The organism is Inhella sp. (genome assembly GCF_041912635.1).
Lineage (GTDB): Bacteria > Pseudomonadota > Gammaproteobacteria > Burkholderiales > Burkholderiaceae_C > Inhella.
Genome location: NZ_JAYRMO010000004.1, coordinates 1 through 56,479, shown reverse-complemented (window position 1 = coordinate 56,479; position 56,479 = coordinate 1). Strand labels below are relative to the sequence as shown.

Below are 56,479 nucleotides of genomic sequence, written 5' to 3'. Positions count from 1 at the left end.
CCCCTGGGCCAGCGCCACCAGGCCGAGCACCAGCACCAGAGCCGGCAGCCAAGCGGCGCCGAAGCGCTTGCGCCCACCAGGGCCGCCAGCCAGGACGGCCTGGCCGGATGCGTCGGCTTGCACGGCCGAGGCCTCGCGTGCGGCGCGTGCCGCGGCCAGCGCCTGGGCACGCGCGCCTTCCAGGCGAGCCTGGATCTCCGGCGGCAGCTGTTCGGCCTCGGCCTTCAGGGATTGCGCCAAAGCGCGGCCGGCCTGATCCACGGCGTCGTCGGTCATCGTCTGGTTCGGCTTCATCGTTGCAATCCCCGGGCAGTCAAGGCCTTGGCCAGCGCATGCACGGCCCGCGAACAATGCGTTTTCACGCTGCCCTCGGAGCACCCCATGGCGCTGGCGGTTTCGGCTACATCAAATTCCTCCCAGTAACGCAGCATGAATGCCTCGCGTTGACGCGCCGGGAGTTTTTGTACTTCTTCGGTGATCAGCGCGAATATTTGCGCCTTCTCCACCTCATCTGCAGCGCTGAGGGCGCCCAGGGCGCCGTCGCCGCCGTCGATGGCTTCGAGCAGATTGAAGCTGTCGTCGGCGTCGTCGCCCTCGAAATCCGACAGATTGACCAGCACCGCATTGCGCACCTTCTGGCGGCGGAACCAGTCCATCGTGGCGTTGGAGAGGATGCGCTGGAACAGCAGCGGCAGCTCCTCGGCGGGGCGGTGCGCGTAGTGCTGGGCCAGGCGGATCATGGCGTCCTGCACGATGTCGAGCGCAGCGTCGTTGTCACGCACCATGTAGGCCGTGCGCTTGAACGCCCGCCGCTCGACCGAGCGCAGAAAGTCGTTGAGTTCGGAATCCGTAGCCAAGGCGATCAGCCGTGCGCAAAAAAGGTCGCGGATTATCGACGCGCTTTTGCCTTCGTGTTTGGAGAAGTCAGTCTGGGTTTCAAGCCCGATCTGACTGCGCATAATGAAAGCACTTTCGGCCCCCAGAGGCCGGATGCCAAGAGAGCCCGAGCCCGTCTCATAAGGACGCGAGGAGGGGGACCGATGAGTTTTCTTGCCAGAAGACGCAGGAGGTTGCGATGACCGCAATGGAAGCGATGGCGCGCACGGGTGCGCCGGCCGCCGGCCAAAACCCGAATGAAGACCTGAACGGCGCCGAGATCATGGTGCGCTGCCTTCAGGAAGAGGGCGTGAAGTATTTGTGGGGCTATCCCGGCGGTGCCGTGCTCTACATCTATGACGCTCTGTACAAGCAACAAACGATTCAGCATGTGCTGGTGCGCCACGAGCAGGCGGCTATCCATGCGGCTGACGGCTATGCCCGTGCCACCGGTGAGGTCGGCGTCGCCCTGGTGACCTCCGGCCCTGGCGTGACGAACGCGATCACCGGCATCGCCACCGCCTACATGGACTCGATCCCGATGGTGATCGTGACCGGCCAGGTGCCGACCGCCGCCATCGGCCTGGATGCCTTCCAGGAATGCGACACCGTGGGCATCACGCGCCCGGTGGTCAAGCACAACTTCCTCGTCAAGGACGTCAAGGATCTGGCGCTGACGATGAAGAAGGCCTTCCACATCGCCCGCACCGGTCGACCCGGTCCGGTGGTGGTGGACATCCCGAAGGACGTGTCCCTGCACAAGACCGCCTTCGAGTACCCGCAGACGCTGCACATGCGCAGCTACCAGCCGGTCAAGAAGGGCCACCCCGGCCAGATCCGCAAGGCGGTGCAGCTGCTGCTGGCGGCCGAGCGCCCCTACATCTACACCGGCGGCGGCGTGATCCTCGGCGAGGCCACGGCCGAGCTGCGCCAGCTGGTGGACCTGCTGGGCTTCCCCACCACCAACACCCTGATGGGTCTGGGCGCGATGCCGGGCACGGACCCGCGCTTCCTGGGCATGCTGGGCATGCACGGCACCTACGAAGCCAACATGACCATGCAGCACTGCGACGTGCTGCTGGCCGTGGGCGCCCGCTTCGATGACCGCGTGATCGGCAACCCCAAGCACTTCGCGCAGGTGCAGCGCAAGATCATTCACATTGACATCGACCCCTCGTCGATCTCCAAGCGCGTCAAGGTGGACATCCCCATCGTGGGCGACGTCAAGGAAGTGCTGCAGGAGCTGATCAGCCAGATCAAGGAAGCGCGCGAGCGCCCCGATGCCGACAAGCTCAATGCCTGGTGGCGGCAGATCAAGGACTGGCGCGGCAAGGAGTGCCTGTCCTACAAGGCCAGCGACACCTTGATCAAACCGCAGTCCGTGGTGGAAAAGCTCTGGGAGCTGACCCGCGAGCGTGACACCTACATCACCTCGGATGTGGGCCAGCACCAGATGTGGGCCGCGCAGTTCTACAAGTTCGACGAGCCGCGCCGTTGGATCAACAGCGGCGGCCTGGGCACCATGGGCGTGGGCCTTCCCTATGCGATGGGCATCAAGCTGGCCAAGCCGGATTCAGACGTGTTCTGCATCACCGGCGAGGGCTCGATCCAGATGTGCATCCAGGAGCTGAGCACCTGCCAGCAGTACCGCACGCCGGTCAAGATCATCAGCCTGAACAACCGCTACCTGGGCATGGTGCGCCAGTGGCAGCAGCTGGACTACGGCGGCCGCTACAGCCATTCCTACATGGACGCGCTGCCTGACTTCGTGAAGCTGGCCGAGGCTTACGGCCACGTCGGCATCCAGGTCAATCACCCGAGCGAAGTGGAAGACGCGCTGAAGGAGGCGATCCGCTTGAAGGACCGCACCGTCTTCCTGGACGTGCGCACCGACCCGAGCGAAAACGTCTGGCCGATGGTGCAGGCGGGCAAGGGCATCACCGAGATGCTGCTGGGCTCGGAGGACCTCTGATATGAAGCACATCATTGCCGTCCTGATCGAGAACGAAGCCGGCGCGCTGTCGCGCGTGGTCGCCCTGTTCTCCGCCCGTGGCTACAACATCGAGTCGCTGTCCGTCGCGCCGACCGAGGACCCGTCCCTCTCGCGCATGACCATCACCACCACCGGTTCGGACGAGGTGCTGGAGCAGATCACCAAGCACCTGAACCGCCTGATCGAGGTCGTGAAGGTGGTCGATCTCACCGAAGCCCAGTTCATCGAGCGCGAGCTGATGCTGGTGAAGCTGCGCGCCGTGGGCAAGGAGCGCGAAGAGCTCAAGCGCACCGCCGACATCTTCCGTGGCCGCATCGTCGATGTGACCGAGAAGACCTACACCATCGAGCTGACCGGCGACGGCACCAAGCTCGATGCCTTCCTTGAGGCGGTGGACCGCACCGCCATTCTTGAAACCGTGCGCACCGGCGCCAGCGGCATCGGCCGCGGCGACCGCGTGTTGCGTGTCTGAACCTTGCCTGCCCCCGAACTGGAGAACTGAAATGAATGTGTATTACGACAAGGACGCCGACCTCTCCCTCATCAAGGGCAAGCAAGTCGCCATCATTGGCTATGGCTCGCAAGGCCATGCCCACGCGCTGAACCTGCACGAGAGTGGCGTCAACGTGACCGTGGGCGTGCGCCGCGGCGGCCCGAGCTGGGGCAAGGCTGAGGGCGCTGGCCTGAAGGTGGCCGAGGTGGGCGAAGCCGTGAAGGCTGCCGACGTGGTGATGGTGCTGCTGCCCGATGAGCAGATCGCTTCCGTGTACCGCAAGGACATCGAGCCCAACATCAAGAAGGGCGCCTCGCTGGCCTTCGCGCACGGCTTCAACGTGCACTACGGCCAGGTGCAGCCGCGCGCGGATCTGGATGTCTGGATGGTGGCCCCCAAGGCCCCGGGCCACACGGTGCGTGACACCTACAAGCGTGGCGGTGGCGTGCCGCACCTGATCGCCGTGCACGCCGATGCCACCGGCCGTGCCCGCGACCTGGCCCTGAGCTACGCCGCGGCCAACGGCGGCGGCAAGGCCGGCATCATCGAAACCAGCTTCCGTGAAGAGACCGAGACCGATCTGTTCGGCGAGCAGGCCGTGCTGTGTGGCGGCGCTGTGGAGCTGATCAAGGCCGGTTTCGAGACCCTGACCGAGGCCGGCTATGCGCCCGAGATGGCCTATTTCGAGTGCCTGCACGAGCTCAAGCTGATCGTGGACCTGATCTATGAAGGCGGCATCGCCAACATGAACTACTCGATCTCGAACAACGCCGAGTACGGTGAGTACGTGACGGGCCCCGAGGTCATCACCGCCCAGAGCAAGGCTGCCATGAAGGAAGCGCTGCGTCGCATCCAGACCGGCGAGTACGCCAAGAGCTTCATCCTGGAAAACCAGGCCGGCGCGCCGACCCTGATCAGCCGCCGCCGCCTGATGGCCGAGCACCCGATCGAAATCGTGGGCGAAAAGCTGCGCGACATGATGCCTTGGATCAAGGCCAACAAGATGGTGGACAAGAGCAAGAACTGAGCTGGAAGGCCGCTGCCACAGGGCCGCAAGAAAAGAGCGCCAACACAGCGCATCCCCGAACCCCTGGGTCCTAAGGCCCAGGGGCTTTTTTTCGTCCGCTCATCAGGTGCGCCAGATGCGCGGCTCGCTGGGCGGCTGCCCCCAGGCCTGTTCGCGCCACAGGCCGCGCAGGGCGCGCATCAACTGGGTGGCAGGCTCCAGCTCGGCGGCCAGCACGCGCAGCAGCAGCAGGCGGCCGTGCAGCAAGGTGACGGCTGCCCGGATGGGCTGTGCCTCCAGCAGGGCGCGGCTGCGCTCCAGCAGCGCCTCGGCCTGGGGGCCGCTCCAGGCCTGCGCCTGGGCCAGCACCAGCGTGCCCAGCACGGGCAGACCCGCCAGGCCGCAGGGGCCGTCCAGCAGCGCGCGGTCCTGGGCACGGATCCAGCCACGGTCACGCCACAGGCCTTCGATGTGCAACTCTTGCAGCAACTCGCCCTCATCGAAGGGCTGTCCGGCGGCGCCTAGGCCCAGCACCAGCAGTTCGCTCGCCAGCAGCTCGCCCTGGAGGTGGATGTGCACCTGGTTGCGCGCCCGGCAGCCGCGGTAGGCCAGGGTCTCCTGCGGCAGCCATTCCAGCCGGCCGCCGGCTGCCACGCGGGCGCTGAGCTGCTGGGTCGCCTCCAGCGTGGCCGAGCGATAGAAACGTGTTGCGGCGGGTGTCGTCACCAGCAGGTGGGCCCCGGCTTCGACGTCGAGCTCGATGTCAAGCCGGTCGCCCCCCACCAGACCGCCGGGCGGGTGTACCAGCACGGCATGGGCGGTAGCCGGCCCCTCGGGGTAGAGCGTCTTGAGCAGGCGCAGCGGCCCGTGGTGTTCGCTGTACACCACGGTGCCTGCATCCTCGCGGCGGGCCTGCAGGGCCAGCCGGGCGGGCCAGCGGATGCCGGGATCACGCTGCAAGCAGCAGGCCCTTTTGCTCGATGAAGCGGATCACCTCGGCCAGGCCGGCCTGGGTCTTGAGGTTGGTCGTCACCCAGGGTTTGGTGGGGCGCATGCGGGCGGTGTCGGCCTTCATCACGTCCAGGTCGGCCCCAACGTGCGGTGCCAGATCGGTCTTGTTGATGACGAACAGGTCGCTCTTGGTGATGCCGGGGCCTCCCTTGCGCGGAATCTTTTCGCCGGCGGCCACGTCAATCACATAGATCGTCAGGTCGCTCAGCTCCGGGCTGAAGGTGGCGGCGAGGTTGTCACCGCCGCTCTCGATGAAGACGATGTCCGCGTTGGGGAACTTCTCCAGCATGCGGTCCACGGCCTCGAGGTTGATCGAGCAGTCTTCGCGGATGGCGGTGTGCGGGCAGCCGCCGGTCTCGACGCCGACGATGCGCTCGGGCTCCAGCGCGCCGGCCACGGTGAGCAGGCGCTGATCCTCCTTGGTGTAGATGTCGTTGGTGACGACGACGAGGTCGTACTGCGTGCGCATGGCCTTGCAGAGCATCTCGACCAGGGTGGTCTTACCAGAGCCTACTGGCCCGCCCACGCCGACGCGCAAGGGGGGCAGCTTCTTGGTGCGGCCGGGGAGGGCGTGCAGGGGTGTGTTCATGAGCGAAACAGGCGGGAGTACTGGGTTTCGTGGCGGGCGCTGAGCAGGCCCAGGCCGGGGCTGAAGGCGATAGGCTCGGGTGCGGCCAGGGCATCGGCCACGGCGGTGGGGATAGCGGCCACCAGGCGCGCCAGCAGGCGCTGGCCGGCGCTTTGGCCGAGGGGCACGCCGCGCACGGCTGCCATCACCAAGTTCTCGGCCCAGGCAAAGGCGGCCGCATGCAGCAGGCCGGGCAGGGCTGCGCCGCGCTGCTGGCCTACCACCGCAAACACCACCGGCCAGCTGGGCGGCTGCAAGGTTTGGAGCAGCGTGCAGTCAATGCCCTGGCCCTGGGCCCAGGCCAGCAGGCTGCGGCCCATTTGCTGGCACTGCGCCAGCAGTTCGGCGGATTCGCGCGTTTGCAGCACCCAGTCGTTGCAGCGCTGCAGGCCCTCGGCATCGCCCGCTGCGCTGGCCAGCCAGGCCTGGGCCATCAGCGGCAGTTCGGCGCGGGTCTGCACCAGCTCCAGCTGGTTCAGCAGCCAGCGGGCGGTGCTGGCTTCATCGAATACCTCGCCGGCCTCGACGGCGGCCTCCAGGCCTTCGGAGTAGCTGAAGGCGCCCACCGGCAGGGTGGGGCTGGCCAGCCAGAGCAGTTGCAGCAGTTCAGTGCTCATGGGGGTGGGCATGGGAGTGGGTATGCGCGTGCGCGCCATATGCACCGCCCTCCGGCTCGAACGGGGCCAGGGCCTCGTTCACGAGCAGGTGCTGGGCGCGCAGCATCTGCGCCAGCACGGGGTCGGGCTCCAACTGCAGCAGCTCGGGCTGAAGCTCCAGCGGCACATGGCGGTTGCCCAGGTGGTAGGCGGCGCGCAGCAGGTCAAAGGGCGAGCCGTGCTGGGTGCAGTGGCGCACCTGCAGCACGGGCTGGGGTGCGGCCTGCACGCGCAGCAGGGCACCGTCTTCGGCCACCAGCACATCGCCGCCGCGCAGCACGGTGCCGCGCGGCAGCAGCACGGCCAGTTCTTCGCCAGCATCGTCCTGAGCGGCGAAGCGGCTCTTCTGCCGCAGGTCCCAGTCCAGGGTCAGCGTGGGCAGGCGCTTGCGCAGGGCAGCGGCCAAGCCCTGGCCGGCGGGCAGGTGTTTGATGAAGTGCCGCATTCAGAACAGGAAGTAGCGCTGCGCCATCGGCAGCTCGTGGGCGGGTTCGCAGGTCAGGAGCACGCCATCGGCCCGCACCTCGTAGCTCTGGGCGTCGATCTCCATCGTCGGCGTGTAGCTGTTGTGCACCATGTCCGCCTTCTTCACGCTGCGGCAGCCGCGCACGGGGCTGAGCGTCTTGCGCAGGTTCAAGGCTTGCGCGGTGCCCAGGCCGGCCTGCGACACGAAGGTCAGCGCACCCTGGCTGAGCGCGCCGCCGAAGCTGCCAAACATCGGCCGCATATGCACCGGCTGCGGCGTCGGGATGCTGGCGTTGGCGTCGCCCATCGCCGCCATGGCGATGAAGCCGCCCTTGAGCACCAGGCTGGGCTTGACGCCAAAGAAGGCCGGCTTCCACAGCACCAGATCGGCCCACTTCCCCACCTCGATCGAGCCCACCTCATGCGCCACGCCATGCGTGAGCGCGCCGTTGATGCCGAGCTTGGCGATGTAGCGCTTGACGCGGGCGTTGTCGTGTCGTTCGCTGTCGCCAGGCAGTGGCCCGCGCTGCAGTTTCATCTTGTGCGCGGTCTGCCAGCAGCGGATCAGCACCTCGCCCACGCGGCCCATGGCCTGGCTGTCCGAGCTGAACATGCTGATGGCGCCGAGGTCGTGCAGGATGTCCTCGGCAGCGATGGTTTCGCGGCGGATGCGGCTTTCGGCAAAGGCCAGGTCCTCGGCGATGCCGGCATCCAGGTGGTGGCAGACCATCAGCATGTCCAGGTGCTCGTCCAGGGTGTTCACGGTGAACGGGCGCGTGGGGTTGGTGGAAGAGGGCAGCACGTTGGCTTCGCCCACCACCTTCATGATGTCCGGCGCGTGCCCGCCGCCGGCCCCTTCGGTGTGGAAGCTGTGGATGGTGCGGCCCTTGAAGGCGGCCACACTGTCTTCCACGCAGCCGCTTTCGTTCAGGGTGTCGGTGTGGATGGCGACCTGGGTGTCGGTCTCCTCGGCCACGCCCAGGCAGCAATCAATGGCCGCCGGCGTGCTGCCCCAGTCCTCGTGCAGCTTCAGGCCGATGGCACCGGCCTCGATCTGCTGGCGCAGCGCCTCGGGCCGGCTGGCATTGCCCTTGCCGAAGAAGCCCAGGTTCATCGGGAAGGCCTCGGCCGCCTTCAGCATGGTGGCCAGGTGCTGGGGGCCGGGGGTGCAGGTGGTGGCCAGCGTGCCGGTGGCCGGGCCGGTGCCCCCGCCGATCATCGTTGTCACGCCTGAGGCCAAGGCCTCCTCGATCTGCTGCGGGCAGATGAAGTGGATGTGCGTGTCCACCGCGCCGGGCGTGACGATCATGCCTTCGCCCGCAATGATCTCGGTGCCGGGGCCGATGACGATGTCCACGCCGGGCTGCACGTCCGGGTTACCCGCCTTGCCGATGGCGGCGATGCGGCAGCCGCGCAGGCCGATGTCGGCCTTGACGATGCCCCAGTGGTCCACGATCACCACATTGGTGATCACCGTGTCCACCGCGTCCGCGGGGCCGGGTCCGTTCGGGCGCTGGCTCTGGCCCATGCCGTCGCGCACGGTCTTGCCGCCGCCGAACTTCACTTCTTCGCCGTAGCCGCCGGCGCGCAGGGTCAGGTCCTGCTCGATCTCGATCAGCAGTGCGGTGTCGGCCAGACGCAGGCGGTCGCCCACGGTGGGGCCGAGCATCTCGGCATAGGCGCGGCGGGGCAGGGTGGCCATTACAGCGCTCCGTTCACCAGGCCGCGAAAGCCCCAGACGGCGCGCTCGCCCGCGTAGTCCACCAGCTCCACAGTGCGCACCTGGCCGGGCTCGAAGCGCACCGCGGTGCCGCTGCAGATGTTCAGGCGCATGCCGCGCGCGCTGGCGCGGTCGAATTCCAGCGCGGCATTGGTTTCCGCGAAGTGGTAGTGCGAACCCACCTGGATGGGCCGCAGGCCGGTGTTGGCCACGCGCAGCGTGAGCGTGCGCCGGCCGGGGTTCAGCACCAGCTCGCCCTCTTCCGTCAGCAGTTCGCCGGGAATCACAGCACCCCCGTGAGGCGCAGGGCGCCGAAGGTCATCAAGCCAGCGCCCAGGCCCTCGGCCCAGCGCGCCGCCATGGGCCGCAGCAGGGCGCCGGCTGCCAGGCCCAGGCCGTGCAGCAGCACGGTGCCGGCCAGCATGCCCAGCAGCGCGGCCAGGCCCTGCAGCTCGCTGCCATGGGCGGCGCCATGCATCCAGGCAAATACGGCGATGAGGGCCAGCGCCACCGGCTGCGGCAGTGGCACGCGCCAGGCCACCAGCAGGCCCAGGCCCAGCAGCGAGACGGCAATACCCGGCTCCACGCCGGGTGGCAGCCAGCCCGCCCAGGCCACGGCCAGCGCGCCCAGCAGCAGGGCGGCAGCAAACACCAGCGGGCCACGCAGGGCCTCGGCGGGGCGGCGGTAGGTGAGTGCACCCCACAGGCCTACTGCCAGCATCGCAGCCAGGTGGTCGGCGCCGCTCAGCGGGTGGCTGAAGCCCGCGCTGAAGCCGCTCAGGCCATGGTCGCCGCTGTGAGCGAAAGCGTTTTGGCCGACAAGAAGAAGCAGGAGCAAGACGGTGCGCATGAGGCCTCAGGCAATGGGTTGGTGCACGGTGACGAGCTTGGTGCCGTCGGGAAAGCTGGCTTCGATCTGGATCTCGGTGAGCATCTCGGGCACGCCCTCCATCACCTCGGCGCGGCTGAGCACCGTGCGGCCACTGCTCATCAGCTGGGCCACGGTCTGGCCGTCGCGTGCGCCCTCCAGGATGGCGGCGCTGATGAAGGCCACGGCCTCGGGGTAGTTCAGGCGCAGGCCGCGTGCGCGCCGCCGCTCGGCCAGCAAGGCGGCGGTGAACACGAGCAGCTTGTCCTTTTCACGCGGGGTCAGGTCCATGGGGGCGGGGCAGGGGAAGCAATGCCTGGCTTTTTGCAAGCTTTGGGCCAGCCCCATTTCGGCGCGTGGCCACCGCTTCTGCGCCGAGTTGGCGCGCCGCGCATGCGGGCATGGCGCCAGCTTGGGGCGGCCTTGCACCAGCGCGGCGCATGGGTGCTGCGGATTGGGGTGGCACAGCCCTTGCTGCAGTGCAGCAGGAGCCTTCCCCCTCATCCACCCCAAGGAGTTCCGATGCTGCGCCGTTCTGCCCTGCGATCCATCAGCCTTGCCGCTGCCAGCCTGTTCGCCGTTCCCGTCTGGGCGGCTGACACCATCAAGGTGGGCGTGCTGCACTCCCTTTCCGGCACCATGGCCATCTCCGAGACGGTGCTCAAGGACACCGTGCTGATGGCGATCGACGAGATCAATGCCAAGGGCGGTGTGCTGGGCAAGAAGCTCGAACCGGTGGTGGTGGACCCGGCCTCCAACTGGCCGCTGTTTGCCGAGAAGGCCAAGCAACTCATCAGCCAGGACAAGGTGGCCGTGGTGTTCGGCTGCTGGACCTCGGTGAGCCGCAAGTCGGTGCTGCCGGTGTTCGAGAGCACCAACTCGCTGCTCTTCTACCCGGTGCAGTACGAGGGCGAGGAACTCAGCAAAAACGTCTTCTACACCGGCGCCGCTCCCAACCAGCAGGCCATTCCCGCGGTGGAGTACCTGATGAGCAAGGACGGTGGCGGGGCCAAGCGCTTCGTGCTGCTGGGCACCGACTACGTGTACCCGCGCACCACCAACAAGATCCTGCGCGCCTTCCTCAAGACCAAGGGCATCGGCGAGGCCGACATCCTGGAGGAGTACACCCCCTTCGGCCACAGCGATTACCAATCCATCATCGCCAAGATCAAGAAGTTCGCCGCCGAGGGCAAGAAGACCGCGGTGGTCTCCACCATCAATGGCGACTCCAACGTGCCCTTCTACAAGGAGCTGGGCAACCAGGGCCTGAAGGCCACGGATGTGCCGGTAGTGGCCTTCAGCGTGGGCGAGGAAGAGCTGCGCGGCGTGGACACCAAGCCCCTGGTGGGCCACCTGGCCGCCTGGAACTACTTCATGAGCCTGAAGAACCCCGCCAACGAGGCCTTCACCAAGAAGTGGGCGGACTACGCCAAGGCCAAGAACATCCCCGGCCACAAGGACAAGCCGCTGACCAACGACCCCATGGAGGCCACCTACATCGGCGTGCACATGTGGGCGCAGGCCGTGGCCAAGGCCAAGAGCACCGAGACCGACAAGGTCATCACTGCCATGGCCGGCCAGACCTTCACCGCACCCTCGGGCATCACCTCCAAGATGGACGAGAAGAACCACCACCTGCACAAGTCGGTGTTCATCGGCGAGGTCAAGGCGGATGGCCAGTTCAGCGTGGTGTGGAAGACCCCGGGGCCGGTGCAGGCCGACCCGTGGAGCGACTACATCCCCGAGAACAAGGGCAAGAAGAACGAGCCCGAGAAGAAGTAAGCCATGCGCGCGGGCTGGCGGGTCTTTTTGCTGCTGCTGGCGCTGCTGGGGGGCGCCAGCCCGGCGCGGGCGCTGAGCCCGGCGCTGCAGCTGCAGCTGGCGCAGGGCGAGGGCGACGCGCGCGTCGCCGCGCTCAACCAGGCCTTGCTGGCGGGCGACCGCCGCCTGGGCGCCTACCTGCAGGCGCTGTTGGACGGGCGGGTGCGCATCCAGGGGGATCAGGTGCGCGTGGCGGCACCGGGCGAGCCGCCGGCCGCCGAGGGCGAGGAGCCGATGCTGAACAACCGCCTGCGGCGCGAGTTCGAAAGCGCACTTGCCGCCCTGGACCTGCTGGCCCCTGAGCCGGAGCGCCGTGCCCAAGCCCTGCAGGTGCTGGCTGACCAGCCCGACCCCGCCCGCCTGCCTCTGCTGGAGCGCGCCCGCGCGGCCGAAACCCTGCCGGCCTTGCAGCAGCGCCTGGACCGCCTGCTGGCGGCGGCGCGGCTCTCGGCTCCCGAGCCCGCGCAGCGCCAGCGCGCCGCCCAGGCTCTGGCCCAGGCGGCCGACCCCGGCACGCGTGCCCAGCTGCTGGAGCGTCTGGCCGCCGAGACCGACCCCACGGTGCGCCGTGCCCTGCAGCAGGCCGCCCAGGCGGTGGCCGAGCGCCTGGCCTGGGGGGAGCGCGCGCAGCTGCTCTTCAGCGGCCTGAGCCTGGGCTCCATCCTGCTGCTGGCCGCGCTGGGCCTGGCCATCACCTACGGGCTGATGGGCGTCATCAACATGGCCCATGGCGAGCTCTTGATGATTGGCGCCTATGCCACCTGGGGCGTGCAGCAGGCATTCCGCGCCTGGCTGCCGCCGGGCGCTTTTGATGCCTATCTGCTGCTGGCGCTGCCGGCCAGCTTCCTGGCCGCGGCCGCGGTGGGCGTGCTGATGGAGCGGCTGGTGATCCGCCACTTGTACGGCCGGCCGCTCGAATCCCTGCTGGCTACCTGGGGCCTGAGCCTGATCCTGATGCAGACGGTGCGCAGCCTCTTTGGCGCGCAGAACGTGGCGGTGGAGAACCCGGGCGTTCTGAGTGGCGGCTGGGCCCTGCTGCCCAACTTCACCCTGCCGTGGAACCGCCTGGCCATCATCGGGCTGGCGGCGCTGGTGCTGCTGGGCGTGGCCCTGCTGCTCACCCGCACGCGCCTGGGCCTGCTGGTGCGCGGCGTGACGCAGAACCGCCGCATGGCCGCCTGCGTGGGCGTGGACACGGCGCGGGTGGACACCCTGGCCTTCGCGCTCGGCTCCGGCCTGGCCGGCCTGGCCGGCTGCGCGCTCAGCCAGGTCGGCAATGTGGGGCCGGACCTGGGGCAGAGCACGATCGTGGACGCCTTCATGGTGGTGGTGCTGGGCGGCGTGGGGCAACTGGCCGGCACGGTGTACGCCGGCCTGGGCCTGGGCGTGCTGGCCAAGCTGCTGGAAGGCTGGCAGGGCGCGGTGCTGGCCAAGATCGGCCTGCTGCTGCTGCTCATCCTTGTCATCCAGAAGCGCCCGCAGGGTCTGTTCGCAATCAAGGGCCGGAGCGTGGACGCATGAGCACTCCCGCACGGCCGCTCCGAAGGGAGTGCGTTCCTCCTTCGGGGGGGCGTTCACGAAGTGAACGGAGGGTCGTCCAGTGAGCACGCGGCGTCTGCTTTCCCCGCGCGGCTGGGCCGTGCTGGCGGCCCTGGCCGCCGTGTGGCTGCTCGGCGTGCCGCTGCTGCACCTGGCCTTGCCGGCCGGGCACCCGCTGCACCTGTCGGAGTTTTACGTCGGTCTGCTGGGCAAGTTCGCCTGCTATGCCATCTGCGCCTTGGCCATCGACCTGATCTGGGGCTTCACCGGCATCCTCTCGCTTGGCCATGGCCTGTTCTTCGCGCTCGGCGGCTACGGCATGGGCATGTACCTGATGCGCCAGATCGGCCGCGAGGGCCAGTACGGCAGCGAGTTGCCCGACTTCATGGTCTTCCTGAACTGGCAAGAACTGCCCTGGCATTGGGCGCTGAGCGATTCGCTGCTGGCGCAACTGTTCCTTGCCCTGGCCATCCCCGCCGCGCTGGCGGCGGTGTTCGGCTGGTTTGCCTTTCGCAGCCGCATCCAGGGGGTCTACTTTTCCATCATCACCCAGGCCCTGACGGTGGCCGCCATGCTGCTGTTCTTCCGCAATGAAACGGGCTTTGGCGGCAACAACGGCTTCACCGACTTCAAGCGCCTGGCCGGCCTCAATCTGCAGCTGCCCACGGTGAAGCTGGCGCTGTGTTTGGCCTCGGGCCTGGCGCTTCTGGGCTGCTACCTGCTGGCGCGTTGGCTCACGCAGGGCCGCTACGGCCGCCTGCTGCTGGCGGTGCGCGACGCCGAGAGCCGGCTGCGCTTCTGCGGCTACGACCCGGTGGCCTACAAGCTCAGCATCTGGGTGCTCTCCGCCACGATGTGTGCGCTAGCCGGGGTGCTGTACGTGCCCCAGGTCGGCATCATCAACCCGAGCGAGATGAGCCCGGCCGCCAGCATCGAGATGGCAATTTGGGCGGCCGTGGGCGGGCGCGGCACCTTGATCGGCCCCATCCTGGGCGCCTTCTTTGTGAACGGCGGCAAATCGGTGTTCACCGCCTGGCTGCCCGAAGCCTGGCTGTTTGTGCTGGGCGGGCTGTTCATTGCCGTCACCTTGTTCCTTCCGCGCGGCCTGATCGGCCTGATCAATCGCAAGGAGCGCCCATGACGCCCGACCTGATGGAAGCCGGCGCCCAAGCCCGCGCCCGCCTGCAGGCCCAGGTGCTGGCGCGCGGCGAGCCGGTGTTCAACCAGGGCGTGGCGCTCTATGTCGAGGACTTGCGCGTTGCGTTTGATGGCTTTCAGGCACTGGGTGGGTTGTCTCTCACGCTGGGCCTGGGTGAGCTGCGCTGCGTCATCGGCCCCAATGGCGCGGGCAAGACCACGCTGATGGACTGCCTCACCGGCAAGACGCGTCCCGACAGCGGCCGGCTCTTCTTCGGCTCCAACCTGGACCTGCGCCGCATGAGCGAAACCGAAATCGCCCGGGCCGGCATCGGCCGCAAGTTCCAGAAGCCCACCGTGTTCGAAGCCCTGACGGTGCAGCAGAACCTGGAACTGGCCCTGGCCGGCGACCGGCGCGTGCGCCAGGCCCTGCGCGCCCGCCTGAGCGCCGCCCAGCGCGACCGCCTGGACGAGCTGCTGCAGGAGGTGCACCTCTGGAGCGAGGCCGACCGCGTGGCCGGCCTGCTGAGCCACGGGCAAAAGCAATGGCTGGAGATCGGCATGCTGCTCGCACAGGACCCCCGGCTGCTGCTGCTGGACGAACCCGTGGCCGGCATGACGGACGAAGAAACCGCGCGCACCGCCGAGCTGTTCCGCCGCCTGGCCGGGCGCCACACCCTGCTGGTGGTGGAGCACGACATGGCCTTCGTAGGTGAGCTGGCCGGCGCCGAGGGTCAGGTGACCGTGCTGCACGAGGGCCGTGTGCTGGCCGAAGGTCGCATGGACGATGTACAGGCCAACGAGCAGGTGATCGAGGTGTACCTTGGCCGCTGATTCCTTGCTGCAGGTGCAGGGCCTGCACCAGCACTACGGCGGCTCGCACATCCTGCGCGGGCTGGACTTTGGGCTGCGCGCCGGTGAGGTGACCGTGCTGCTCGGTCGCAACGGGGTGGGCAAGACCACGCTGCTCAAGACCCTGATGGGCCTGGTGCCCGCCAGTCAGGGCCAACTGCTGCTGGACGGGCAGGAGCTGAACGCGCTGCAGACCCACCGGCGGGTGCGTGCCGGCCTGGGCTTCGTGCCGCAGGGCCGCGAGATCTTCAACCGCCTGACGGTGCGCGAGAACCTGCTGATGGGCCTGGCCCCGCGCCCGGCCGGCAGCTCGCTGCCGCCGGAGCTCTTCACCCTGTTCCCGGTGCTGCAGCAGATGCTGGGCCGGCGCGGTGGGGACCTCAGCGGGGGGCAGCAGCAGCAACTGGCCATCGCCCGCGCGCTGGCCGGCGGCCCGCGTGTGCTCCTGCTGGACGAACCCACCGAAGGCATCCAGCCCAGCGTCATCAAGGACATCGGCCGCGTCATCCGCCACCTGGCCCATGAACGTGGCCTGGCGGTGCTGCTGGTCGAGCAGTTCTACGACTTCGCCGCCGAGTTGGCCGACCAGTACCTGCTGATGCAGCGGGGTCAGCTGGTGGGGCAGGGCCGTGGCGCCGACATGGCGGCGGACGGCGTGCGCGAACGGCTCGCCTTGTGAGGGCGCTAGGAAGCCCTGGGCGGGCTGGGTACAGTCGCGCCCAATGAGCCCCAACCCCAGCGACATCCCCTCCGACTTCCAGGACTCCGACCTGGACGAGCAGCCGGCACCCCAGCGCAAGCCCCGCAAGGGCCTGTACGTGCTGCCCAATCTGTTCACCCTGGCGGCCCTGTTCGGGGGCTTCTACGCCATCGTCATGGCCATGAACGGGCGCTTCGAGAACGCTGCCATCGGCATCTTCTGTGCCATGGTGTTGGACAGCCTGGACGGCCGCGTGGCGCGCATGACAGGCACCCAATCCGCCTTCGGCGAGCAGATGGACAGCCTCTCGGACATGGTCAGTTTCGGCGCCGCGCCAGCCCTGGTGGCCTACGAGTGGGCGCTGAAGGACCTGGGCAAGCTGGGTTGGATTGCCGCCTTCGTCTACTGTGCCTGCGCGGCCCTGCGCCTGGCGCGCTTCAACACCAACATCGGCGTCATTGATAAGCGCTTCTTCCAGGGCCTGCCCAGCCCGGCCGCCGCGGCCCTGGTGGCCGGCTCCATTTGGCTGGCGGTGGATGCCGGCTGGACCCTGGAGGCCCATCCCTGGCTGAGCCTGGCCATGGTGGGCATCACGCTGTACGCCGGCCTCACCATGGTGACCAACGCGCCCTTCTACAGCTTCAAGGATTTCAGCCTCAAGCGCTCGGTGCCGTTTGCCCTGCTGGTGGCCCTGGTGCTGCTGATCGCGTTGGTCTCCAGCCACCCGCCCATCGCCCTGTTCGCGCTGTTTTGCTGCTACAGCGTGTCCGGCTATGCCGAGTACGCGCGTCGCAAATGGAAGGGGCGGCACGCCAGCCTCATCGCCACCTCGACCGACGAGCCCGACGAAGCAGGCCTGCACGGTTGACGAAGCGTGTTCCGGTTGCCGCTGCTACATTCGCCCCATGACGTTCGCCCGCACTCTTGCCCTACTACCGGAGGCCTCTCGGGTGCGTTGACGCGTCCAGCCTTGTGCTGACCCCCTCCACGGCCCGCCCAGTCCAAGCTGCGCGGGCCGTTTTGTTTTTCCGACTCTGGAGCACCAAATGGCCGACCGCCTGATCATCTTTGACACCACCTTGCGCGATGGCGAGCAGTCGCCCGGCGCCTCGATGACCAAGGACGAGAAGCTGCGCATCGCGCGCCAGTTGGAGCGACTGCGGGTCGACGTCATCGAAGCCGGCTTCGCGGCCGCCAGCCCGGGCGACTTCGAGGCCGTGAAGGCCATCGCCGACGCCATCAAGGACAGCCGCATCTGCTCGCTGGCGCGCGCCAACGATCGCGATCTGAGCCGTGCCGCCGAGGCGCTCAAGGGCGCCAACGCCGCGCGCATCCACACCTTCATCGCCACCAGCGAACTCCACATGGAGAAGAAGCTGCGCATGACGCGTGAGCAGGTGCTGGAGCAGGCGCGCCTGGCCGTGCGCTTCGCGCGCCAGCATTGCGACGACGTCGAGTTCTCGCCTGAGGATGGCTACCGCAGCGACCCGGACTTCCTCTGTCGCGTCATTGAAGCGGTGATCGAGGAAGGCGCGGGCACCATCAATATCCCCGATACCGTCGGCTACGCCATTCCGGAGCTGTACGGCGAGTTCATCGCCAACCTGCGCCGCCGGGTGCCCAACTCGGACCGCGCGATCTGGAGCGTGCACTGCCACAACGACCTCGGCATGGCCGTGGCCAACTCGCTCGCCGGCGTGAAGATCGGCGGCGCGCGCCAGATCGAGTGCACCATCAACGGCCTGGGCGAGCGCGCCGGCAACTGCTCGCTCGAAGAGGTGGTGATGGCGGTCAAGACCCGCCGCGACCACTTCGGCCTGGAAGTGGGCATCGATGCCAGCCAGATCGTCGCCGCCTCGCGGCTGGTCAGTCAGACCACCGGCTTCGTCGTGCAACCCAACAAGGCCGTGGTGGGCGCCAACGCCTTTGCCCATGCCTCGGGCATCCACCAGGATGGCGTGCTCAAGGCCCGCGACACGTACGAGATCATGCGCGCCGAAGACGTGGGCTGGGCGGCCAACAAGATCGTGCTGGGCAAGCTCAGCGGCCGCAACGCCTTCAAGCAGCGCCTGGAGCAACTCGGCATCACGCTGGAAAGCGAGGCCGAGCTGAACGAAGCCTTCCAGCGCTTCAAGGTGCTGGCCGACCGCAAGGCCGAGGTGTTTGACGAGGACATCCTGGCCCTGGTGATGGAAGAGCAGGCCGACCACGAGCCGGATCATTACAAGCTGCTGGCCCTGAAGCAGAACTCCGAGATGGGCGAGCGCCCGCGCGCGGCAGTGGTGTTCGAGGCCGGCGGCACCGAGTACCGCGCCGAGAGCGAAGGCAATGGGCCTGTGGACGCCTGCGTGCGCGCCATCGAGTCGCAGTTGCAGAGCGGTGCGGAGTTGCTTCTATTCAGCGTCAATGCCATCTCCAGCGGCAGCTCCGAGAGCCAGGGCGAGGTGAGCATGCGTCTGCAATTGGGCGGTCGCGTGGTGAACGCGGTGGGCGCCGACCCGGACATCATCGTGGCCTCGGCCAAGGCCTACTTGAATGCCCTGAACAAGCTCCGCGCCAAAGGCGAAAAGCTGCTGGCACAGGGCTGAGGCCGGTGCGAGGACGGTCCTGAGGACCGTCCGACCCCGGCCGAAGGACAGGCCCCGTCGTGCGGGGACTGGCTGGGGGAGATCGGACCGAGGACAGCCCGGAGGGCTGTCCGACGCCGATCGAAGGACAGGCCCCGCCGAGGCCAGAGGCCTCGGCCTTCGTGAGACATGAACAGCCCATTGGGCTGTTCATGTCCGCACTCAGTCGTGCGGGGCCTGGCTGGGGCGCGGTGGAAGTCAAAGAAGACAGCCATTCAAAAGACAAATCCCCGGCCGCCCATCCACCCCACCCCCAACACGTGACAAACCGCAACTTTCGACCCCATCTCAAGACTTCCCCCTAAGTCTTTGATGTTGAAAGCTCGCAAGACCGACCGTTACACTCGACTCCCCTTTGCTGGAGTGCTGTCGATGCGTTTGCTGGGCCTGTTGTGCTTGAGTCTGGTTCTGAGCGTGGCGGACGCGGGCCTGGGTGTGCAGACGGCCGACGCCGCCACCAATAAGACCCAGAAGGCCGAGCGCCAGCAGGTCCGCAAGAGCAAGGCCAAGAGTCCACGCAAGGCGGCGGTGCAGGCGCCCAAGCGCCGTGTGGTCGCAGTGGTGGCGCCGGCCCGGCCCAGTTTCGGGCAGCAGCTCGGGCTGGAAGAGAGCCCCTCGCCGCTCGCGCTGAAGTCCAATGTGGCCCTGGTGCTGGACCAGGAAACCAATGAGGTGCTGCTGGCCAAGAACGAGGGCGCGGTGCTGCCGATCGCCTCGATCACCAAGCTGATGACCGCCCTGGTGGTGCTGGAAGCCCAGCAGCCGCTGGATGAAGTGCTGACCATCAGCAACGAAGACATCGACACCGAGAAGCACACCGGTTCGCGCCTGGCCGTGGGCACGCAGCTGACGCGCGGCGAGATGCTGCACCTGGCGCTGATGTCGAGCGAGAACCGGGCCGCCAATGCGCTGGGGCGCCACTACCCCGGTGGGCTGGCCGCCGCGGTCGAGGCCATGAACGCCAAGGCTCGGCAACTGGGCATGCGTGACACCCGCTATGTGGAGCCGACCGGTCTCAGCAGCTCCAACCAGAGCAGCGCCAGCGATCTGGCCCGTCTGGTCAAGGTGGCTTATGAGGTGCCGCTGCTGCGCGAGCTTTCCACCACCGCTGAGCACCGCGTGCGTGTGGGGCGGCGCGACATGGCCTTCCACACCACCAATGGCCTGGTGCGCAGCCGCAGCTGGGACATCGGTCTGCAGAAGACCGGTTACATCGCCGAGGCCGGCCGCTGCCTGGTGATGCAGGCCGAGCTGGCGGGTCGCAAACTGATCATGGTGTTCCTTGACTCTGCCGGCAAGTACAGCCGGATCGGCGATGCCGAGCGGGTCAGGAAGTGGCTGAGCAGCGACCGAGCAGGGTCCTGAGGGCGAGACCGGACTGAAACAGCCCCGCGGGCTGTTTCAGCCTGCCGAGCGCCAAGGCCTCTGGCCTTGGCTGGGGCGCTGGCAGCCAGTCAGCCTTCTGTTGCTAAGCCCGATACCCCAGCGCAGCCGAAATCGCCGCCGCCGTGTCCCGCAGCTTGGGCTCCCAGCCTTCTTCCAGCCGGTCCGAGGGCGCGGAGATCGACAGCCCCGCCACCAGCTTGCCCTGGTCGTCAAAGATGCCGGCGGCCATGCACCGTACGCCCAGCTCCAGCTCCTCCTCGTCGCGAGAGACCCCGCGCGAGCGCACCGTGGCCAGCTCGCGCTCCAGGCGGGGCAGGTCGGTGATGCTGTTGCGCGTATGGCCGGCCAGACCGGTGCGGGTGGCGTAGGCGCGCACGCGGGCCGGCTCGTCATGGGCGAGGAAGAGCTTGCCCACCGAGGTCAGGTGCAGCGGCGCGCGGCCGCCTACCGCACGCACCACCTGCATGCCGCTGCGCTCGCTGTAAGTGCGTTCGATGTAGACGATCTCGTCGCCCTGACGCACCGACAAGTTCACCGGCTGGTGCGTGAGTTTGTGCAGCTCGCGCATCGAGTCCAGTGCGGCATCGCGCACATCCAGCCGCGCCTTAACCAGATTGCCCAATTCCAGCAGGCGCATGCCCAGGCGGTAGCTGCCGGGTTCGGGCCGGTCGACATAGCGGCCCAGAGTCAGGTCGTTGAGGATGCGATGGGCGGTCGAGGGGTGCAGTCCGGTGGCCTCGGCCAGGGCCTTCAGCGGGATCGGATCGGCATGGCGGGCCAGCACATCCAGCAGCGCAAAGGCGCGTTCCAGCACTTGGATCGTGGGCGTGGGGGCTTCACTCATGGCGTCATTGTGCAAGCGCCGATCGCGCGGCCTGTTGCCCAGAGCGCACGGCGCCCTCCAGAGTGGCAGGGTAGGGGCCCTCGATGTAGTCGCCGCAAGCCCACAGGCCGGGCTCGATCCGGGATGGCGGGCGCTGCAAATTGGCGGTGCAGGCGAAGGTGGCACGACGGTCGGCATGGCTGCGCAGCAGGCGCGCCTGGCCCAGCCCGGGCACCTGGGCGGCAACCTGCGCGCGCACGGCATCGGTCAACGCCGCGCGTCCTTCCGGCAGGCGGCCCGCCAACGCGCTGCCCACGGCCGCGAAGCGTCCAGGGGTGCCGCCGATGGCCTGCAGGTCGAACAGGAACTGTGCAGGTGCGCCGCGCAAGGCCACCATGGGAGCGGGCAACTGCACGGCGTCGGCCTCCAGATAGACGGTCAAGATGGCTTCGCTCTGCAATGCGGCAGTGCTGGCGGACCAGGCGGGCGCGACGGGCGCACACAGGCGAGCGGCCTCGGTGGCGCTGCAGGCCAGCAGCACCCGCGTGCAGGGCTCACCGTCCAGCAGCCACCCCCCCGCTTCGCCCGCCTGCAGGGCTTGCACGCGGCGCCCCAGCTCGATCTGGGCACGCTGCGCGCGCAGCCAGCGGGCCGCGGGCTCGGGTAACAACTGATCCAGCGGACGGCGCGGCAAGAGCAGGTCGGCCGCGCCGGGGCCGCCCAGCAGGGCATCGCGCAGCACGCGCAGGAACACGCTGGCACTGGCCTGTTCGATCGGCGTGTTCAGCGCCGCGATGCACAAGGGTTCGAACAAGTCCTCGCGCACCGCGGCGGGCAAGCCGTGGCAGAGCCGGGCCACGCTCCATTCGCGCGGGCAGCGCAGTCCGCGCAGCAACAGGCCTACGCCCCAGCGGGCCAGGGCCAGGCGCTCGCGCAGCTGCCAGCCAGGGTGGCCCGCCACGGCCTGCACCAGCGCCAGCGCCGCCGGTCGCCCCGCCGGCCAGCGCAGGCCGCGGCCTTGTGCGTCCACCAGGGTCAGCGGGCCGCGCCACAGCAGGGTCTGCGGGTCGGCGCCCACCAGGCGCATCAGATCCAGGGTGTGGCGATAAGCGCCGATGAGGATGTGATGCCCGCTGTCGAGTGCGTCGTCGCCCGCGCTCAGGCTGCGCGCCCGGCCCCCCAGCTGGGGCGCCATCTCCAGCAGGCGCACGCGGGCGCCGGCCTGCACGGCCTGCACCGCGGCCGCGATGCCGGCCCAGCCCCCCCCGACGATCGTGAGGTCCGGGCTCAACGGCCGCGCCAGTTGGTGCGCATGGCGATCCACAGCTTGCGCAAGGGTGTGAGGGCGATGCGCTGGTGCAGCACCTGGAAGTGCTCGGCCTCCAGTTCGCACAGCAAGGCGCGGTAGATGTTGGCCATCATCAGCCCTGGCTTCTGGGCCTGGCGGTCGGCCTCGGGCAGCAGGGCCAGCGCCTCGTCGTACAGGCGGTGCGCGCGCTCGGCCTGGAACTTCATCAGGGCCGTGAAGCGCTCGCTGTAGCCCCAGGGCGCTTCGCGTTTCAGGATCTCGTGGGCCTTGACGTCGAACTGCTGCAGTTCGTTCACCGGCAGGTAGATGCGGCCGCGACGGGCGTCGTCGCCCACATCACGCAGGATGTTGGTGAGCTGCAGGGCCAGGCCCAGCTTGTGGGCGTAGGCCACGGTCTGCTCCTGGGTGCGCCCGAAGATCGCACTGGCCACCTCGCCCACCACGCCGGCCACCAGATGGCAGTAGCGCTCCAGTCCGACGAAGTCCAGGTAGCGGGTCTGCTGCAAATCCATCTCGCAGCCTTCGATGACCGCGAGCAGGTGCCGGGCCTCGATGCCGTAAGGGGCTAGATGGGGACTGAGCGCCTGCATCGCCGGGTGGCTGGGCTGGCCGGCAAACAGGCGCTGAACCTCCTGGCGCCACCAAGCCAGCTTGGTGGCGGCAACGCCCGGGTCCTGCACTTCGTCCACCACATCGTCCACCTCGCGGCAGAAGGCGTAGAAGGCGGTGATGGCGGCGCGCCGCGGCGGGGTCAGGAACTTGAAGGCGTAATAGAAGCTGGAGCCACTGGCAGCCGCCTTGTCTTGCACGTATTGCTGGGGCGTCATGCGCGCGGGTCCATGCGCGCGGCGCGCCAGAGCAGGAGTGGGGCATCCCAGGCGCGCAGGCGCGGCCGGTGCAGCAGGGTGGCGTGGTTCATGGCGTGAATTTTCTCCGCCACTCGCAGGCCACCCTGAACGACCAGGCGCAGCTCCCAGCCCATGCGACCAGGCACGCGGAAGGGCAGGCTGGCGCCTTCGCGCATCAGCGCGCAGGCCCAGTCCAGTTCGCCCGCCACGCACAGGCGCAAGCTCGGGCTGTCGTGGCCATCCAGGACCTGCGCGACACTGCTGCCGGCCGCCTCCAGCCGGTCTGCCGGCAGATAGACCCGCCCCTTCAGCCGATCCAGCGACAGGTCCTGCCAGAAGTTGATCAATTGCAGGGCGGTGCAAATGGCATCGGAGGCCCGCAGCGCCGCGGCGTCCTGAATGCCGAAGAGATGCAGCAACAGGCGACCCACCGGGTTGGCCGAGCGCTCGCAGTAGTGCAGCAGCTCGACCCGGCTGGCGTAGCGCTGCACCCAGGTGTCCTGGTGGAAGGCGTCCAGCAGGGCCTCCAGCAGCGGCAGCGGCAGTTGGTGGTCGCGCAGGGCCTGCGCCAGCGGATGCAGCACTGGGCGCAGCGCGGGCTCGCAGGGCTGGCCCTGCGTGATGGCGCGCAGCTGGGAGCGTAGCTCGGCGATTGCCTGTTGCCGTTCGGCCACAGACGCGTTGCCCTCGTCCGCCAGGTCGTCGGCGTAGCGCGCGAATCGGTAGATGGCCAGGATGGGGGGGCGCAGCGCTGGGGGGCAGAGCCAGGAGGCGACCGGAAAGTTCTCCTGCTTGTGGCGTTGCGCGCTCGGAAGGGCAGATAAGGGCACGGCGCGCATTGTGTCTGCGGCTCTGCCACTGGAAGGAGCTCCAGTACATTAGCGGCGCATCTAAGAACATCGGCACGCCTGGGGGCGAAGCCGTCGATCCCAAAGAGGTTGCGATGACAGCTGCAGCGGGCGCCCATGGCAGGCGTCGGATGGGGGTTTGGGCCTTGGGCTTGGCCATGGGCGTACTGGTGAGCGGCTGCGGCCGCAAGGACGCCGAGCCGGCTCCCGAGCGTGCCGTGCGCACCCAGGTGCTGAAGGTGGCCCAGGCCGGCCAGACCCTGGAGTTTGCGGCCGAGGTGCGCGCCCGTACCGAATCGCGTCTCGCGTTTCGCGTGCCCGGCAAGGTGCTGAGTCGCAGCGTCGGCCTGGGCGACAGCGTCAAGGCGGGCCAGGTGCTGATGCGTCTGGATCCGGCCGACCTGAGGCTGGCCGCCGATGCGGCCGAGGCGGCGCTGACGGCGGCCAAGGCCAATCGCGACCAGCAGGTGGCCGATATCAAGCGCTTCCGCGAGCTCAAGAACCAGGGTTTCATCAGCGGCGCAGAGCTGGAACGCCGCGAGGCGGCCTTGCAGGCGGCGCAAGCCCAGTTCGAACAGGCCCGCGCCCAGGCCAAGGCGCAGCGCAACCAAAGCCAGTATGCGGCGCTGGAGGCGGACGCCGCCGGTGTCATCACCTCGGTGGATGCCGAGCCCGGCACCGTGGTGGCGGCCGGCACGCCGGTGCTCCGGCTGGCTCAGAAGGGCTCGCGCGACGTGGTGTTCCAGGTGCCCGAGCACCAGGTTTTGGCACTGCGCCAGCTGGCGGCGCATCCCGGCGCGCTGGCCGTGCGGTTGTGGGGTCAATCGGAGCTGCTGCCCGCCAAGCTGCGCGAGCTCGCCGAAGCCGCCGATCCGGTGACCCGCACCTTCACTGCCAAGGTCGACATCGGAGCCGAGGCGCCGGTGAAGCTGGGCCAGACCGCGACGGTGCTGCTCACCTCGCCCAAGCAGACCGGTGTTGTCAAGCTGCCGATGGCCGCGGTGTTCGAGGCCAAGGGCCAGACCCAGGTGTGGGTGCTGGACCCGGCCACGATGACCGTGCGCACCCAGGCCATCCAGGTGGCCGGGGCGGACGGCAACGAAGTGGTGGTCAGCAGCGGGCTGAGCCCGACCCAGGAAGTGGTGGTGGCGGGCGTGCACGCGCTGAGCCCGGGCCAGAAGGTGCGGCGCTACGGCGCACCGGCCGGCAAACCCTGAGCGGCCCAGGCGCAGCAGCATGAGCAACGCTTCCACGGCCGGCAACGGCAAGTTCAATGTGTCGCGCTGGGCGCTGGAGCACCCCGCGCTGACGCGATATCTGATGGCCGTCCTGCTGCTGGTGGGCTTCGCGGCCTATTTCCAGCTCGGACAGGACGAGGATCCCCCCTTCACCTTCCGCGCCATGGTGGTGCAGGTGTTCTGGCCCGGCGCCACGGCCCAGCAGATGGCCGAACAGGTCACCGACAAGGTCGAGCGCACGCTGCAGGAAGTGGCCTATGCCGACAAGATCCGCAGCTTCACCAAGCCCAATGAGTCGCTGACGATCTTCCAGCTCAAGGACAGCGTGCCGTCCAAGGACGTGCCGGGTACCTGGTACCAGGTGCGCAAGAAGCTCGGGGATATGCGCGGCACGCTGCCGCAGGGCGTCATCGGGCCCTTCTTCAACGACGAGTTCGGTGACGTCTACGGCACCATCTACGCACTCTCGGGCGATGGCTACAGCGCCGAAGAGCTGCGCCGCCATGCCGAGACCGTGCGCGCCAAGCTGCTGCGCGTGCCCGATGTGGCCAAGGTCGAGCTGTTCGGCGTGCAGCCCGAAAAGGTCTATGTCGAGATTTCGCACAAGAAGCTGGCGCAGCTGGGCATCGACATCACCCAGGTCATCGGCCAGCTGAATGCGCAGAACGCCGTCGAGGGCGCGGGCCTGCTGAACACGCCGGAAGGCAATGTCGGCGTGCGTGTCGAGGGGCAGTTCGAGAACCTCGACACCCTGCGCGATCTGCCGATCCGGGCCATGAACCCGCAGACCGGCCAGGCCAGCAGCCTGCGCCTGGCCGACATCGCCACCATCACCCGCGGCTATGCCGAGCCACGCGGCGTGACCGTGCGGCATCAGGGCCGTGAGGTCGTGGCCTTGGGCGTATCGATGGCCAAGGGCGGCGACATCATTCGCCTGGGCAAAGCCCTGCGCGAGGCCATGAAGACGGTCACGCCCGACCTGCCGGTAGGCGTGGAGCTCCAGCAGATTCAAGACCAACCGCAGGCCGTGCAGCGCTCTGTCGGTGAGTTCGTGCAGGTGCTCATCGAAGCCGTGGTGGTGGTGCTGGCGGTGAGCTTCATCTCGCTGGGCCTGCACACCCGGCCCTTGCGCATCGACATCTGGCCGGGCCTGGTGGTGGGCATCACCATCCCGCTGGTGCTGGCCATCACCTTCGTCACCATGTTCTATTGGGGCGTGGGCCTGCACAAGATCTCGTTGGGCGCTCTGATCATCGCGCTCGGCCTCCTGGTCGACGACGCCATCATTGCCGTCGAAATGATGGTGCGCAAACTGGAGGAGGGCCACGACAAGCTGCATGCCGCCACCTTTGCCTACGAGGTGACTTCGATGCCGATGCTGACCGGCACCCTGATCACCGCCGTGGGCTTCCTGCCGATCGCGCTGGCGCGCTCGGCGGTGGGCGAGTACACCTTCGCCATCTTTGCCGTCACGGCTGCGGCGCTGGTGATTTCCTGGGTCGTGTCCGTGTACTTCGTGCCCTACCTGGGCGCGCTGCTGCTGCACACCCGGCCCGCCTTGCCGGGCGAGGCGCACGAGCTCTTCGACACGCCGTTCTACACGCGCTTTCGCGCCGTCGTGCGCTGGTGCGTGGTGCATCGCTGGCTCACCATTGGCATGACGATTGGCGTGTTCGCGCTCGGTATCGTCGGCATGGGGCGGGTGCAGCAGCAGTTCTTCCCTGACTCCAGCCGGCCGGAAATCCTGGTCGACATGTGGCTGCCGGAAGGCTCTCCGATCCAGGCCACCGAGGCGCTGGCGCAGCGCTTTGAAAAGCGGCTGATGAAGGAGCCGGAACTGCAGTCCGTCAGCATCTGGGTGGGCAGCGGCGTGCCGCGGTTCTACCTGCCACTGGACAACATCTTTCCGCAAAGCAATGTGGCGCAGGCCATCCTGCTGCCCAAGTCCTTGAAGGAGCGGGAGGCGCTGCGCATGCGCCTGCCGGAGTTGCTGGCGGCTGAATTCCCGGAGGCCCGTGCGCGCACCAAGCTGCTGCCCAATGGCCCGCCGGTGCCTTACCCGGTGCAATTCCGCGTGATTGGCCCGGACCCCAAGGTGCTGCGCCAGTGGGCCGACGAAGCCAAGGCCCTGGTGCGAGCCAACCCCAATATGCGCGGGGTGAACGACAACTGGAATGAATCCATCAAGGTGCTGCGCCTGCAGGTCGATCAGGACAAGGCGCGGGCGCTCGGGGTGTCGAGCCAGAGCCTGGCGCAGGCGTCGCGCACGATCTTGTCCGGCACCACGGTGGGCCAGTTCCGCGAGAATGACCGCCTGATCGACATCGTGCTGCGCCAGCCCTTGGACGAGCGCAGCGCCATCACCGACCTGGCCAGTGCCTATGTGCCCACGGCCACCGGGCGTTCAATCCCGCTGTCGCAGATCGCCCGCCACGAGTTCGGCTTCGAGCCTGGCGTGATGTGGCGCGAGGGGCGGCAGTTCGCCATCACGGTGCAGGGCGATGTGGTGGAGGGCTTGCAAGGTGCCACCGTCAGCGGCCAGATCTGGCCCAAGCTGCAGGAATTGCAGCAGAAGATGCCGGTGGGCTACCGCATCGAGGTGGCGGGTGCCGTGGAGGAGAGCAGCAAGGGGCAGGGCTCCATCTTTGCCGGCGTGCCGCTGATGCTGTTCATTACCTTCACGCTGCTGATGCTGCAGTTGCAGAGCTTCTCGCGCTCGATGCTGGTGTTCCTGACGGGACCGCTCGGCATTGCCGGGGTGGCTGCCGCGCTGATCTTGCTGGGGCGGCCCTTCGGCTTCGTGGCCATGTTGGGGGTGATCGCGCTGATGGGCATGATCATCCGCAACTCGGTGATCCTGATCGATCAGATCGAGCAGGACCGCGAGCGCGGGGTGCCCGCTTGGTCGGCCATCGTCGAGGCCGCGGTGCGGCGCTTCCGCCCCATCGTGCTGACGGCAGCGGCTGCGGTGTTGGCCATGATCCCCCTGTCGCGCTCCGTGTTCTGGGGGCCGATGGCGGTGGCCATCATGGGCGGCTTGATCGTCGCCACGGCCCTGACCCTGCTGGCCCTGCCGGCCATGTACGCGGCTTGGTTCCGTGTACGGGTGCCGGGTCAGCGCCGCTGATTCCTGCGCTTAGCGCATTAGAATCGCGGGTTCGCCGAATCCAGGCTTCGAGCCGGCCGCGCAAGCGGCGGGCTCGGGCTATCCACCGCGCGGGTGGCGAAATTGGTAGACGCACCAGGTTTAGGTCCTGACGCCTTCACCGGCGTGCCGGTTCGAGTCCGGCCCCGCGCACCATCCACATTTAGAGATTTTGGCCATGGCCGTCACCGTTGAAACCCTCGAGAAGCTCGAACGCCGCATCACCCTGACCCTGCCCTCGGCAATGGTCAACAGCGAGGTGGAGAAGCGCCTCAAGAAGCTGTCGCGCACCGTGAAGGCCGATGGCTTCCGCCCCGGCAAGGTGCCGATGAGCTTCGTGGCCCAGCGCTACGGTGCCTCGGTGCAGTACGAGGTGGTCAGCGACCAACTGGGCGAGGCCTTCGCCAAGGCTGCAAGTGAGGCGCAGCTGCGCGTGGCCGGCCTGCCCAAGCTGGCGCAGAAGGACGTTGCGGGCGAGGGCGAGCTGGCTTTCGACGCAACCTTCGAGGTCTACCCCGAAATCAAGCTGGGCGATTTGGCCGGCGTTGAGGTCGAGCGCGTCAGCAGCGAGGTGACCGAAGAAGCGGTCGACCGCACCGTCGAGATCCTGCGCAAGCAGCGCCGCAGCTTCGCCCAGCGCGCCGCTGATGTCGCCGCTCAAGATGACGACCGCGTCACCATCGACTTCGAGGGCAAGATCGACGGCGAGCCCTTCGCCGGTGGCAAGGCCGAAGGTTTCCAGTTCATCCTGGGTGAAGGCCAGATGCTCGAGGCCTTTGAAAAGGCCGTGCGTGGCATGAAGGCCGGCGAGAGCAAGACCTTCCCGCTGACCTTCCCCGAGGACTATCACGGCAAGGACGTGGCCGGCAAGGAAGCCGATTTCCTCGTCACCGTGAAGAAGATCGAGGCGCAGAACCTGCCCGAGGTCAACGAGGCCTTCGCCAAGAGCCTAGGCATCAAGGAAGGCACCGTCGAGGGCCTGCGCGCCGACGTGCGCAAGAACCTCGAGCGTGAGGTCAAGTTCCGCGTGCTGGCGCGTAACAAGGCGGCCGCCATGGAAGCCCTGATCCAGGTGGCCGAGTTGGACCTGCCCAAGGCCCTGATCGAGGAAGAGGCCGGCCGCCTGGCCGAGCAGTTCCGCGAGCGCCTGAAGTCGCAAGGCCTGAAGGACGTCGAGAAGGTGCCGCTCCAGAGCGAGATGTTCGCTCCGCAAGCCGAGCGCCGCGTGCGCCTGGGCCTGGTGGTGGGCGAGCTGGTGCGCACCGAAAAGCTGCAGGCCAAGCCCGAGCAGCTGCAAGCTCATATCGAAGAGCTGAGCCAGAGCTACGAGAAGCCTGCCGAAGTGATGCGCTGGTACCTGAGCGACCGCGAGCGCATGCAGGAAGTCGAGGCCGTGGTCATCGAGAACAACGTCACCGACTTCGTGCTGGCCAAGGCCAAAGTCACCGACAAGGCCCTGCCGTTCGATGAGCTGATGGCGCAGGCCCAGGCCTGATCCGGGCCTCGGCCCAAGCAGGGCGCCGTGCCTTCCCGGGCCGGCGCCCTGGTCATTTCTGAGCCCCCATAATCGCCAGATTCAAGCCGTAGGAAACCCTTTCGAATGAGCGCGTTGGAAACGAGCAATCTGGGCATGGTGCCCATCGTCATCGAGCAATCCGGCCGTGGCGAGCGTGCGTACGACATTTACAGCCGCCTGCTGCGCGAGCGCATCGTGTTCCTGGTCGGGCCGGTGAACGATGCAACGGCCAATCTGGTCGTGGCGCAATTGCTGTTCCTGGAGAGCGAGAACCCGGACAAGGACATCTCGCTTTACATCAATTCGCCCGGCGGTTCGGTCAGCGCTGGTTTGTCGATCTTCGACACCATGCAGTTCATCAAGCCCCAGGTCAGCACCTTGTGCCTGGGCATGGCGGCCAGCATGGGCGCCTTTCTGCTGGCGGCCGGCGAGAAGGGCAAGCGCTTTGCGCTGCCGAATTCCAAGATCATGATCCACCAGCCGCTCGGCGGTGCTCAGGGTCAGGCCACCGACATTGAGATCCATGCGCGCGAGATCCTGAAGACCCGCGAGCAGCTGAACAAGATCCTGGCCGACCGCACCGGCCAGGCACTGGACAAGATCCAGAACGACACCGAGCGCGACTACTTCATGTCTGCCGCCGAGGCGGTCGACTACGGCCTGATCGACAAGGTCGTCGAGCGCCGCGCCTGAAGCGCCAAGCGCGGTTTTTCACTTGACAGGGCCCTGGGGGGGCTGGTCTATCATCGACCGCACCCCAGCCGCCGAGAGACACCCCATGGCAGACAAAAAAGGCGGCTCCAGCGAGAAGGTGCTGTACTGCTCCTTCTGCGGCAAGAGCCAGCACGAAGTCAAGAAACTCATCGCCGGACCCTCGGTCTTCATCTGTGATGAGTGCATCGAGCTGTGCAACGACATCATTCGCGACGAGGTGGCGGCCCCTGCGCCGGCCCTGCGCAGCGCCAAGACCGATCTGCCCACCCCGGCCGAGATCAAGACCACGCTGGATCAGTACGTGATCGACCAGGACGCTGCCAAGCGCACCCTGGCCGTGGCGGTCTACAACCACTACAAGCGCCTGCGTCACTTGGGTGAGGCCAGCAGCGAGGTCGAACTTAGCAAGAGCAACATCCTGCTGATCGGTCCGACCGGCTCCGGCAAGACCCTGCTGGCCCAGACCCTCGCGCGCCTGCTCAACGTCCCCTTCGTGATCGCCGATGCGACCACGCTGACCGAGGCTGGCTATGTCGGCGAGGACGTCGAGAACATCATCCAGAAGTTGCTGCAGAACTGCAATTACGACGTCGAGCGGGCGCAGCGCGGCATCGTCTACATCGACGAGATCGACAAGATCAGCCGCAAGGCCGACAACCCCTCGATCACCCGCGATGTCTCGGGCGAGGGTGTGCAGCAGGCGCTGCTGAAGCTGATCGAGGGCACGATGGCCTCGGTGCCGCCGCAGGGTGGGCGCAAGCATCCGAACCAAGACTTCCTGCAGATCGACACCACCAACATCCTGTTCATCTGCGGCGGCGCGTTTGATGGCCTTGAGAAGGTTATTCAAAACCGTTCCGAGAAGTCGGGCATCGGTTTTGGCGCCAGCGTCACCAGCAAGAGCGAAAAGCGCGTGGGTGAGCTGTTCAAGGAAATCGAGCCGGAAGATCTGATGAAGTTCGGCATCATTCCCGAACTCGTCGGTCGTCTGCCGGTGGTCGCCACGCTCAGTGAACTGAGCGAGGAGGCCCTGGTCAAGATCCTGGTCGAGCCCAAGAACGCGCTCATCAAGCAGTACCAGCAGCTGCTTGCCATGGAAGGCGTGGAACTGGATGTGCGCCCCTCGGCCCTGCAGGCCATCGCCCGCAAGGCCCTGAAGCGCAAAACCGGTGCGCGCGGACTGCGCTCCATCCTGGAAGCGGCGCTGATCGACACCATGTTCGATCTGCCGAGTCTCGATGGCGTGGCCCAGGTCGTGCTGGACGAGAGCAATATCGACGAGGGCAGCAAGCCCCTGCTGGTCTATCGCGAGGCGAAGGCCAGCGCCTGAACGCATTGGCACCGCGCCGCCCTTGTGGCGGCGCCCTATGGCCCCACATGGGTCTGACCGAGGCCGGTGTCCAGCCGATCTCAAGCCAAGAAGGATTCCCCAATGTCTGGTCAAACCCCCCTGCCGTCCGAGCTGCTGACGCTGCCGTTGTTGCCCCTGCGCGATGTGGTGGTGTTCCCGCACATGGTGATCCCGCTGTTCGTCGGCCGTCCGAAGTCCATCAAGGCGCTGGAAGCCGCGATGGAGTCGGGCCGCCAGATCATGCTGGTGGCCCAGCGCGCTGCGGCCAAGGACGAACCCAAGGCCGACGACCTGTTCGAGATCGGTTGCGTGTCCAGCATCCTGCAGATGCTCAAGCTGCCTGACGGCACCGTGAAGGTGCTGGTGGAAGGTTTGCAGCGTGCCCGCACGGTGGCTGTGCACGAGGTGACGGAGCACTTCACCGCCGAGGTGCTGCCGGTCTCGCCCGATGTGGCCCAGGCCCCTGAGATCGAAGCCCTGCGCCGGGCGGTGGTTCAGCATTTCGACCAGTACGTCAAGCTGAACCGCAAGATCCCGCCCGAGATCCTGACCTCGATCGCCGGTATCGATGATCCGGGTCGCCTGGCCGATACCATGGCCGCGCACCTTCAGCTCAAGCTGGAGGCCAAGCAGGCCGTGCTGGACCTCAGCGACGTGGCCAAGCGCCTGGAGAAGCTGCTGGAGCTGCTGGAGCACGAAGTCGACATCCTGCAGGTGGAGAAGCGCATCCGTGGCCGCGTCAAGCGCCAGATGGAGAAGAGCCAGCGCGAGTACTACCTGAACGAGCAGGTCAAGGCGATCCAGAAGGAACTGGGTGACGGCGAAGAGGGTGCCGACATCGAGGAACTGGAGAAGCGCATTCAGGCCGCCAAGATGCCCAAGGAGGCGCGCCAGAAGGCTGAGGGCGAGCTGAAGAAGCTGCGCTTGATGTCGCCGATGTCCGCCGAGGCCACGGTGGTGCGCAATTACCTGGACACCCTGATCGGTCTGCCCTGGTCCAAGAAGACCAAGATCAAGCACGACCTGCCGCTGGCCGAGGACGTGCTGAACGAAGACCACTTTGGCCTCGACAAGGTCAAGGAACGCATCCTGGAATACCTTGCGGTGCAGCAGCGCGTCGACAAGGTCAAGGCGCCGATCCTTTGTCTGGTGGGCCCTCCGGGCGTGGGCAAGACTTCGCTGGGCCAGAGCATTGCCCGTGCCACCGGCCGCAAGTTCGTCCGCATGGCCCTCGGTGGCGTGCGTGATGAAGCCGAGATCCGAGGCCACCGCCGCACCTACATCGGCGCGATGCCGGGCAAGGTGCTGCAATCGCTGACCAAGGTCGGCACGCGCAACCCGCTGTTCCTGCTCGATGAGATCGACAAGCTGGGTCAGGACTTCCGCGGCGACCCCTCGTCGGCCCTGCTGGAGGTGCTGGACCCCGAGCAGAACCACACCTTCAGTGACCACTACGTCGAGGTCGATTACGACCTCAGTGACGTGATGTTCGTGGCCACCGCCAACTCGCTGAACATTCCGCCGGCCCTGCTGGACCGCCTGGAAGTGATCCGCCTGTCCGGCTACACGGAGGACGAGAAGGTTCACATCGCCCAGAACTACCTGATCCCCAAGCAGCGCAAGAACAACGGCGTCAAGGATGAGGAGCTGGTGGTCGAGGAAAGCGCGATACGCGGCGTGATTCGCTACTACACCCGTGAGGCCGGCGTGCGTTCGCTCGAGCGCGAGATCGGCAAGATCAACCGCAAGGTGGTCAAGGGTCTGCAGCTGAAGAAGATGCAGGCGCCGGTGATCGTCAATGAGGACAACCTCAACGAGTTCCTGGGCGTGCGCAAGTACGACTTCGGCCGCGCCGAGAAGAAGAACCAGGTGGGGCAGGTCGTCGGCCTGGCCTGGACCGAGGTGGGCGGTGACTTGCTGACCATTGAGGCGGCGGTGATGCCCGGCAAGGGCGCCACCATCCGCACCGGTTCGTTGGGCGACGTGATGAAGGAATCCGTCGAAGCCGCGCGCTCGGTGGTGCGTTCGCGTGCCGCCCAACTCGGCATCAAGGACGAGCTGTTCGAGAAACGCGACATCCACATCCACGTGCCGGATGGCGCCACGCCCAAGGACGGCCCCAGCGCCGGTGCTGCGATGACCACCGCCATCGTCTCGACGCTGACCGGCATCCCGGTGCGCGCCGATGTGGCGATGACCGGCGAGATCACGCTGCGCGGCGAGGTGACGGCCATCGGCGGCTTGAAGGAAAAGCTGCTGGCCGCACACCGGGGTGGCATCAAGACCGTGCTGATCCCGGAAGAGAACGTCAAGGACCTGCAGGACATTCCGGACAACGTCAAGGAAAGCCTGGAGATCCTGCCGGTGCGCTGGGTCGAGAAGGTGCTGGAACTGGCGCTGGAACGCGCACCGGTGCCCCTGACGGAAGAGGAGCTGGCCGCCAAGCCGGCCGAAGCCAAGCCGGCGGCGGGTGAGGCCATCAAGCATTGACGCGAAGACGGGCGGCCCGCTTGTCGGGCCGCAAATTTCGCGTATAGAATGCGCGACTTCGCTGACGGCAGCAATGCACAAAGCGAAGCCCTGAAAAGGGTCGGTGCGGGAATAGCTCAGTTGGTAGAGCGCAACCTTGCCAAGGTTGAGGTCGCGAGTTCGAGCCTCGTTTCCCGCTCCAAGAATTCCGAAAAGGGGAGCTTGACCGGCTCCCTTTTTCATCCCGGTCACCAACCGGGGACTGGTCACAGCGGCGCGGTAGCAAAGCGGTTATGCCCCGGATTGCAAATCCGGTCAGTCCGGTTCGACTCCGGACCGCGCCTCCAGGAACAGTTTGTTTGCGGGAATAGCTCAGTTGGTAGAGCGCAACCTTGCCAAGGTTGAGGTCGCGAGTTCGAGCCTCGTTTCCCGCTCCAGATGCTGTGCCGTGCGTTGAGCGCGGCTAGGCGGGAATAGCTCAGTTGGTAGAGCGCAACCTTGCCAAGGTTGAGGTCGCGAGTTCGAGCCTCGTTTCCCGCTCCAGCACAATGCCCCGCTACCCAGCCTGGGTGGCGAAATCGGTAGACGCAGCGGACTTAAACTCCGCCGGTTCCTGAAAAGGGCCGTACGGGTTCGAGTCCCGTCCCAGGCACCAGCGGCGCCCGCCGCATTCAGACGGTGCAGCGCTCCAGCGCAAACCCCTCCCAGCCCAGCCCTTCGCGCCCCAATCGCTCCAGCACCGCAGCATCACCCGTGCTGGCCAATCGAATCGGCGCGGGTGCGGAAGTCCTCAGGAGTGCAGGCCACAGCCGTGCTGCCTGCAGCGCCACAGCCTCCTCAATTTGCAGCAATTGCACCCCCGGACCCAGTTCGGCTTGCCAGAGTGCGCGGATGAACGGGTAGTGCGTGCAGCCGAGCAAGGCGGTGTCGACACCGGCCTGCTTGAGCGGCGCGCAGTAGCGCGCCACCAATTCCCGCAAGGCCGGGCTGTCGAGGTCACCTTCTTCGATGTGCTTCACCACCCCCGAGCAGGCGACTGCGGTGATCTGCGCGCCGGCTGCATGGCGTTCGATCAGCGCCTGGAAGCGTGCGCTGTTCACCGTGGCTGTGGTTGCCAGCACACCGACCCGGCCGTTGCGGCTGGCCGCTGCGGCGGGCTTGATGCCGGGTTCGATGCCGACGATGGGCAGATCGGGATGTTGGCGGCGAAGTGCTTCGGCGGCGGCGGCGGTGGCGGTGTTACAGGCCACCACCACCAGGGCGGCGCCCCGATCGCGCAGGTGCTGGGTCAGCGCCAGGCTGCGTTCGGTGATGAACTCGCGGCTGCGCTCACCATAGGGTGCGTTGGCGCTGTCGGCGATGTAGTGCAAGGGCACGCCCGGCAGGGCGTCGCGCAGCGCGGCCAGCACGGTCAGCCCGCCCACGCCGGAATCAAACACTCCCACCGATGCGCTCACATCCTGTCCCTTTGACCCTGCACAAAAAATAGAACGACCGTTCTATTTTCGCCGCAGGTTTGCCCTGAAACCACCCGTTCCCCCTGGGGACGACCCCTAGAATGCCCGCAGTTTTTCCCTTCTGGAGACCGGGATGAAAGTGCTGGTGCCCGTCAAGCGGGTCGTCGATTACAACGTCAAGGTGCGCGTCAAGAGCGACGGTACCGGTGTGGACATCGCCAACGTCAAGATGTCGATGAACCCCTTCGATGAAATCGCCGTCGAAGAGGCCGTGCGTCTGAAGGAAAAGGGCGTCGTCACCGAGATCATCGCCGTCTCCTGCGGCGTCACGCAGTGCCAGGAGACCCTGCGCACCGCCATGGCCATCGGCGCCGACCGCGCCATCCTGGTCGAGACCGACGCCGAACTGCAGCCCCTGGCCGTGGCCAAGCTGCTCAAGGCACTGGTCGACAAGGAGCAGCCACAGCTCGTCATCCTGGGCAAGCAGGCGATTGACGATGACTGCAACCAGACCGGCCAGATGCTGGCCGCCCTGACCGGCATGCCGCAAGGCACCTTCGCCTCCAAGGTCGAGGCGGTGGACGGTGGCGTGAACGTCACGCGCGAGGTGGATGGCGGCCTGGAAACCGTGAAGCTGGCCCTGCCGGCCGTGGTGACCACCGACCTGCGCCTGAACGAGCCGCGCTACGTCACCCTGCCCAACATCATGAAGGCCAAGAAGAAGCCGCTCGACGTCGTCAAGCCGGCCGATCTGGGCGTCGACGTGACCCCGCGCATCAAGACCCTGAAGGTCGCGGAGCCGGCCAAGCGCAGCGCCGGCATCAAGGTGCCCGACGTTGCCACGCTGGTGAGCAAGCTCAAGAACGAAGCCAAGGTGATCTGAAGATGTCCGTCCTCGTCATTGCCGAACACGACCATGGCACCCTGAAGGGTGCGACCCTGAACACCGTCACGGCCGCTGCGGCCTGCGGCGGCGATGTGCACGTGCTGGTGGCTGGCCACAACGCCGCGGCCGCAGCCGCTGCGGCGGCGCAGCTGGCGGGTGTGGCCAAGGTGCTGCATGCCGATGGCGCCTCGCTGGCCGAAGGCCTGGCCGAGAACCTGGCCGCCCAAGTGGTGGCCTTGGCCTCGGGCTACACGCACATCCTGTTTCCGGCCACCGCCAGCGGCAAGAACGCTGCACCGCGCGTGGCGGCCCTGCTGGACGTGGCCCAGATCAGCGACATCACCAAGGTCATCAGCGCCGACACCTTTGAGCGGCCGATCTACGCCGGCAACGCCATCGCCACCGTGCAATCGGTCGATGCCGTGAAGGTCATCACCGTGCGCACGACCGGCTTTGATGCCGCCGCCTCGGGTGGCAGCGCCGCGGTGGAGTCCATCCCCGCCGTAGCCGATTCGGGCAAGAGCAGCTTTGTGGGCCGCGAGCAGACCAAGAGCGACCGCCCCGAGCTGACCGCCGCGAAGATCATCGTTTCCGGTGGCCGCGCCATGGGTTCTAGCGACCAGTTCAACACCGTGCTGACCCCGCTGGCCGACAAGCTGAACGCCGCCCTGGGCGCCAGCCGCGCCGCCGTCGATGCAGGCTATGCCCCGAACGACTGGCAGGTCGGTCAGACCGGCAAGATCGTCGCGCCGCAGCTCTACATCGCCTGCGGCATCAGCGGTGCCATCCAGCATCTGGCGGGCATGAAGGATTCCAAGGTGATCGTGGCGATCAACAAGGATCCGGAAGCGCCGATCTTCAGCGTGGCGGACTACGGCCTCGAAGCCGACCTGTTCACCGCCGTGCCCGAGTTGGTCAACAGCCTGTAAACCGACCCGGCCTGATTCCGAGGCGCCGCCACCAGAGGGTGCCGGCGCCTTTTTCATTCCCGAAAGCCACCCCATGAGCTACACCGCCCCCGTCAAGGACCTGCTGTTCAACATGGCCCATCTGGCCGAGCTGGACAGCCTGACCCAAATCCCCGCCTTTGCCGACGCCGGCCTGGACACCGCGCAGGCGGTGTTGGAAGAGTGCGCCAAGCTGTGCCAGGACGTCATCGCCCCACTGAACCATGCCGGCGACAAGAACCCGAGCAGTTGGGCTGACGGCCAGGTCACCACCACGCCCGGCTTCAAGGAGGCCTTCCGTCAGTACGTGGAAGGGGGCTGGCAGGGCCTGGTGCATCCCACCGAGTTCGGCGGCCAGGGCCTGCCCAAGGTCATCGCCGCGGCCTGCCAGGAGCTGGTGAACAGCGCCAACCTGAGCTTCGCGCTGTGCCCGTTGCTGACCGATGGCGCCATTGAGGCCCTGCTGACGGCCGGCAGCGATGAGCTCAAGACCCGCTACATCCCCAAGATGATCGACGGCAGCTGGACGGGTTCCATGAACCTGACCGAGCCGCAGGCCGGCTCCGACCTGGCCCTGGTGCGCACGCGCGCCGAACCGCAGGGCGACGGCACTTACAAGGTCTTCGGCACCAAGATCTTCATCACCTATGGCGAGCACGACATGGCCGAGAACATCGTCCATCTGGTCTTGGCCCGCGTGCCTGGTGCGCCGGCGGGTGTGAAGGGCATCAGCCTCTTCGTGGTGCCCAAGTTCCTGGTGAACGGCGATGGCTCGCTGGGCGCGCGCAACGACGTGCACTGCGTGTCCATCGAGCACAAGCTGGGCATCAAGGCCAGCCCCACGGCCGTGCTGCAGTTCGGCGACCACGGCGGTGCCGTGGGTTACCTGGTGGGGGAGGAGAACCGGGGCCTGGAGTACATGTTCATCATGATGAACGCGGCCCGCTACGGCGTGGGCGTGCAGGGCCTGGCGCTGAGCGAGCGCGCCTACCAGCAGGCCGTGGCCTACGCGAAGGACCGCGTGCAGAGCCGCCCGGTGGATGGCTCGCAGCCGGGGGCGGCCACCATCATTCACCACCCCGACGTGCGCCGCATGCTGATGACCATGCGCGCCCTGACCGAGGGCTGCCGCGCCATGGCCAGCGTGGCCGCGGCCGCCTACGACCGCACCCATGCGGTGGGCGACAAGCACGCGCAGGCCTTCTACGAGTTCCTGGTGCCGCTGGTGAAGGGCTACAGCACCGAAGCCAGCCATGAGGTCACCTCGCTGGGCGTGCAGATCCATGGTGGCATGGGTTTCATCGAGGAAACCGGTGCGGCCCAGCATTACCGCGACGCCAAGATCCTCACCATCTACGAAGGCACCACCGCCATCCAGGCCAACGACCTGGTGGGCCGCAAGACCCTGCGCGACGGCGGCCAGTACGCCCGCTCCATCGCGGCCCTGGTGGAAGCCACGGAGCTGGAGCTGGCGAATGTGTCGGGAGTGGGCGGCGAGGCCGCACACGCCGTGCGTGCCAACCTCAGCCACGCCCGCCAGGCCTACCTGGCCGTGGTGGACTACATGGCCGAGCAGGGCAAAAGCAACCCCAACGCCGTGTTCGCCGGCTCGGTGCCCTACCTGATGCTGGCTGGCAATCTGGTGGCGGGCTGGCAGCTGGCGCGCAGCCTGCTGGTGGCCGAGAAGGAATTGGCCGCTGGCAAGGACGCAGCCTTCATGCAGGCCAAGATCACCACCGCACGCTTCTACGCCGAGCACATCCTGCCGCGCACCGCTGCGCTGCGCGATGCGGTTCTGAATGGCGCCGGCTCCGCCCTGGCGCTGCCGCTGGAGGCCTTCTGATGGCCTTGCCCCCGATCCTGCAAGGCCTGCGGCTGCCGGTGGTGGCCTCGCCGATGTTCATCGTCTCGGTGCCGGCGCTGGTGATTGCCCAGTGCAAGGCAGGCATCGTCGGCTCCATGCCGGCGCTCAATGCCCGCCCGGCCGAGTTGCTGGACGACTGGCTGGCCGAGATCACCGAAGCCCTGGCCGCGCACGACCGCGCGCATCCGGAAGCCCCAGCGGCGCCGTTCGCCATCAACCAGATCGTGCACAAGAGCAATGACCGGCTGGAACACGACATGGCGGTGTGCGCCAAGTACAAGGTGCCCATCGTCATCACCAGCTTGGGTGCGCGGGAGGACGTCAACGCGGCGGTGCATGGCTGGGGTGGCATCGTGCTGCACGACATCATCAACAACCGCTTCGCCAAGAAGGCGATCGAAAAGGGCGCGGACGGCCTGATCGCCGTGGCCACCGGCGCGGGCGGCCACGCCGGCGTGAAGAACCCGATCCCGCTGATCCAGGAGATCCGCGAGTGGTTCGATGGCCCGCTGCTGCTTTCCGGCGCCATCGGCACCGGTGACGGCATCCTCGCCGCCCAGGCCATGGGCGCTGACCTGGCCTACATCGGCTCGGCCTTCATCGCCACCGAAGAGGCGCGCGCCACGCCCGAGTACAAGGCGGAGATCGTGGGCGGGACGAGTGACGACATCGTCTACACGAACCTGTTCACCGGTGTGCACGGCAATTACCTGCGCGGCTCCATCGAGCGCGCAGGGCTGGATCCGGAGAACCTGCCCGAGAGCGACCCCAGCAAGATGAATTTTGGCGGGGGCGCCGCGGCCAAGGCCTGGAAGGACATCTGGGGCTGCGGCCAGGGCATCGCCCCGGTCAAGGAAGTGCTGCCCACGGCAGCCCTGGTGGACCGGCTGGCGCGCGAGTACCGCGCGGCGCGCGAGCGCTTGAAGCTCTGAGCTTGCTTGCTCTCCAAGAGGCCCTGCGGGGCCTCTTTTCATTGCGGCGGTCAAGCCGCACTTGCCCGTGCTGTTGTGGCTCCGCTGTGAGCAATTGCAAGCGCGCTGGGAAGCGGGTGGAGGCGCTGCTAGCGTGCGCGCCGTCGTCGAAGTCCTGACGGCACCGCACGCTGCGGTGTAGGGCGTGCGGACTCTCGGCCTGAGGGCAGTTCGCACAGGCCTCGATGTGAACCCGCGCCGCTTCCGGCCCACCCTTTGCCTGGCGGCGGCGCTCCCACGAGGAAGATCCGCTTGAAACCCCTGCTTTCCCCTCTGGCGGCCGCGCTTTTGGCCGGCTTCGCCTCGTCCGTGCTGGCCGGCCCCGGCCACTCGTACGCGTCTTCTCCCGAAATGGTGCAACTGCGCGCCGAAGAGCTGCGCCGCACGGCCCAGGTCTTTGAGGTGCACCATCCCCGCGCCGAGATGCGGCGTAAGGCTTCGATCACCTTCCATGCCCAGCTGCTGGAGACGGCGGACGAGCATCTGGTGATGGAGCTCACGACGGCCGAACAGGCCGAGCTGCGCGGCTTCGGCTTCCAGCTCAAGCCGGCCAAGGACTTCATCGCCCGCCGCGACGCGGTGCTGAACGAGCTGCAGCGCCGGGCCGCTGCCGGGCTGGATGCCTCGGTGCAGTCCATCCCCAGCTACAGCTGCTACGAGACGGTGGAGGAGAGCTTTGCCGCCGCCCAGGGCATGGCCACGGCCAAGCCCGCGTTGGCGAGCTGGATCGATGTGGGCGACTCCTGGCAGAAGACGCAGGGCAGCGGCGGCTACGACATCCGCGTGCTCAAGCTCACCAACAGCGCGGTGGCGGCGCCCGCGGGTGGCAAACCCAAGCTCTTCATCAACGCCGCCATCCATGCACGCGAGTACGCCACCGCGCCCTTGGCCCTGGCCTTCGCACGCTGGCTGTTCGACGGCCACGGCGTGGACGCCGATGCCACCTGGATCCTCGACCACCACGAGGTCCACTTCTTGCTGCAGACCAACCCCGACGGCCGCAAAAAGGCCGAAGGGGGCCTGAGCTGGCGCAAGAACGCCAACAACAGCTACTGCGCCAACACGAATACCCGTGGCGCGGACCTGAACCGCAACTTCAGCTACGGCTGGAACACCACCAACGGCCAGGGCAGCAGCGGCAGCGCCTGCAATGAGACCTACCGCGGCCCCAGCGCCGGCAGCGAGCCCGAGACCCAGGCCATCCAGGCCTATGTGCGCTCGATCTTTCCGGACCGCCGCGGTCCCAACAAGAGCGACGCTGCACCCGCCGACACGCCGGGCATCCACCTCGACATCCACAGCTACAGCCGCCTGGTGCTGTGGCCCTGGGGCGATGTGAGCACCCCTGCGCCCAACGGCACGGCGCTGCAGACCCTGGGCCGCAAGTTCGCCTTCCATAACGGCTACACGCCGCAGCAGTCGGTGGGCCTGTACCCCACCGACGGCACCAGCGATGGCGTGAGCTATGGCGAGCTCGGCGTGGCGGCCTACACCTTCGAGCTGGGCACCGCCTTCTTCGAGAGCTGCACCAGCTTCAACAACACCATCAAGCCGGGCAACCTGCCGGCACTGATCTACGCGGCCAAGGTGGTGCGTACGCCCTACATCACGCCGGCCGGGCCTGACATCACCAGCCTGGCGCTGGGGCAGGGCGCCTCCGGCGGCGGGGTGCAGCCGGGCGTGGCGGTCACGCTCACCGCCGCGGCCAGCGATGCGCGCTTCAACAGCAGCAATGGCACCGAGGCCACGCAGGCCATTGCCGCAGCCGAGTACTACATCGACGTGCCGCCCTGGCAGAGCGGCGCCGTGGCCCAGCCCATCCAGGCCGCCGATGGCAGCTTCAACAGCGTGAGCGAGAACCTGACGGCGACCATCCCCACGGGAACCTTGCCGGTGGGCCGCCACACGGTGTTCGTGCGCGCCCGCGATGCCTCGGGGGCCTGGGGCGCCTTCTCGGCCGCCTTCCTGAACATCAGCAATGGCACGCCGGCGCTGGACGCGAACTTCTTCGCTCAGTGCAATGGTCTGAGCTGCAGCTTCGACGCCAGCAGCTCCACCGGCAGCCCGAGCAGCTACCAATGGACCTTCGGGGACGGCGGCAGTGGCAGCGGCGTCAGCATCGGCCGCACCTACGCGGCAGCCGGCACCTACAACGTCACGCTGACGGTGGGCAATGGCAGCAGCACCAACAGCGAGACCAAGGCCGTGGTGGTGACCAACCCCAGCACCATCGTCAACGAGGTGGAGAGCAACAACACCATCGGCACGGCCACGATGGTGTCGCCGCCGCAGGCCATCGTGCCGGGCAGCCTTTCGACCACCAGCGACACCGACTACTTCGCGGTGCCGCTGCCGGCCGGGGCCACGCTGAAGGCCACGCTGACGCCGCCCAGCAGCGGCGTGGACTACGACCTTTACATCGTCAACAGCAGCGGCACCACCCTGGCCAGCAGCACCAAGGGGGCCGGCCAGGTGGACGTGGCCAGCAGTACCAACACCGGCAGCACGCAGGTGACGCGCTATGTACGGGTGCGCTACTACAGCGGCGGCGCGGGCAGCTACTCGCTGAAGATCGAGCGCTGAACGCGGGGCGTCGCCCGGGAAATCCCAGGGCGGCGCTGGCCCCCGGCGGGCTGAGGGGCGGGCATGATGGTCCGCGCCATGGACCTCACGCCCGCCCAAGTCATCGTCTTCGCCACGCCCGTGTTCCTGGGCCTGATCGCGCTGGAGTTCGGCATCGGCTGGGCGCGCGGCCGGCGCGACTACCGCTGGGCGGATGCGATGAACTCCATCGGCCTGGGGATGCTCAGCCAGCTCGTCGGTCTGTTCACCCGCGTCTTCAACCTGGGCATCTACACCTGGGTCTATCAGCACGCGGCGCTGTTCGAGCTGTCGGCGCAGTCCCTCTGGGTCTGGCTGTTCGCCCTGCTCGGCTACGACTTCTGCTACTACTGGCTGCACCGCGGCGGCCACCGTGTGGCGCTGCTGTGGGCCGCCCATTCGGTGCACCACCAGAGCGAGGACTTCAACCTCAGCACCGCGCTGCGCCAGACCAGCAGCGGCTTCCTGTTCGGCTGGATCTTCTACCTGCCGCTGGCGCTGCTGGGCGTGCCGCCGCTGGTTTTTGGCGTGGTGGCGCTGATCGATCTGCTCTACCAGTTCTGGGTGCACACCGAACTGGTGGGCAAACTGGGTTGGTTCGACCGCTGGTTCTGCTCGCCCAGCAACCACCGCGTGCACCACGCCGTGAACCCGCAATACCTGGACAAGAACTACGGCGGCATCCTCATCATTTGGGACCGCCTGTTCGGTACCTTCGCCGAGGAGCAGGAGCGCTGCGTGTACGGTACGGTCAAGCCCCTGCGCAGCTGGGATCCGTTGTGGGCGAACGGGATCGGCTATGTGGAGATCGCCAAGGCCTGGCGGGCTGCGCGGGGCTGGGGCGGCCGGCTGGCCGCGCTGCTGGCGCCGCCGGGCTGGCAGCCGGGTGGGGCCTTGCCTCAGGTGGACTTGCAACGCCCGCGCTTCGACCCGCCGCTGGCCGGTGCGCGGCTGGCGCTGGCCTTGCTGCTCTTCGTGGGGGCCATGGCCGCCACCCTGGCCCTGCTCTGGTGGGCCGCGGGCCTGGCACCGCTGCCGCTGGCGGCCGCCTCGGCCGCGGTGGTGGGCCTGCTGTGGGCTTGCGGCCGGGCCTGCCAGCCGGATTCAGCGCAGCCCGAGCTGGCGGTCGTGCCAGTGCCCCAGCAGCAGCAGCGCGCTGACTGAACCCAGCAGGGCCATGCCCATGTCGGATTGCGTGTCCCAGGGGTCGCCCTGGGTGCCCAGGAATTCATCCGCGCCCTGGCCCAGGCCAACGGCGGCGCCCCACTCGATGAGTTCGTAGCAGGCGCTGATCGCCAGGCAGATGCAGACGACGATGAAGAACAGCATGCGGCGCCCCTGCACATGGGCGCCGCGCAGCAGGATTTCCCGTGCCACCAGGGCCGGCACGAAGCCCTGGGCGAAGTGGCCGATCTTGTCGTAGGGGTTGCGCGCCAGCCCGAACCAATCCTGCAGGGTGAAGCCCAGGGGCACGCGGGCATAGCTGTAGGCGCCGCCCAGCATCAGGATCGCCGCGTGCACGAACAGTGCGCCGTAGAGCAGGCTCGTGAGCGGGTAGCGGCCGTGCGTGGCCATCAGCAGCGGCAGGGCGATCAGCACCGGCGCCACCTCCATGAACCAGGTCAGGCGATCAAACGGGTGCCAGCCGGACCAGGCCAGCAGGGCGATTTGGGCGGCCAGGGCGATCCAGAGGGTGCGGGTGCTGGGGGTGTGCAGGTTCGTCATCGTTGCAGGGGCAGGGGGCTGCTCTTGAGGCGGCGCAGCACGAAGCTGCTCTTGCTGTGGCGGATGCCGGGGATTTTGTAGAGCCGTTCGCGCAGCAGGCGCTCGTAGTCGCGCGTGTTCTCCACGGCGATGCGGATGAAGTAGTCGTAGTCGCCCGAGACCAGATAGGCGTCCAGCACCTCGGGGATCTCGGCCAGCGCGCGGCCGAAGGCGAACAGGGCTTCGTCGGAATGGCTGTCCAGCGTGACCTGAACGATCACCGTGTCGCCCAGGCCGAGCTTCTCGGCATTCAGCTGCACGGTATAGCCCTCGATGACCCCGGCCGCCTCCAGGCGCTTGATGCGCGCCCAGCAGGGCGAGCTGGTCAGGCCCACCGCTTTGCTGAGCTCGTTCAGGCTGATGCGGGCATCGCGCTGCAGCTCGGCGAGGATGGCGCGGTCGAACTTGTCCAGCTGGCTCATGCTGAGTAAGGTTCTGGTAAAAGCAAAGTTTGCTGATTTAACCAGAACACGGCAGAAAAGCAGCAGCACTTTCTGGCCCCGCTTCGGCACAGTGAGCGCATGAACGCACGCCTTGACCCGGCCGAACTGCTGGCCCTTGATGAGCCCGCGCCGCCCAGCGGCGCTGCGCAGCTGATCCGCACCTTGATCGATCTGGGCGTGGACACGGTGTTCGGCTACCCCGGCGGCGCCGTGCTGCCGCTCTACGACGCCCTGCATGCCGAGCCGCGCCTGCGCCATGTGCTGGTGCGCCACGAGCAGGCCGCCGTGCATGCCGCCGAAGGCTATGCGCGCAGCACCGGGCGCATCGGCGTGGTCTTCGTCACCTCGGGGCCGGGCGTGGCCAACACGGTGTCGGGGCTGCTGGATGCGTTCTCCGATTCCATCCCGCTGCTGTGCATCAGCGGCCAGGTCAGGCGCGAGGCAATCGGCACCCAGGCCTTCCAGGAATGCGATGCCCTGGCCATCACAAGCTCGGTGACGAAATGGAACGTGCAGGTGCGCGCGGCTGATGAGATCGACGCCACCGTGCGCCGCGCAGTGGCGCTGGCGCAGCAGGGCCGGCCCGGGCCGGTGCTGATCGATCTGCCGAAGGATGTGCAGGCCGAGCCCGTGCGCGCCGCCGCCTTTGCGCGCCCGGCGCCGGCTGTGCCGGTGGCGCCCAAGGCCAGCCTGCGTGCGCGGGCCGAATTGGCCGCGCTGGCCCTGGCGGCCGCGCGCCGGCCGGTGTTCTACGGCGGTGGCGGCCTGGTGAATGCGGGGGAGGGCGCCTGCGCCGCCTTCACCGAGCTGGTGCGCCGCACCGGTGCCCCCTGCACGCTCACGCTGATGGGCCTGGGCGCGCTGCCGGCCAGCCAGCCGCAATGGCTGGGCATGCTGGGCATGCACGGCACGTTTGAGGCCAACCTCGCCATGCACGAGGCGGATCTGATCGTGGCTGTGGGCGCGCGCTTCGACGACCGCGTGACCAGCCGGCTGCAAGACTTCTGTCCGCATGCCAGCTTCATCCAACTGGACATCGACCCGGCGCAGATCGGCCGCGTGGTGCAGCCGCGCCTGGCCCTGGTGGGCGACTGCGGCGAGAGCCTGCAGGCGATCTTGGACGCCTGGGGCGAGCGGCCGGCGCCCGATCTGGCGGACTGGTGGGCGCAGATCGAGGCCTGGCGCGCGCGCCGCTCCCTGGCCTACCGCGATGACCCCGCGCACATCGTGCCGCAGGCCCTGTTGCAGGCACTGGACCGCCAGCTGCAGGGGCGCGATGCCATCGTGAGCACGGATGTCGGCCAGCACCAGATGTGGGCCGCGCAATACCTGGGCTTCGAGCGGCCGCGCCGCTTCCTGACCAGCGGCGGCGCCGGCACCATGGGCTACGGGCTGCCGGCGGCCATTGGCGCGCAGATCGCCCATCCGGGCCGCACGGTGGTCTGCGTCAGCGGCGATGCCTCGGTGCTGATGAACTTGCAGGAGCTGGCCACGGCGGTGCAGCATCGCGCGCCCGTCAAGCTGGTGCTGGTGAACAACGGCCGCATGGGCATGGTGCGGCAGTGGCAGCAGCTGCACTACGAGGGGCGCTACAGCCACAGCTACACCGAGGCCCTGCCGGACTTCGTGCAGGTGGCGCGCGGCTTTTGCTGGCAGGCCCGCCGAGTGACGGCGCGCGCCGAGCTGGACGACGCGTTGGCCGAATGCCTGGCCAGCGAGCAGCCCTTCTTCCTGGATGCGGTGGTGCAGGCCGAAGAGAACTGCTACCCCATGATCCCGGCGGGCGCCGGCCATCACGAAATGCTGCTGGCACCGGCTTGAACTCGGGGCCGCGCGCCCCATCTGCAAAGCCTTGCTGCTGCGGATCGCGTCATGGCCCTTGTGTTTGTGCTGCTGCTGGGCCTGGCCCTGATCGCCTGGTGGCTGGCTGAGCCCTGGCTGCGTTCGCTGCGCCGTGCGCGCCTGCGCAGCCAGCCCTTTCCGGCCGCCTGGCGGCGCATCCTGCGCCGGCGCGTGCCCCAGGTCGCTAGCCTGCCGCCCGATCTGCAGCTGCGCCTCAAGGGCCTGATCCAGGTCTTCCTGGCCGAGAAGCCCATCATCGGCTGCGGTGGCCTGACAGTGACGGATGAGATGCGCGTCACCATCGCCGCCCAGGCCTGCTTGCCGCTGCTGGGCGCCACGCGCGGGTACTACCCGGCGCTGCGCCAGGTGCTGCTCTACCCCGGTGCCTTCGTCGTCAATCGGGCCGTCAACGCCCCCGGCGGCGTGGTGCAGGACCAGCGCCGCGCCTTGGCCGGCGAGAGCTGGGTGCAGGGCCAGGTGCTACTGAGCTGGGAGGATGTGCGCGCCGGTGCGGCCGATCCACGCGACGGCCAGAACGTCGTCATCCACGAGTTCGCGCACCAGCTCGACCAGGTCAAGGGCCATGCCAATGGCGCGCCGCCGCTGGCCACTGCGCAGGCCCAGGCGGTGTGGAGCCGCGTGATGCAGAACGAGTTCGACGCCCTGCAAACCCGAGTGGCCTGGGGCGAGCCGGGCCTGCTGGGCAGCTACGCGGCCACCGACCCGGCCGAGTTCTTTGCCGTGCTCAGTGAGCTCTTCTTCGAGCAGCCGCGCGAGCTGCGCGCCCAGCACCCGGTGCTGTACGCCGAGCTGGCGGCCTTCTACCGGCTGGAGCCGGCACGGTGGTGCTGAATCAAGCCCGGCAGACGCGGCCGCGGCCGCTGCGCTTGGCTTCGTAGAGCGCCGCATCGGCGCGGCGCAGCAGGCCCTCGGGCGCTTGCTCCGCCTGGGCCCGTTCGCTGGCGCTGCCGATGCTCAGGCTCAGGTAGGCGCCGGTGCTGCTGTCCGTGTGCGGGATCTTGAGCGCCTGCACCGCCTCCAGGCAGGCCTGGGCGAGTGCGGCGGCAGCGTCGTCGTCGGTCTGCGGCAGCAGCAGCACGAACTCCTCGCCGCCATAGCGGGCCACCAGATCGCCCGCGCGCGCGGCCACCTGGCTCAACGCCTGGGCCACGGCCTGGATGCAGCGGTCGCCCTCCTGGTGGCCGTAGCGGTCGTTGAACTGCTTGAAGTGGTCGATGTCCACCATCAGCAGCGCCAGCGGCTGGCCCTGGCGCTGGCTGCGGCGCCACTCCAGCGTCAGGCGCTCGTCGAAGGCGCGGCGGTTGGCGATGCCCGTCAGGCCGTCCTTCATCGTCATCTGGCGCAGCTCTTCGGTGCGCTGCGCCACCTTGGCCTCCAGGCTCTCGTACAGGCGGGCGTTGACGAGCGCAATGGCGGCCTGGCCGGCCAGGGTCTCCAGCGTTCGCTGCTGGCGCGGCGTGAAGGCGTCGCTGAGCAGGCGGTTCTCCAGGTAGACCAGGGCCACCAAGCGGCCCTGCGCCAGCACCGGCAGGCAGAGCACTGAACGCGGCTGCTGCGCTTGCAGGTAGGGGCTGCGCGCGAAGCGCTCGTCCTGGTCCGGCTGGTTCAGCACCAGGGTGCAGCGTGTGAGCTGCACGTACTCGATCAGTGGCACCGGCAGCCGCTCCTCTGCCTGGGCCAGCGGCAGGGCCAGGCGTTGCGACACCTCGACGCGCCCCTCACTCAGCGTGCCCTGGATTTCGAGCTGCAGGCGTTCGTCGTCATAGCTGACGATGGCGCCGTTCTCGGCCCCGGCGTTTTCCAGCAGCAGCCCGAGCATGGTCTCGAGCAAACGGTCCAGATGGATCTGCTGCGCCAGCGCCTGGCTGGCCTTGAGCAGCGAAGCAAGGTCGAGTGCGCCGCTGGCCTCGCTGACCGTGCTGCGCAGCACGCTGCTGACCAGGGACTCGCGCCGCTGCACGATGCGGAAGGACACCTGCTGCCACTCGGCCTCGAGCTGGCGGCACTTCAGCAGTGCGCCCCAGCGCCGGTAGTGGTAGTAGGCCTCGCGGATGAAATTGGCCGCCAGCTGCTTTTGCCCCAGCGCCAGCCAGAAGCGCGCGTAGAGCTCGTTGGCCAGGCCCTCGTCCACCGTGAACTCGGCCTGGCCTGCCGCGGCGATGGCCTGCGCGTACAGGTTCATGGCGGCGCGCTCGTCGCCCTGCACACGGGCCAACTCGGCGGCGATCAGGCGCTCGCGGTGGCGGAAGTTGCTCTCGCAGCCCTGGGCCCAGGTGTCGAAGCGCTGCGCATGCTCCTGCGCACGGGCCAGCGCGCCGTCCTGCGGCTCCGCAAAGCCTTCGCGCAGCAGGCCCAGCGCCTCGTAGAAACAGGCCTCCACATAGGTCGGGCTGTCGGGCAGCACGGTGCCGATCATGGGCACATTGGGGGCGTGGCGGCGCCAGGGCTCGCCAGCACCGAAAAGGTAGGCGTGGCGCAGCCAGGCGGCGCTGTAGAAGGCCAGCGGGATGCCTGGCGTGCGTTCATCACCCTTGAAGTAGGCGCTCGGGCTGAATTCGGGGCTGTCGAAGCTCAGTGGCTCCACGCTGCGACCACGCAGCGCGCGCAGCGGCTGCAGCACGCCGTTGCGCAGCATGGCCTCGGTACTGGGCTGCAGGCTGCGTTGCAGCACGCGCAGCGCGCGCTCGGCCTCGAGCTCCAGCTCGTCCAGCGGCACGCCGTAGATGAAGCGGTTCACCGCACGCAGCAGCACGCAGTAACCAGTGGAGAGCGGGTTCATGCCGCTCAGGCCCAGTTCGATGGCGCGATCCAGCAGCGGCACGCTGGCCTGCAGCGGCTCGCCCCAGTGTTGGTAGAAGGGCGCGAAGTACTGGTACACGGTGATGCGGTAGTGGCGGTCCGGCCGCGCCTCCGCCAGGCGCAGCGCCGTGCGGCCCATCGCGTACACATCCGGGTAGGGCAGCTTCATCGCCGCCATGGCGGTGGTGTAGGCCACGCAGGCCACCGAACCCAGATCGCACAGCCCGTGCTGCAGGCTGGTGCGCACCATGCGGCAGGTGTCCACCAAAAAGGTGCCAAACCAGCCGCATTGGTAGCTGGCGTGTGTCAGGCCCAGGTACAGGCGCATCTCCATCCGGCGGCCTGCGTCCGTCATCTCAGGCAGGGTCAGCCAGTCGCGCTCGCCATGCTCGGCCAGGCGGGCCTGCGTCTCGGCGAACTCGGCCGGGAAGGCCGTCATCGCCTGCGCCTCGTCGTCCGGAAAGGGCCGGCCCACCAGCGCCAGGCCGGTGCGCAGCACCGGCACGGCTTCCTGAAAGCGGCCCTGGAGGTTGAGTTGGTCGGCCTGCACCAGGCAGATCTCGGCCCGCAGCACCGGGTCCTTGCAGTGGGCGTGCACCAGCGGGTACAGGGCCTCGGCGGCCTCGAAGCGCCCGGCCAAGTACTCGGCCTCGGCTAACTCCCTGTGGATGTGCTGGGTGCTGGCCGGGTCACGCTGCCAGGCGTCGGGTGGCAGCAGCCGCAGCGCCAGGCGCAGGAACTGTGCGGCCGCGGCATAGGCGGAGGAGGCCTTGGCGCGCAGGCCGGCCTGCTGGTTCAGCGCGCCCAGCTGTTCGCGTTCGAGCGGGTCGGTGATGTCCGCCAGCCCCTGGTTCAGGCACTCCAGCACGACGAAGAGGCGGTCTTTCAGCTCTGCCTCGCCACAGCCTTGCAGCAGCCGGCGGCCGCAATCCAGCTGCAGCGTGCGGCGCTCGGCCTCGGGCGTCAGGGCGTGCGCGGCCTGCTGCACGCGGTCGTGCAGGAAGCGGTAGCGGGCGCGCATCAGCAGCTCGGGGCTGTCCTCGAACTTGTAGAGCTCGCCCAGGGGCTGCACCAGGCCGGCGGCCAGCGCGGGCCAAAGCCGGCGCGCGCTGGCGCGCGCGTCCTGCCCGCATAGCTGCATCAGCTCGCGCAGGCTGAAGCCCTCGCCCAGGTGGGCCGCCTGGGCCAGCAGGCGCTGGGTGTCGGGCGGCAGGCCGCGCAGCCGGGTCAGCATCAGCTCCACCACATTGGCGGTTTCGGTGCGGCCGCGGATGCGCTCCAGCTGCCAGCGCCAGGTGCCGGCGGCGCGCTCGTAGCGCAGGTCGCCGAGCTCGTACAGGCGGCGCAGGAACTGGCTCAGGAAGAAGGGGTTGCCCGCCGTCTTGGCATGGCAGAGCTCGGCCAGCGGCATCAGCAGCGCGGGCGGGCAGTGCAGGGTGTCGCCGAGCAGCTCGGCCACTTCGGGCAGGGCCAGCGGCGCCAGCTGCAATTGCGCCACCGGGCGCCGTCGCTCCAGCAGATCCAGCAGCTCCTGCAGCGGGTGGGTGGGGCCGACCTCGTTGTCGCGGTAGGCGCCGACGATCAGCAGGCAGACGCTCTGACCCTCGTCCTCGTTCAGCAGCTGCTCCAGCAGACGCAGGCTCGGGCGGTCGGCCCATTGCAGGTCGTCCAGGAACAGCAGCACCGGATGGGCGCGCGCCGCCAGGCTGCGCACGAAGCGGCCGAAGGCGATGTGAAAGCGCGCCTCGTTCTCGGCCGGCGGCAGGGCCGGCAGGGGCGGTGGTGCGCCAATGAGCAGGCGCAGTTGCGGCACGATTTCGACCACGGCCCCGGCCTGCTCGCCCAACGCCTGGGCCAGTTGCTCGCGCCAGTAGGCGCGGCGCTCCGGGCCTTCGAGGGCCAGCTGCTCCATCAGTGGCTGGAAGGCCTGCACCAGGGCGGCATAGGGTTGGTCGCGGCTGTACTGGTCGCATTTGCCGCGCAGGAAATAACCGCGCTGCGCCAGCACCGGGCGGTGCAGTTCGGCCACCAGAGCCGTCTTGCCCACGCCCGAGGGGCCGCTGACGAGCAGCAGCCCCGCCTGGCCCCCCTGCACCTGCTCGAAGGCGACCAGGATGCGCTGCGTTTCGGCGGAGCGCCCGATCAGGCGCTGCGCCACGCTGAAGCGCTCGGGCACATCCTGGCTGGCCAGCGTGAACGGTTCGATGCGGCCCTGCACGCGCAGGCGCTCGGCGCACTGCTCCAGGTCCATGCGCAGGCCGTAGCTGCTCTGGTAGCGCTCGTCGGGATTCTTGGCCAGCAGCTTGTGCACGATGGCGGCCAGCGCCTCCGGCACCTGCGGGTTCAGCTCGTGCAGCGGCCGCGGGGCCAGCGCGATCTGCGCGTGCAGCAGGGCGAGCGGGTCGCTGGCCTGGAAGGGCCGCTGGCCGCCGAACAGCTCGTAGAGAGTGATGCCGAGCGAGTAGAAGTCGCTTCGGTAATCGACCGCCAGATTGGTGCGCCCGGTCTGCTCGGGCGACAGGTACTCCAGCGTGCCGCGCGGCCCCCCTTCGCTGCTGCGCCGGGTCTCGCTGTCCAGCCGTGTGGCCAGCCCGAAGTCGCACAGCTTCAGGCGCAGCTGCACCAGATCGACCAGCACGTTCTTGGGGGCGATGTCGCCGTGGATCAGCCGCGCCTGGTGCACGGCGCTGACGGCGTGGCAGAGCTGGATCGCGAGGCTCAGGCTTTCCGACAGGTCGAGCAGCCGGCGCTCGATCAGCTGGGCGAGGTTGTGCGGGCCGAAGTCTTCCAGCACCAGCACCAGGCTGCGTTGTGCGGGCCGCAGCTCACGGGCGCGCACCACCCACTCCGAGTCGAGCTCGCGCAGCAGCGCGTACTCATGGCGCCAGCGCGCCAACTGCTCGGGGGCGGGCTGATCGCTGTCCAGCACTTTGAGCACGACCCGCTGGCCTTGCGCATCCAGTGCCGTGGTGACCACCGTGTCGCCATGCGAATGGATCACATCCTGGAGCGTGAAGCCGGCGATTTGCATGGCGCAGGAACAAGCGGCAAAGCTGGGGGACTGGCAACGGGCCAGCATACGCCGCCCGCTTGCGCGCGGTGCACCGGATATCCGCCGGGGTCTGCTGCAGCCGCTGGGCGCGGCGCGCCGGCCTGGCGCGATGTGGACAACTTTGTGCGCAACCTGCTGATGCCCGCCCTAAGTGCTTGATTCTTGGCACTTGCGGAGATCGCTCCAGGGCTGCCGCTTGGATGACAAACTCAATCCAATCAATAACTTAGTTGAATATGACGCTTCCATGGCGCAAGCGCCGACGGTTGCTTGCCGCAATCGCATTTCTGGGGACAAGTCAATCCCTTTTGAACTCTAGGGCGGCGGGGCAGACCTTCTTGTGTGCCGGCGATCGCACCAAAAACTCATCCATCGCTTCATGCATTCCGCCTAAGTGCTTGATTCGTCTTGGCCGCTTCGGCTATTCACCGAACTTGTGGATAACTTTGTGGGCAACCCCATCCGGCCGGCCCCAAAGCCTTGCAGCGACGCGCTTTCTCTTGCCTTGCCTGATTTTTGCGCACCCCACTTCTCTCTATACGAATCAAGCACTTGGCGCATATGTTGCAACTTGTTCCGGCGCCATGGCTGCTGCGGCGCAGCAGCCGATCCCCCGAGCCCCGACGGGTGCCGATTGGGGGTAACTTGGCGGTGGCTGCGGGAAAGTCCGGTGGCCGGCGGCGCCGGACCTCGTTGTTGCCGGGCCGAGCCGGGTGGCGCGGCCTCCTAGAATCCGCGGCTTTGCGCCCCGGCCCTCCGCGGGCCCTCTCCGAACCCCGCGCCGCGCATGTCCGCCCCTCGCATCGAGCTCAAGTCCACCCAGCTGGCCGCCCTGCAACTGCCCCTGCGCACCCGATCGGTGGATGAGCTGGCGGTGCAGCTGCGTGCCCAGTGGGCCGATGTGGCCGGCGCCTTCGACGGCGAGGCCTTGTGCCTGGACCTGAGCGACTTGCCCGCTGGCCCTGGGCTGGACTGGACCGCGCTGCTGCAGCTGCTGCGCGGCTGGAACCTGCGTCCGGTAGCGCTCAGCGGCCACGCCGCGCTGGCCGAGGAAGACCGCGCCCAAGCGCTGGCCCTGGGCCTGGCGCTGAGCGAGGCCATGCTGGGGGCCCCCGCCGCAACGGCACCTGCCCCCGTGGCAGCCGCGCCGGAGCCGGCCCCCTTACCTGCGGCCCCGGCCGCCGCGGCTCCCACGCTGGTCATCGACCGCCCGCTGCGCAGCGGCCAGCAGGTGTACGCGCGCGGCGCCGACCTGATCGTGCTCGGTCTCGTCAGCCATGGCGCCGAGGTGATTGCCGACGGCCACATCCATGTGTACGGCGCGCTGCGTGGCAAGGCCATTGCCGGCGCGCGCGGCTTTGCCGAGGCGCGCATCTTTGCGCACAGCCTGGAGGCCGAGCTGCTCTCCATCGCCGGCACCTTCCGCACCTCTGAAAAAGGCCTGCCCCCCGAGGTGCAGGCCAAGCCCGCCCAGGTGCGCCTGGAAGGCGACAAGCTGGTGATGGAAGCCCTGAAGTTTTGATTGAAGCAACGGAAAGACCGAAACGCATGACCAAGATCGTTGTCGTGACCTCTGGCAAGGGCGGCGTGGGCAAGACCACGACCAGCGCCAGCTTTGCCACCGGCCTGGCCCTGCGCGGCAAGAAGACCGCCGTGATCGACTTCGACGTCGGCCTGCGCAATCTGGACCTGATCCTCGGCGTCGAACGCCGCGTGGTCTATGACTTCATCAACGTCATCCAGGACGGCGTGAAGCTCAGCCAGGCGCTGATCAAGGACAAGCAGCACGAGAACCTCTACATCCTGGCCGCCAGCCAGACGCGCGACAAGGACGCGCTGACGCAGGACGGCGTCAAGCGCGTGCTCGACGAGCTGGCCGAGATGGGCTTCGACTACATCGTCTGCGACTCGCCCGCTGGCATCGAAACCGGTGCGCTGATGGCCATGCATTACGCCGACGAAGCGCTGATCGTCACCAACCCTGAGGTCAGCTCGGTGCGCGATTCGGATCGCATCCTGGGCATGCTCTCCAGCAAGACCCAGCGCGCCATCGACGGCCGCGAACCGATCAAGGAACACCTGCTGATCACCCGCTACAACCCGAGCCGGGTCGAGGGTGGCCAGATGCTGAGCCTGGACGACATCCACGAGATCCTGCGCACCCCGCTGATCGGCGTGATCCCCGAGAGCGAGGCCGTGCTGCAGGCCTCCAACCAGGGCGTGCCGGCCATCCTGATGAAGGGCACGAACGTGGCCGAGGCCTACCTCGACGTCGTCGACCGCTTCCTGGGCGAGAACAAGCCGATGCGCTTTGTCGAGGCCGAGAAGCAAGGTTTCTTCAAGCGCCTGTTCAGCCGCTAAGCCCAAGGAGCAGTTTCACCATGGGCTTTATGTCCTTTTTCATCGGCGAGAAGAAGCAGACCGCTTCGGTCGCCAAAGAGCGCCTGCAACTCATCCTGGCGCACGAGCGCAGCGGCCGCAACGTCGCCACGCCCGACTACCTGCCGCAGCTCAAGGCCGAGCTGGTGGCAGTGATCTCCAAGTACATGAAGATCGACCCGAACGATGTGTTGGTGGAGCGCGAGCACCAGGACAACATCGAGGTGCTGTCGGTCAAGATCGAGCTGCCGGACGCCAAATAAAGGCCAAGTAAAGCCCCTGCCTGAATTTGTGGCAGTTTGATGAATCCATTGCGCCGACAGGCACTTAGCACCATGCCCCAGGCGCAATTCACGGACTTGTCCACAGTTGTCGTGGACAGTGTCTCGACACCGCAGATCCTGCTGGCTCCGATGGAGGGCCTGCTCGATCACCTGCTGCGCGAGGAGCTTTCCGCGGTGGGGGGCGTGGACCGCGCCGTCAGCGAGTTCATCCGCATCACCGACCAGCTGCTGCCGCGCCGCGTGTTCACGCGCATCGTGCCCGAGCTGCTGGCGGGCGGCCGCACCCAGGCCGGCACGCCGGTGCGTCCGCAGCTCCTGGGCTCGGACCCGGTGGTTCTCGCCGACAACGCCGCCCGCCTGGCCGAGCTGAACCCGCCCGGCATCGACCTGAACTTCGGCTGCCCGGCCAAATGCGTGAACCGGCACCGCGGCGGCGCCGTGCTGCTTGACGAGCCCGAGTTGCTGCACCAGATCGTGCGCGCCGTGCGCGCCGCGGTGCCGGCCCAGATCCCCGTCAGCGCCAAGATGCGCCTGGGCAATGAAGACGCGGCTCGCATGCTCGATTGCGCCCGTGCGCTCGAAGCCGGCGGTGCGGCCGAGCTGGTGGTGCACGCGCGCACCAAGCGCCAGGGCTACAAGCCGCCGGCCTACTGGGCCGAGATCGGCGCCATCCGCGCCGCCGTGGCCCTGCCCATCGTGGCCAATGGCGAGATCTGGACCGTGCAGGACGCCCTGCGTGCCCGCGCGGAAAGCGGTTGCCAGGACCTGATGCTGGGCCGCGGCGCCGTGGCCGACCCTGTGTTGCCCCTGGCCCTGCGTGCGCACGACCTGGGCCTTGCCGCTCCCACCCGCGCCTGGCCGCTGCTGGCCCCTTCGCTCCTGAGTTACTGGGCGCGCGTCAAGGCGCGCGTGGGGGCCAAGCACCAGGCCGGCCGCCTCAAGCAATGGCTGCATTACCTGCGCCGCACGCACCCCGAGGCTGAAGCGCTCTATAACCAGATCCGCACCCTGCAGCAGCCGGCCGAGTTCGAAGCGGCGCTGCGCGCTGCCCTGCCGCCGCCCCCCCTGCCGCAATTTGCAGCAGACCGAGTCCCTGCTTGTCCAGACAAGCACTTAGCGCGCTCCCCCAG

General features: G+C 67.9%; 46 protein-coding genes, 6 tRNA genes and 1 pseudogene (1 of these 53 cut by a window edge). 35 read left to right on the top strand and 18 right to left on the bottom strand.

What is annotated here, in order from left to right; all coding sequences use genetic code 11:
• Window positions 1-294, bottom strand: the 5' portion of a protein-coding gene (locus tag ACE3QP_RS03280; RefSeq protein ID WP_374433524.1) for a DUF3619 family protein. Its footprint begins 174 nt before the window's first position; only the first 294 of its 468 coding nucleotides appear in the window; the start codon lies at window positions 292-294; its stop codon lies beyond the left edge, outside the window.
• A complete protein-coding gene (locus ACE3QP_RS03275; protein WP_198111611.1) occupies window positions 291-857 on the bottom strand; it encodes an RNA polymerase sigma factor in 567 nt (188 codons plus the stop codon). The genes ACE3QP_RS03280 and ACE3QP_RS03275 overlap by 4 nt, the downstream gene beginning before the upstream one ends.
• A 227-nt stretch (window positions 858-1,084) precedes the next feature.
• Here ACE3QP_RS03275 and ACE3QP_RS03270 point away from each other — a divergent pair, with 227 nt between their 5' ends.
• From ACE3QP_RS03270 to ilvC, 3 genes are read left to right on the top strand one after another with little or no spacing between them, the layout of a single operon-like run.
• Window positions 1,085-2,848 (top strand): acetolactate synthase 3 catalytic subunit, encoded by a 1,764-nt coding sequence (locus tag ACE3QP_RS03270; protein WP_374433698.1) that lies wholly within the window; start codon window positions 1,085-1,087, stop codon window positions 2,846-2,848.
• A gap of 1 nt (window position 2,849) precedes the next feature.
• On the top strand, window positions 2,850-3,341 hold the full coding sequence (gene ilvN / locus ACE3QP_RS03265) for an acetolactate synthase small subunit (RefSeq protein WP_198111609.1): 492 nt from the start codon (window positions 2,850-2,852) through the stop codon (window positions 3,339-3,341).
• 31 nt (window positions 3,342-3,372) lie between these two features.
• Window positions 3,373-4,389, top strand: coding sequence for a ketol-acid reductoisomerase (ilvC, locus tag ACE3QP_RS03260; protein ID WP_374433522.1), 1,017 nt, complete (start codon window positions 3,373-3,375; stop codon window positions 4,387-4,389).
• A 102-nt stretch (window positions 4,390-4,491) separates the two neighbouring features.
• Here ilvC and ACE3QP_RS03255 read toward each other — a convergent pair whose 3' ends face one another.
• The 8 genes and pseudogenes from ACE3QP_RS03255 to ACE3QP_RS03220 form a co-directional block, all read right to left on the bottom strand.
• Window positions 4,492-5,328: an urease accessory protein UreD gene (locus ACE3QP_RS03255; protein WP_374433520.1), complete on the bottom strand. Its 837-nt coding sequence runs from the start codon at window positions 5,326-5,328 to the stop codon at window positions 4,492-4,494.
• The gene (gene ureG, locus ACE3QP_RS03250) at window positions 5,318-5,968 is read right to left on the bottom strand and encodes an urease accessory protein UreG (RefSeq protein ID WP_374433518.1); all 651 of its coding nucleotides are present in this window, start codon (window positions 5,966-5,968) and stop codon (window positions 5,318-5,320) included. The genes ACE3QP_RS03255 and ureG overlap by 11 nt, the downstream gene beginning before the upstream one ends.
• The gene (locus ACE3QP_RS03245; RefSeq protein ID WP_374433515.1) at window positions 5,965-6,624 is read right to left on the bottom strand and encodes an urease accessory protein UreF; all 660 of its coding nucleotides are present in this window, start codon (window positions 6,622-6,624) and stop codon (window positions 5,965-5,967) included. The genes ureG and ACE3QP_RS03245 overlap by 4 nt, the downstream gene beginning before the upstream one ends.
• Window positions 6,617-7,108: pseudogene (gene ureE / locus ACE3QP_RS03240) on the bottom strand (urease accessory protein UreE); the annotation flags it as partial. The pseudogene ureE and the gene ACE3QP_RS03245, both read right to left, overlap by 8 nt.
• Window positions 7,109-8,830 (bottom strand): urease subunit alpha, encoded by a 1,722-nt coding sequence (ureC, locus tag ACE3QP_RS03235; protein WP_374433513.1) that lies wholly within the window; start codon window positions 8,828-8,830, stop codon window positions 7,109-7,111.
• The gene (locus tag ACE3QP_RS03230; protein WP_374433510.1) at window positions 8,830-9,135 is read right to left on the bottom strand and encodes an urease subunit beta; all 306 of its coding nucleotides are present in this window, start codon (window positions 9,133-9,135) and stop codon (window positions 8,830-8,832) included. Before ACE3QP_RS03230 ends, ureC begins: the two co-directional genes overlap by 1 nt.
• On the bottom strand, window positions 9,132-9,698 hold the full coding sequence (locus ACE3QP_RS03225) for a HupE/UreJ family protein (protein WP_374433509.1): 567 nt from the start codon (window positions 9,696-9,698) through the stop codon (window positions 9,132-9,134). The genes ACE3QP_RS03230 and ACE3QP_RS03225 overlap by 4 nt, the downstream gene beginning before the upstream one ends.
• 6 nt (window positions 9,699-9,704) lie before the next feature.
• Entirely contained in the window at window positions 9,705-10,007 is a 303-nt protein-coding gene (locus ACE3QP_RS03220; protein WP_374433507.1) for an urease subunit gamma, read from the bottom strand.
• 231 nt (window positions 10,008-10,238) lie between these two features.
• On the opposite strand from ACE3QP_RS03220, the gene urtA reads away from it, so the two are divergent.
• The 8 genes from urtA to pbpG all read left to right on the top strand — a co-directional run bounded on the left by urtA (window position 10,239) and on the right by pbpG (window position 19,757).
• A complete protein-coding gene (gene urtA, locus ACE3QP_RS03215) occupies window positions 10,239-11,498 on the top strand; it encodes an urea ABC transporter substrate-binding protein (RefSeq protein ID WP_374433505.1) in 1,260 nt (419 codons plus the stop codon).
• 3 nt (window positions 11,499-11,501) lie between these two features.
• A complete protein-coding gene (urtB, locus tag ACE3QP_RS03210) occupies window positions 11,502-13,058 on the top strand; it encodes an urea ABC transporter permease subunit UrtB (RefSeq protein WP_374433503.1) in 1,557 nt (518 codons plus the stop codon).
• A 79-nt stretch (window positions 13,059-13,137) separates the two neighbouring features.
• Window positions 13,138-14,217 (top strand): urea ABC transporter permease subunit UrtC, encoded by a 1,080-nt coding sequence (gene urtC / locus ACE3QP_RS03205; protein WP_374433501.1) that lies wholly within the window; start codon window positions 13,138-13,140, stop codon window positions 14,215-14,217.
• Window positions 14,214-15,047: an urea ABC transporter ATP-binding protein UrtD gene (gene urtD / locus ACE3QP_RS03200; protein WP_374433499.1), complete on the top strand. Its 834-nt coding sequence runs from the start codon at window positions 14,214-14,216 to the stop codon at window positions 15,045-15,047. The genes urtC and urtD overlap by 4 nt, the downstream gene beginning before the upstream one ends.
• A gap of 4 nt (window positions 15,048-15,051) precedes the next feature.
• Entirely contained in the window at window positions 15,052-15,744 is a 693-nt protein-coding gene (gene urtE / locus ACE3QP_RS03195; RefSeq protein ID WP_374433696.1) for an urea ABC transporter ATP-binding subunit UrtE, read from the top strand.
• Between the two features lie 43 nt (window positions 15,745-15,787).
• Window positions 15,788-16,633 (top strand): CDP-diacylglycerol--serine O-phosphatidyltransferase, encoded by an 846-nt coding sequence (pssA, locus tag ACE3QP_RS03190; protein WP_374433497.1) that lies wholly within the window; start codon window positions 15,788-15,790, stop codon window positions 16,631-16,633.
• Between the two features lie 178 nt (window positions 16,634-16,811).
• A complete protein-coding gene (locus tag ACE3QP_RS03185) occupies window positions 16,812-18,353 on the top strand; it encodes a 2-isopropylmalate synthase (protein ID WP_198111595.1) in 1,542 nt (513 codons plus the stop codon).
• 411 nt (window positions 18,354-18,764) lie between these two features.
• Window positions 18,765-19,757 carry a D-alanyl-D-alanine endopeptidase gene (gene pbpG, locus ACE3QP_RS03180; RefSeq protein ID WP_374433495.1) on the top strand — a complete coding sequence of 331 codons (993 nt, stop codon included), beginning with the start codon at window positions 18,765-18,767 and terminating at the stop codon, window positions 19,755-19,757.
• A 103-nt stretch (window positions 19,758-19,860) separates the two neighbouring features.
• Here pbpG and ACE3QP_RS03175 read toward each other — a convergent pair whose 3' ends face one another.
• The 4 genes from ACE3QP_RS03175 to hpnC are packed head-to-tail and all read right to left on the bottom strand — an operon-like array spanning window position 19,861 to window position 23,597.
• Entirely contained in the window at window positions 19,861-20,622 is a 762-nt protein-coding gene (locus ACE3QP_RS03175; RefSeq protein WP_374433493.1) for an IclR family transcriptional regulator, read from the bottom strand.
• 4 nt (window positions 20,623-20,626) lie between these two features.
• Window positions 20,627-21,892, bottom strand: coding sequence for a hydroxysqualene dehydroxylase HpnE (gene hpnE / locus ACE3QP_RS03170; RefSeq protein WP_374433492.1), 1,266 nt, complete (start codon window positions 21,890-21,892; stop codon window positions 20,627-20,629).
• The gene (gene hpnD, locus ACE3QP_RS03165; RefSeq protein ID WP_374433490.1) at window positions 21,889-22,737 is read right to left on the bottom strand and encodes a presqualene diphosphate synthase HpnD; all 849 of its coding nucleotides are present in this window, start codon (window positions 22,735-22,737) and stop codon (window positions 21,889-21,891) included. Before hpnD ends, hpnE begins: the two co-directional genes overlap by 4 nt.
• On the bottom strand, window positions 22,734-23,597 hold the full coding sequence (gene hpnC / locus ACE3QP_RS03160) for a squalene synthase HpnC (RefSeq protein WP_374433488.1): 864 nt from the start codon (window positions 23,595-23,597) through the stop codon (window positions 22,734-22,736). Before hpnC ends, hpnD begins: the two co-directional genes overlap by 4 nt.
• A gap of 140 nt (window positions 23,598-23,737) precedes the next feature.
• Between hpnC and ACE3QP_RS03155 the strand changes: the two genes are divergently transcribed.
• The 12 genes from ACE3QP_RS03155 to ACE3QP_RS03100 all read left to right on the top strand — a co-directional run bounded on the left by ACE3QP_RS03155 (window position 23,738) and on the right by ACE3QP_RS03100 (window position 34,694).
• The gene (locus ACE3QP_RS03155; RefSeq protein WP_374433486.1) at window positions 23,738-24,823 is read left to right on the top strand and encodes an efflux RND transporter periplasmic adaptor subunit; all 1,086 of its coding nucleotides are present in this window, start codon (window positions 23,738-23,740) and stop codon (window positions 24,821-24,823) included.
• A 19-nt stretch (window positions 24,824-24,842) separates the two neighbouring features.
• The gene (locus ACE3QP_RS03150) at window positions 24,843-27,971 is read left to right on the top strand and encodes an efflux RND transporter permease subunit (protein WP_374433484.1); all 3,129 of its coding nucleotides are present in this window, start codon (window positions 24,843-24,845) and stop codon (window positions 27,969-27,971) included.
• Window positions 27,972-28,058: 87 nt separating this feature from the next.
• Window positions 28,059-28,145, top strand: a tRNA-Leu gene (locus ACE3QP_RS03145).
• Window positions 28,146-28,167: 22 nt separating this feature from the next.
• The gene (gene tig / locus ACE3QP_RS03140; RefSeq protein ID WP_374433482.1) at window positions 28,168-29,484 is read left to right on the top strand and encodes a trigger factor; all 1,317 of its coding nucleotides are present in this window, start codon (window positions 28,168-28,170) and stop codon (window positions 29,482-29,484) included.
• 105 nt (window positions 29,485-29,589) lie between these two features.
• Window positions 29,590-30,198, top strand: coding sequence for an ATP-dependent Clp endopeptidase proteolytic subunit ClpP (clpP, locus tag ACE3QP_RS03135; RefSeq protein WP_310739918.1), 609 nt, complete (start codon window positions 29,590-29,592; stop codon window positions 30,196-30,198).
• 85 nt (window positions 30,199-30,283) lie between these two features.
• The gene (clpX, locus tag ACE3QP_RS03130; RefSeq protein WP_374433480.1) at window positions 30,284-31,549 is read left to right on the top strand and encodes an ATP-dependent Clp protease ATP-binding subunit ClpX; all 1,266 of its coding nucleotides are present in this window, start codon (window positions 30,284-30,286) and stop codon (window positions 31,547-31,549) included.
• 102 nt (window positions 31,550-31,651) lie between these two features.
• A complete protein-coding gene (gene lon / locus ACE3QP_RS03125; protein ID WP_374433478.1) occupies window positions 31,652-34,060 on the top strand; it encodes an endopeptidase La in 2,409 nt (802 codons plus the stop codon).
• A gap of 105 nt (window positions 34,061-34,165) precedes the next feature.
• Window positions 34,166-34,241: transfer RNA gene (locus ACE3QP_RS03120), tRNA-Gly, on the top strand.
• Window positions 34,242-34,312: 71 nt separating this feature from the next.
• Window positions 34,313-34,386 (top strand) — tRNA-Cys (locus ACE3QP_RS03115).
• Between the two features lie 14 nt (window positions 34,387-34,400).
• Window positions 34,401-34,476: transfer RNA gene (locus tag ACE3QP_RS03110), tRNA-Gly, on the top strand.
• 30 nt (window positions 34,477-34,506) lie between these two features.
• Window positions 34,507-34,582, top strand: a tRNA-Gly gene (locus ACE3QP_RS03105).
• Window positions 34,583-34,602: 20 nt separating this feature from the next.
• Window positions 34,603-34,694 (top strand) — tRNA-Leu (locus ACE3QP_RS03100).
• A 16-nt stretch (window positions 34,695-34,710) separates the two neighbouring features.
• Here the strand turns inward: ACE3QP_RS03100 and murI are convergent.
• On the bottom strand, window positions 34,711-35,484 hold the full coding sequence (gene murI, locus ACE3QP_RS03095) for a glutamate racemase (RefSeq protein ID WP_374433476.1): 774 nt from the start codon (window positions 35,482-35,484) through the stop codon (window positions 34,711-34,713).
• Between the two features lie 145 nt (window positions 35,485-35,629).
• On the opposite strand from murI, the gene ACE3QP_RS03090 reads away from it, so the two are divergent.
• The 6 genes from ACE3QP_RS03090 to ACE3QP_RS03065 all read left to right on the top strand — a co-directional run bounded on the left by ACE3QP_RS03090 (window position 35,630) and on the right by ACE3QP_RS03065 (window position 43,929).
• The gene (locus tag ACE3QP_RS03090) at window positions 35,630-36,379 is read left to right on the top strand and encodes an electron transfer flavoprotein subunit beta/FixA family protein (RefSeq protein WP_374433475.1); all 750 of its coding nucleotides are present in this window, start codon (window positions 35,630-35,632) and stop codon (window positions 36,377-36,379) included.
• A gap of 2 nt (window positions 36,380-36,381) precedes the next feature.
• Window positions 36,382-37,311: an electron transfer flavoprotein subunit alpha/FixB family protein gene (locus ACE3QP_RS03085; RefSeq protein ID WP_374433474.1), complete on the top strand. Its 930-nt coding sequence runs from the start codon at window positions 36,382-36,384 to the stop codon at window positions 37,309-37,311.
• A gap of 73 nt (window positions 37,312-37,384) precedes the next feature.
• Window positions 37,385-39,172 (top strand): acyl-CoA dehydrogenase, encoded by a 1,788-nt coding sequence (locus ACE3QP_RS03080; RefSeq protein WP_374433472.1) that lies wholly within the window; start codon window positions 37,385-37,387, stop codon window positions 39,170-39,172.
• Window positions 39,169-40,125, top strand: coding sequence for an NAD(P)H-dependent flavin oxidoreductase (locus ACE3QP_RS03075; RefSeq protein ID WP_374433695.1), 957 nt, complete (start codon window positions 39,169-39,171; stop codon window positions 40,123-40,125). The genes ACE3QP_RS03080 and ACE3QP_RS03075 overlap by 4 nt, the downstream gene beginning before the upstream one ends.
• Window positions 40,126-40,416: 291 nt before the next feature.
• Window positions 40,417-42,747 (top strand): M14 family zinc carboxypeptidase, encoded by a 2,331-nt coding sequence (locus ACE3QP_RS03070; RefSeq protein WP_374433470.1) that lies wholly within the window; start codon window positions 40,417-40,419, stop codon window positions 42,745-42,747.
• Window positions 42,748-42,810: 63 nt separating this feature from the next.
• Window positions 42,811-43,929, top strand: a complete 1,119-nt coding sequence (locus ACE3QP_RS03065; RefSeq protein ID WP_374433468.1) for a sterol desaturase family protein — start codon at window positions 42,811-42,813, stop codon at window positions 43,927-43,929.
• Here the strand turns inward: ACE3QP_RS03065 and ACE3QP_RS03060 are convergent.
• Window positions 43,870-44,490 (bottom strand): DUF2238 domain-containing protein, encoded by a 621-nt coding sequence (locus ACE3QP_RS03060; protein WP_374433465.1) that lies wholly within the window; start codon window positions 44,488-44,490, stop codon window positions 43,870-43,872. The genes ACE3QP_RS03065 and ACE3QP_RS03060 overlap by 60 nt on opposite strands.
• Window positions 44,487-44,951 carry an Lrp/AsnC family transcriptional regulator gene (locus tag ACE3QP_RS03055; RefSeq protein WP_198111575.1) on the bottom strand — a complete coding sequence of 155 codons (465 nt, stop codon included), beginning with the start codon at window positions 44,949-44,951 and terminating at the stop codon, window positions 44,487-44,489. The genes ACE3QP_RS03060 and ACE3QP_RS03055 overlap by 4 nt, the downstream gene beginning before the upstream one ends.
• Before the next feature lie 99 nt (window positions 44,952-45,050).
• Here ACE3QP_RS03055 and ilvB point away from each other — a divergent pair, with 99 nt between their 5' ends.
• Window positions 45,051-46,793 carry a biosynthetic-type acetolactate synthase large subunit gene (gene ilvB, locus ACE3QP_RS03050; protein WP_374433463.1) on the top strand — a complete coding sequence of 581 codons (1,743 nt, stop codon included), beginning with the start codon at window positions 45,051-45,053 and terminating at the stop codon, window positions 46,791-46,793.
• Window positions 46,794-46,844: 51 nt separating this feature from the next.
• A complete protein-coding gene (locus ACE3QP_RS03045; protein WP_374433461.1) occupies window positions 46,845-47,666 on the top strand; it encodes a zinc-dependent peptidase in 822 nt (273 codons plus the stop codon).
• Window position 47,667: 1 nt separating this feature from the next.
• Here ACE3QP_RS03045 and ACE3QP_RS03040 read toward each other — a convergent pair whose 3' ends face one another.
• A complete protein-coding gene (locus ACE3QP_RS03040) occupies window positions 47,668-52,665 on the bottom strand; it encodes a diguanylate cyclase domain-containing protein (protein WP_374433459.1) in 4,998 nt (1,665 codons plus the stop codon).
• Window positions 52,666-53,473: 808 nt separating this feature from the next.
• Between ACE3QP_RS03040 and minC the strand changes: the two genes are divergently transcribed.
• From minC to ACE3QP_RS03020, 4 genes are all read left to right on the top strand, one after another.
• Window positions 53,474-54,208, top strand: a complete 735-nt coding sequence (gene minC, locus ACE3QP_RS03035; protein ID WP_374433457.1) for a septum site-determining protein MinC — start codon at window positions 53,474-53,476, stop codon at window positions 54,206-54,208.
• A 26-nt stretch (window positions 54,209-54,234) separates the two neighbouring features.
• Window positions 54,235-55,047: a septum site-determining protein MinD gene (gene minD, locus ACE3QP_RS03030; RefSeq protein ID WP_374433456.1), complete on the top strand. Its 813-nt coding sequence runs from the start codon at window positions 54,235-54,237 to the stop codon at window positions 55,045-55,047.
• Window positions 55,048-55,067: 20 nt separating this feature from the next.
• Complete coding sequence (gene minE, locus ACE3QP_RS03025) at window positions 55,068-55,328, top strand: cell division topological specificity factor MinE (RefSeq protein ID WP_374433454.1); 261 nt, start codon at window positions 55,068-55,070, stop codon at window positions 55,326-55,328.
• A gap of 150 nt (window positions 55,329-55,478) precedes the next feature.
• On the top strand, window positions 55,479-56,479 hold a 1,001-nt coding region (locus tag ACE3QP_RS03020), incomplete at its 3' end, for a tRNA dihydrouridine synthase (protein ID WP_374433693.1).

Bases quoted from the DNA above. Each gene is read 5' to 3' on its own strand.
- ACE3QP_RS03085 (WP_374433474.1), top strand. From the start codon at position 36,382: ATGTCCGTCCTCGTCATTGCCGAACACGACCATGGCACCCTGAAGGGT.
- ilvN (WP_198111609.1), top strand. From the start codon at position 2,850: ATGAAGCACATCATTGCCGTCCTGATCGAGAACGAAGCCGGCGCGCTG.
- ACE3QP_RS03175 (WP_374433493.1), bottom strand. From the start codon at position 20,622: ATGAGTGAAGCCCCCACGCCCACGATCCAAGTGCTGGAACGCGCCTTT.
- pssA (WP_374433497.1), top strand. From the start codon at position 15,788: ATGAGCCCCAACCCCAGCGACATCCCCTCCGACTTCCAGGACTCCGAC.
- minD (WP_374433456.1), top strand. From the start codon at position 54,235: ATGACCAAGATCGTTGTCGTGACCTCTGGCAAGGGCGGCGTGGGCAAG.
- ACE3QP_RS03080 (WP_374433472.1), top strand. From the start codon at position 37,385: ATGAGCTACACCGCCCCCGTCAAGGACCTGCTGTTCAACATGGCCCAT.
- ACE3QP_RS03155 (WP_374433486.1), top strand. From the start codon at position 23,738: ATGGGGGTTTGGGCCTTGGGCTTGGCCATGGGCGTACTGGTGAGCGGC.
- ureC (WP_374433513.1), bottom strand. From the start codon at position 8,830: ATGGCCACCCTGCCCCGCCGCGCCTATGCCGAGATGCTCGGCCCCACC.
- ACE3QP_RS03245 (WP_374433515.1), bottom strand. From the start codon at position 6,624: ATGAGCACTGAACTGCTGCAACTGCTCTGGCTGGCCAGCCCCACCCTG.
- lon (WP_374433478.1), top strand. From the start codon at position 31,652: ATGTCTGGTCAAACCCCCCTGCCGTCCGAGCTGCTGACGCTGCCGTTG.
- ACE3QP_RS03225 (WP_374433509.1), bottom strand. From the start codon at position 9,698: ATGCGCACCGTCTTGCTCCTGCTTCTTCTTGTCGGCCAAAACGCTTTC.
- hpnC (WP_374433488.1), bottom strand. From the start codon at position 23,597: ATGCGCGCCGTGCCCTTATCTGCCCTTCCGAGCGCGCAACGCCACAAG.
- ACE3QP_RS03220 (WP_374433507.1), bottom strand. From the start codon at position 10,007: ATGGACCTGACCCCGCGTGAAAAGGACAAGCTGCTCGTGTTCACCGCC.
- tig (WP_374433482.1), top strand. From the start codon at position 28,168: ATGGCCGTCACCGTTGAAACCCTCGAGAAGCTCGAACGCCGCATCACC.
- hpnD (WP_374433490.1), bottom strand. From the start codon at position 22,737: ATGACGCCCCAGCAATACGTGCAAGACAAGGCGGCTGCCAGTGGCTCC.
- ureG (WP_374433518.1), bottom strand. From the start codon at position 5,968: ATGAACACACCCCTGCACGCCCTCCCCGGCCGCACCAAGAAGCTGCCC.
- ACE3QP_RS03270 (WP_374433698.1), top strand. From the start codon at position 1,085: ATGGAAGCGATGGCGCGCACGGGTGCGCCGGCCGCCGGCCAAAACCCG.
- urtA (WP_374433505.1), top strand. From the start codon at position 10,239: ATGCTGCGCCGTTCTGCCCTGCGATCCATCAGCCTTGCCGCTGCCAGC.
- clpX (WP_374433480.1), top strand. From the start codon at position 30,284: ATGGCAGACAAAAAAGGCGGCTCCAGCGAGAAGGTGCTGTACTGCTCC.
- ACE3QP_RS03055 (WP_198111575.1), bottom strand. From the start codon at position 44,951: ATGAGCCAGCTGGACAAGTTCGACCGCGCCATCCTCGCCGAGCTGCAG.
- ACE3QP_RS03060 (WP_374433465.1), bottom strand. From the start codon at position 44,490: ATGACGAACCTGCACACCCCCAGCACCCGCACCCTCTGGATCGCCCTG.
- ACE3QP_RS03090 (WP_374433475.1), top strand. From the start codon at position 35,630: ATGAAAGTGCTGGTGCCCGTCAAGCGGGTCGTCGATTACAACGTCAAG.
- pbpG (WP_374433495.1), top strand. From the start codon at position 18,765: ATGCGTTTGCTGGGCCTGTTGTGCTTGAGTCTGGTTCTGAGCGTGGCG.
- urtB (WP_374433503.1), top strand. From the start codon at position 11,502: ATGCGCGCGGGCTGGCGGGTCTTTTTGCTGCTGCTGGCGCTGCTGGGG.
- minE (WP_374433454.1), top strand. From the start codon at position 55,068: ATGGGCTTTATGTCCTTTTTCATCGGCGAGAAGAAGCAGACCGCTTCG.
- ACE3QP_RS03150 (WP_374433484.1), top strand. From the start codon at position 24,843: ATGAGCAACGCTTCCACGGCCGGCAACGGCAAGTTCAATGTGTCGCGC.
- urtD (WP_374433499.1), top strand. From the start codon at position 14,214: ATGACGCCCGACCTGATGGAAGCCGGCGCCCAAGCCCGCGCCCGCCTG.
- ilvC (WP_374433522.1), top strand. From the start codon at position 3,373: ATGAATGTGTATTACGACAAGGACGCCGACCTCTCCCTCATCAAGGGC.
- minC (WP_374433457.1), top strand. From the start codon at position 53,474: ATGTCCGCCCCTCGCATCGAGCTCAAGTCCACCCAGCTGGCCGCCCTG.
- ACE3QP_RS03040 (WP_374433459.1), bottom strand. From the start codon at position 52,665: ATGCAAATCGCCGGCTTCACGCTCCAGGATGTGATCCATTCGCATGGC.
- ACE3QP_RS03185 (WP_198111595.1), top strand. From the start codon at position 16,812: ATGGCCGACCGCCTGATCATCTTTGACACCACCTTGCGCGATGGCGAG.
- ACE3QP_RS03045 (WP_374433461.1), top strand. From the start codon at position 46,845: ATGGCCCTTGTGTTTGTGCTGCTGCTGGGCCTGGCCCTGATCGCCTGG.
- ilvB (WP_374433463.1), top strand. From the start codon at position 45,051: ATGAACGCACGCCTTGACCCGGCCGAACTGCTGGCCCTTGATGAGCCC.
- clpP (WP_310739918.1), top strand. From the start codon at position 29,590: ATGAGCGCGTTGGAAACGAGCAATCTGGGCATGGTGCCCATCGTCATC.
- ACE3QP_RS03065 (WP_374433468.1), top strand. From the start codon at position 42,811: ATGATGGTCCGCGCCATGGACCTCACGCCCGCCCAAGTCATCGTCTTC.